Source organism: Geothermobacter hydrogeniphilus, from assembly GCF_002093115.1.
GTDB classification, from domain to species: domain Bacteria; phylum Desulfobacterota; class Desulfuromonadia; order Desulfuromonadales; family Geothermobacteraceae; genus Geothermobacter_A; species Geothermobacter_A hydrogeniphilus.
Genome location: NZ_NAAD01000015.1, coordinates 57,672 through 106,770, shown reverse-complemented (window position 1 = coordinate 106,770; position 49,099 = coordinate 57,672). Strand labels below are relative to the sequence as shown.

Genomic DNA, 49,099 nt, shown 5'->3' with positions numbered 1-49,099 from the left:
GAAGCGGTGAAGCGCAACGCAGCTGACGCGGAAAATAACCAGCAAGATGCGAAAGTTTATAGGTTACATGGTACTAGCACCTTTCCAAGGTTTTTACGTGACGCCCCCAACCCGATCTGGCATCCTGTCGGCCATGGAAAAACAGCAGTCTCCACCCTTCAACCGGCCCGAATGGCAACCGATCCGCCCCGACCTGGCCGCAACAGGAGAACCGCTGCCGCTCTCCCGCCGGCAATTCCGCAGCTGGTCGCTGGTGCTGGAGGCTCGCGGGTTTCTCTTCCAGGCCGAGCCCAGCGGTCCCGGCTGGCTGCTGTGGGTCCCGGACGAAAGCTTCGCCCGGGCCCGCGCCGAGCTGCGCCTCTACGAGCAGGAGAACCACAACTGGCCGCCGCCGCTGCCGCCCCTGCCGCCCCCAAGTGACCACCTGCTCGGTTCGCTGCTGACGCTGCTGGCGGTCGGTGTCTTCTTCGACCTGACCCTGCTCCCTGTCAATCTGGCTGGACACCACCCGGTCGACTGGATTGAGCTCGGCAACGCGCACGCGGGGAAGATTCTCACCGGGGAATGGTGGCGACTGATCACCTCCCTGACCCTGCACTCCGGCTGGCTGCACCTGCTCGGCAACCTGCTGATCGGCAGCGTCTTCATTATTCGTCTCTGCCGTGATCTCGGCGCCGGGCTGGGCTGGAGCCTGCTGCTGGCGGCCGGCGCCCTCGGCAACCTGGTCAACGCCCTGCTGCAAAACCCCGCGCACCGCGCCGTCGGCGCCTCGACCGCCGTCTTCGGTGCCGTCGGCCTGCTGGCCGCCATCAGCCTGGTCCGCTACCGCCACCACCTGCGCCGCCGCTGGCCGCTGCCGGTTGCCGCCGCCCTCGGCCTGCTGGCACTGCTCGGCTCTTCCGGAGAAAATACCGATCTCGGCGCTCACCTGTTCGGCTTTGTCTGCGGCTTCGGTCTCGGGCTGGGCGCGGAATTCGCCATTGACCGCCTTGGACGCCCCGGTCCGCATCTCAACCGCCTGCTCTGCCTCTCGTCAGCGGTACTGGTACTGCTGGCCTGGTGGGCCGCACTGGCTTGACCCGGAACTGCCCGAAGAAAGGTAAGGATGGAAAACAACAAGTGCCCGACCGAAGAGGGGATCGAGGTCCCCTGGGAACAGATCAATCCCGACACCCTCAGGCGGATGATTCAGGAGTTTGTCAGCCGCGACGGTGCCGACTGGGACCAGGACGGCTGCAGCCTCGAAGAAAAGGTCGAGCAGGTCCTGAGGCAGTTGCGCAACGGCCGGGTCCGGGTGGTCTTCGACCTGAAGAGTGAAACGGCCAATCTCGTGGCCGGCGATGAACGGAAAGCGTGATGAATATCTGCCTGATTGAACCCTTTCACAGCGGCTCTCATGCCGCCTGGGCCGAAGAATACGCCCGTCGCAGCCGCCACCGGGTCGAGCTGCTGACCCTGCCCGGTCGCCACTGGAAGTGGCGCATGCACGGTGGCGCGGTGACCCTGGCGCGCCGCTTTCACGAACGCGGGCTGCAGCCGGACCTGCTGCTGGCCGGCGACATGCTCGACCTGACAACCTTCCTCGCTCTCACCCGGGACCAGACCGCCGGGCTGCCGGTCGCCCTCTACTGCCACGAAAACCAGCTCAGTTATCCCTGGTCGCCGGCGGACGCCGACCCTGGAAAACAGCGCGACGCCCATTACGCCTTCATCAACTACAGCAGCGCCCTGGCCGCCGACGCGGTGCTGTTCAATTCCCGCTACCACCGGGATGACTTCTTTCGTGAACTGCCTGCTTTCCTGAAGAGTTTTCCCGATCAGAATGAACTGCAGAGTGTCGCTCAGCTCGAAGCGAAAAGCTCTGTCCTGCCGCTCGGACTTGACCTGCGGCGTTTCGATCGTCATCAGCCGCGGGGAACGAAAAAGGATGGCCCGCCGCTGATTCTCTGGAACCATCGCTGGGAGTATGACAAGAACCCGGAAGACTTTTTCCAGGCACTCTACCGGCTGCGGGATGAAGGACTGGCGTTCGAGGTCGCGGTCCTCGGCGAATCCTACCGCCAGGCACCACCGGTCTTTGCCGAGGCGAAGGAACGGCTCGGCAGCCGGATCGTCCAGTTCGGCTACGCCGAGAGCTTCGCCGACTACGCCCGCTGGCTGTGGCGCGCGGACCTGCTGCCGGTCACCTCAAGGCATGACTTCTTCGGCGCCAGCGTGGTCCAGGCGATCTACTGCGGCTGCACGCCGCTGCTGCCCGACCGCCTCGCCTATCCGGAACACCTGCCTGAAGAACTGCGGGGCCGCTTCCTCTACAAGGATGGCGAGGGGCTGCTGAAGAAACTGCGGACGATGCTGACCGACCCGACTCCGCCGCCCGAAAAACTGCACGATCATGTTGCCGGCTACGACTGGGCGGAATGGGCAGGTCGCTATGACGGGTTGATGGAAAAGCTGGTCACGGAACGGGCCGTTCAGGTTGACACGAACACCTGAACGGCCCGATTGATTCCCGCTGTCATTACGCTTTCTTCTGCTCTTCCCGCTGCCGCAGCTCGACGCGGCGGATCTTGCCGGAAATGGTCTTCGGCAATTCTTTCACGAACTCGATTTCGCGCGGGTACTTGTAGGGCGCGGTCTCGACCTTGACGTGCTCCTGGATCTCGGTCACCAGTTCATCGCTCGGCTCGAAACCGGGCGCCAGGATAATGAAAGCCTTGACGATGGTGCCGCGCAGCGGGTCGGGCGCGCCGACCACGGCGCTTTCGGCCACCGCCGGGTGGCTCTGCAGGGCGCTCTCCACCTCGAAGGGACCGATACGGTAGCCGGAGGCGTTGATCACATCGTCAGCGCGGCCGACGAACCAGAAGTAACCGTCCTCATCCTTGGTGGCCTTGTCGCCGGTGTAGTACCAGTCACCGATGAAGGACTCGCGGGTCGCCTCCTCGTTGCGCCAGTACTCCCCGAGCAGCCCGACCGGCGGCTCCGGCTTGACCTTGACGGCGATATTGCCCTCCTCCCCCTGCGGCACCGGGTTACCGTCATCGTCGATCAACTCGACCACAAAGCCGGGGGTCGGTTTCCCCATCGAGCCGGGACGGATCTCCATGCAGGGGTAGTTGGCGATCAGGTTGACCGATTCGGTCTGGCCGAAACCGTCGTAGATGGTGGTGCCGGTGTGCTCCTGCCAGACCTTGATGATCTCCGGATTGAGCGGCTCGCCGGCAGCCAGAGAATGGCGGATACCGGTAAGATCATAGCGGCTCAGGTCCTCCAGCACCAGCATCCGGTAGACGGTCGGCGGCGCGCAGAAAGTGGTGACGCCGCAGCTCTCCATCAGCTTGAGGTGGGTTTTGGCGTTGAACTTGGCGTCGGCGTCGTGGACCATCACTGCGCAGCCAATCTGCCACTGGCCGAACATTTTGCCCCAGGCGGCCTTGGCCCAGCCGGTGTCGGAGAGGGTCCAGTGCAGGTCGGTCGGCTTGAGATCCTGCCAGAACTTGGCAGTGATGATATGGCCGATGCCGTAGGAGGCCTGGGTGTGGGGTACCATTTTCGGGAATCTGGTGGTACCGGAGGTGAAGTAGATCAGCATCACGTCGTCCGCGCGGGTCGGCTCAACCTCGTCGCATGACAGGCGCGGTGAAGCCTGCGCCATCAGTTCTTCGAAGGAATGCCAACCGTCACGCTTCCCACCGAGACTGACCAGCTGTTTCAGGCTCGGGCAATCTCCTTTTGCCGCCTCCAGCTTTTCGGCGTTCTCGTGCCAGACCACGGCGCCGACCGCCTCGGCCTGGTTGATCCGGTAGGCGATATCCTTGGGAACGAGGATATTGGGACCCGGCAGGGGAATGACCCCGAGCTTGAAGCAGCCGAGCATGACCGCGTACCATTCAACCAGCCGCGGCACCATCACGAACAGCCGATCCCCTTTCCTGAAGCCGAGGTCACGCAGGACATTGGCGAAACGATTGGAGAGGCACTGCAGGTCATAGAAGCTGTACTTGCGGATCTCCTCCCCGGTCCGGTCAGCCCAGACCATCGCCAGCTTGGTGCGATCTTTGGCCCAGCGGTCAAGGACATCGAAACCGAAGTTGAAGTACTCGGGAATGGTGAACTGGTAGGTCGCGACCGTCTCCTCGTAATCGAGCATGTTCGGCCCGTGCAGGTTCACCGGCAGGTTGTCGTAGCTGTTCGCTGTCATTTTCATGATTCTCCCCTTTCGCATTGATCAGGCAACAAAAATCAATTCTTCAAAGAGGAAGGCAAGGAGAATGCCAAACAGCGTTCTAACGGTTATGAAGAGAATATCTTATTGTTATTACAGGACAAACCTGTTTCAACAGGTCCGAAAAGGACCCTCCAGGGGTGTCACCGGTATTTACACCGGCGATAATGAAAGGAGACGGTGGTGAGGGGGAGTGTCCCGATTCAAAGCTTTTCCACCCCGGCCGCGGCGACAATCGCGACAACCTGCTTCGCGTCGCCGGCCGACATGCTGGAAGCGGGGATGAAGAAGAAGGAACTGCGGTCGTGGTAGAGAAGCAGGCCGGGATCAAGGACGCGGTAGCCGATAAAATTATCCCAGGGCTGGCGGTAGCCCTCGTTGCCGCTGCGTACCGCGATCTCCTCCGGCGTGATCGCCACGACCAGCTCCCTGCCGAAGAAGGGATGACCACCGGCTCCGCGCAGGGACTTGATGACCAGCAACTGTTTCGACAGCACGCCGAAAAAACCGGTGAGAAGCAGCAGCGAGGCAATCACCGGCGAGTGGTAAAAGCCACCGAACCCCATGCTGCCGATGACAATGCAGCAGCCCCCCCAGAGGGTACGCCACTTCAGGGACGTATCGCAGCCGTAGTGGGCTTCGTAGAACCGGCGCCAGAGATCGCGGGTGAGATCAAAGCTGAGGATGATCGGTTTGGACATGGGGCCTATGGTGCCAGAGTTATCGGCGGGAAGAAAGTGATTTCAGCGCTGGGCCGGGTGAAGAGTGTGGGAAGGGGACAGTCCCTTTTGCAGAGAGGGACTGTCCCCGCGGGTCAAGATCACTGCCGCGGCAGGGCGCAGGGCACGCCGCGAAAATTACGGCACCTGAGCGTCAGGTATTCCAGCAGCTCCAGTTGCATCGCTTCCGGGAGCCCTAGCGCGGCGATATCGGCCGCCAGGGTTTCGGGATCACCATGACAGCCGAGAAAACCGTTGATGCGGGCCGCGGCGGTGGAGGCGATCAGGCTCTTCTCATCGGGGTAATTGCCGCGCAGCCCCTGCAGCAGGTTGTCAGCGCCGCGCAGGTAATATTTCTGGTGGTAATCCTCGGCCGCGGTGAAGACTCCGGCCGGCTCGACAGCGGTGTTGACCGGCCGCCCGCTCCGCTGCCGGACCCGCTCCACCGAGACTTCGATCTGCCGCTGCTGCTCCGCGTCGAGATAAAAAACCACGTTGCGATACTGGCGCAGATGGGGCTGGGACATCGGATCGTGCAGGCCCCAGAAGACCTCCAGCAGCGCGTCGTAGCCGATCCGCGCCGGGTCGTATTCGACCAGCAGGGTTTCGGTGTGATCCCCCATGGCACGGTATTCGGGGTGCGGGGTGGTGCCGCCGGCATAACCGACCGTGGTCCCGATCACGCCGGGCAGACTCCCGAACCGGGAGTCGACGCCCCAGAATCAGCCAGCGCCGAACAGCGCGTAGCGAGTCGGGCCGGCCGGGTGAGTGAGGGGATGTTCGCTGGTTGCCATGGCAGACTCCTTCGCGGCAGGGGAGGCGGATTCCAGACGGCCGGCGGCAAAAAACAGCAGCCCGCCGACGAGGGGAATCAGCATCCCGATCATAGTCTTTCTGTTTCTGTTCATGGGATTCAGTCTAGCAGGTTCCCCAGATCACGTGTACCCGACTGGAACCACGGAAGGGTGGGCGGCATCGGGAGCTCAGGACTGAACTCTGTGAAATACCGGTTCCAAACAACGACCGGCTCAGATATTTACCTCGACTACAGAATAAGTTAGGCTAACGGATCTTCATTCGAAACCAGGGGAGAAAAACAGGGCATGAAACCTCTCATGATCAGCGGTACCGGGCTCTACACGCCGCCCGAGGCGATTTCCAACCAGGAACTGGTCACAGCCTACAACCGCTACGTTGCCATCCACAACCGGCAGCACGCCGGACAGATCGCGCAGGGACAGATGGAGCCGCTGCCGGAATCGAGCTGCGAGTTCATCGAAAAGGCCTCGGGAATCAAGAACCGTTACGTGGTCAACAAGAGCGGGATTCTCGATCCGGAAATCATGTGTCCGCGACTGCCCGAGCGGAGCAACGAGGAACCGTCGCTGCAATGCGAGATGGGCGTCGCCGCGGCCCGCCAGGCACTGCAGGCCGCCGGAAAAAATGCGGCAGAGGTTGGCGCGGTGATGGTCGCCTGCTCCAACCTGCAGCGCCCCTACCCGGCCGTCGCCATCGAAATCCAGCACCAGCTGGGCATCGAAGGTTTCGCCGTCGACATGAACATGGCCTGCTCCTCGGCCACCTTCGCCATCCAGAGCGCCTGCGACGCCATCGCCCGGGGACAGGCGCGCGCCGTACTGGTCATCAATCCGGAGATCTGCACCGGCCATCTCAACTTCCGCGACCGCGACAGCCATTTCATCTTCGGCGACGCCTGCACCGCGATCCTGATTGAGGCGGCTGAAACCTGCACCGCGCAGAATGCCTTCGAAATCCTTTCAACCCGGCTGACAACCTCTTTCTCCAACAACATCCGCAACAACTTCGGTTTTCTCAACCGGGCTACGCCGGAAACCATCAACAGCCCCGACAAACTCTTCATCCAGCAGGGCCGCAAGGTCTTCAAGGAAGTGATTCCGATGGTGGCCGGGCTGATCCGTGACCACCTGGCGGCCAATGATATTGCCCCGGACCAGCTCAGGCGTCTCTGGCTGCACCAGGCCAATCTCAACATGAACCTGCTGATCAGCAAGAAAGTACTCGGCCGCGAGGCCAGTGCCGAAGAGGCCCCGGTCATCCTCGACCGCTACGCCAACACCAGCTCGGCCGGCTCGATCATCGCCTTCCACCTGCACCATGACGGTCTTGCCGCAGGCGATCTCGGGGTGATCTGCTCCTTCGGCGCCGGCTATTCGGCCGGCAGCGTAATTGTGCGCAAAACCTGAACCCAAAGGTTTGTAACGACCCGGGCATAACAGGGGATCCTGTTTTCAGTTCTGATTTTCGCTGTGACGATATCGTCGTACCAGCCATCCTGAAACCTGAATCAACCACCGCCTCCTCAAAAAGGCAGCGACCCCGTCAACGGAACCCCCATGTCAGAACTCTTCACTGTTTTTCTCAACGTCATTCTGCCGGTTTTCGGCATTATCGCCCTGGGCTACCTGCTGGGAAACCGCCTCGCCCTGCAGGCCCGGACTCTGACCCGGGTCGCCTACTACGTCTTCGTCCCGGCCTTCATCTTCCAGGCTCTCAGCCAGTCCGGCATCCCCCTCTCCGCCGCGGCGAAACTGATCGGCGTCGCCGCGACCACCCACCTGCTCGCCGCGCTCGTCGCCGGCGGACTGGCCCGACTGCTGGGACGTTCCCGGGAAATGATCGCTGCGTTCGTGATGATCGCGTCCTTCGGCAATGTCGGCAATTATGGACTGGCGGTGATCCGCTTCCGGCTGGGCGAAGCGGCGCTGGCCCCGGCGACCATCTACTTTGTCGCCATCACCATCGTCGCCTTCGTGGTCTGTGTCAGTGCCGCCGGCTGGGCGCGCGGCGGGGGATCGGGGGCCCTGAAAGGACTGCTGAGAACCCCGGCGCTCTGGGCGACGATACCGGGCCTGGCGGTCGCCAACAGCCACCTGACCGTCCCGCTGGTCTTGTCGCGCATGATCGGCCTGCTGGCCGATGCCATGATTCCGGTGATGCTGTTCGCCCTCGGCCTGCAGCTGCTGGAGCAAAAGCGGGTCAGATTGTCGCCGGACGTGTTTGCCGCCTCCGCCATCCGCCTGCTGCTGGCCCCGGCCCTCGCCGCCCTGATCGCCCTGTCCTTCGGCCTGGGGCAGATCGACTTTGCCGCCGGCGTCCTCCAGGCCGGCATGCCGACCGCCGTCCTGGTGGCGATCATCGCCAGGGAAAACGATATCGTTCCCGATTTCGTCACCTCCGTGGTCCTGGTCTCGACCCTGGCCAGCCTGGCGACACTGACCCTGACCATGGTGCTGCTCTAAAACAAAGCATGACACTGAAAAGATGATATTTCGAGTACGGGCGACCGGCCGGTCGCCCCTGCCCCCATGCAAGGATGCTGTTCTCTTCCGTACAAAGGAATAAAGGTAAAACGCCCCTGATTGCATCAAGGGCTGGCACCCCGTCGCCTTCAAAGGCTTGCCAAATCGCCGCCGCCCCCTATCCTTTTAAAGAGATTTTGACTTTTCAGGGAGAGGTTCCATGCTCGATCGTCATGAGATCACCAAAAACTGGTTACCGCGTTACACCGGAATGCCGCTCGACGGCTTCGGTGACTACATCCTGCTCACCAACTTCCGACACTATGTCGTCAAGTTTGCGGAGAAGTTCGGTTGTGATATCCAGGGAGAAAACAGGCCGATGCAGTCGGCGACCAACAGCAACGGTCTGACCATCATCAACTTCGGCATCGGTTCAGCGAACGCCGCCACCATTATGGACCTGCTCAGTGCCATCCAGCCCAAAGGGGCACTGTTTCTCGGCAAATGCGGCGGATTGAAAAAATCGACCGAGATCGGCCACTTCATTCTGCCGAATGCGGCAATTCGCGGCGAGGGAACCAGCAACGATTACTTTCCGGCCGAAGTCCCGGCGTTGCCATCCTTTAAACTGCACAAGTTCGTTTCGGAGAAGATCCTCGAACATGGCCACGATTACCGCACCGGGGTGGTCTATTCGACCAATCGCCGCATCTGGGAACATGACGAGGCCTTTCTGCAGAAACTCAAGAAGACCACCAGCATCGGCATCGACATGGAAACCGCGACCATCTTCATCGTCGGCCACTACAACGTCATCGCCCGCGGCGCGCTGTTGCTGGTCTCAGACGTCCCCCTGACTCCCGAGGGAGTCAAAACCGAGGAATCGGACCAGCAAGTGACGCAACGCTGGGCCGACAGCCACCTGCAGATCGGTATTGATGCGATGACGGAGATTGGCGAAAAGGGGGAAAAGATCAAACATTTTCTTTATTGAGAAACCCCTCCCCTCTACTCTACAAACAGTCAAATATCAATATGAGTAGAAAATCTATTTATTTCTAACTTACTTGCCATTTCATAAACTTTCTCTATTTCTGATTCTGGTAAATATTTACGAATTTCTTGGCTATCCAAAATATCCTTGGCAGTTCTCAATAATTCTTCATACACCGAAAAATTTTTATCAAAAATTACTTTGAATTTAATTTTCCAATTCTCTGATAAATACATTGAAACATTATATTTTCTACCATCATCAGACCTAATTCCGTATTTATAAATTTTATAAAATAAATCACCGTCTCCTATTAAAATCTTTGTATTTGCAGAAAACTTTGCCCTTCCATAAAGTAACGGATGTAAAAAAAAGTAATCCTTTTTTCTAAGCCTATGAATAGATCTATATCCACCCGTTAAAATCTCATCACGCTGGTGTGGCAATTGAAATTTTTGTGTCACCTTCTTAGATTGAGCTTTTTCTACCCCAAGCAGACCGGCGTTATACAAGTAACAGAAATAGTGAAATTTATCGCAATCAATACATTCATCACACTCTTCATCTTTACCTATTCTGTTTATCCACCTGCAAATTGTTTTCAAATCGTTTATAGTTAAAATATTTTTTATGTCGCTATTATAATTGGCAAGGACATTTATTTTTCCCTGCAGAGGAGATCCTATCTCTGTCAAATAATCACCTACAATTGACTTATAAAGTGATTTTTCATGGACAACCATTTTTATAAATTCTTCTCTATCCGCAATATGTTTCTTGCATGTATATCTTATTTTGTACCCAATATTAACAATATCACGCGGTTTATACAATGTATGTCGATATAGATAATCGAATAATTTTTCATTTTTCTTGATCAGTCCATTGAATATCACCGGTTTTCTTAATCCATAATATTTAACTATTGCCTCTCTTTGTTCATTTTTTGATATTGGAGAACATCCCATAGACAAGGCAATATTGTTAAAATATATTTTTTCAATGTCATTCTTATTGTAATCTAAACAAGTCATTAGTCTCTGGAGTTTTGTTAAATCTGCATATTCGAAATAACTTTCATCCAAAAGACTTAATGCTTCATGCCTCACCGCACCATATACATGTATGTGTTTTTTGGGCAACTCATTAATGGCCAAGCAAAAAGCAACCTGTATCGCCACCCAAAATTGAAAAATGCCAATATCTTCAATGTGCCTTTCATCATCACTCAAAAATATTTCATACCCAAAATCAACCATTCTATCAATATTATCAATAAATATATAACATTCTTGGTCGAAGCCTTGCAGCGTCCCGTCATTCAACTTTTTTTCTAATTCTTTTGCACTTAATGACAGATTATTTCTGAATGAAGCAATAGTTTTATTTACACTTTTCCCTCCAACATTGTTAACATAATCATATGCTGCTTGAATAATTGAAGCCATCCATGCATTTTTTATATTTGATATCTTACCGCTAACCCTTGATTTATTTTTTAAATCTTCTTCTGAGATATAATAGTTCTTTTTAAATGTGTTATCTTCCAATATTGGAATTGAATGATCCTTTCCATCTTCACACAAACCATCTCGAGGAAATGTCTCATTCGGGTGTTTTTTTATAAAATTACTTGCTTTTTTTCTTAAAAAAAGCGTCTTACCATAACCTTTTGGCGCCTGTATAATTTTCTTTTGGACAAGTTGAATAAAGTCTTTAACTTCATCTTTTACTATAAAATAATTATAAAACTCTTCATCTGTTATCTGCTTTACGTTTATGTCTGATGCCTCAACCTTCCACGCATCATCTTTTTTATCCCATGAGGAACTATTAGCGACCACCTTCTCCCTCCAATTCTGCGACAAAAGCACCCTGACTAGTCAAAAACCATTTATTGCCACCAGTCTTACCAACAAACCCTTTAGACAGCAGTTCTTCCAATAAAACCGAAGTCTCTTCCTCTGAAAGGCCAAGTTCTGACGACAAACCCGAAACAGACCTATATGTATATTTGCTATTTTTTATTTTCTTCAGCAAAGACACTCTGTCATCGCTAAGATCTAAGTCTTCCCTCACTTTTTCATTGATTTCGTTTTTTTGAGTCTCTGATGACTTTATTATTATTGGATCTATTTTATTTTTTGTATCTATAGCAACCTGCTCTGCCACATCGACCCTCTCATTTGTAGTCCTTATCATCTCATTGATTTTTTTAAACATACTGTCAATAAATTTGTCTGAGAAAGTTGACACCAAAGTTGCTAACCCCAAAAGGACAAACATATCCTCATAGTTAGACTTCGCCGTTTTCATCAAATCACTTGACAAGATTGACAAAAAAACAGGCAACATCAATGCTGACCCTAATCCATACACAATGCTTTCTAATAATTTATTTCTATCATTTCTAAAATACCTTATAAAGCCTCCATATAGACCACCAGAGAATAAAATAGCAACAATCTTAATTATAGGGATATCTACTTCAGCCATACACATACCTTCTTTCCGATTTTACCTTGGCCCACTGCTGGCTCATAGTTTCAGACAAGGGCAAACTTCCCGACTTCAATAGATTTTTTGTTGTCAGGGGCCGACCAACCAAGAAAACCCTATAGGGTCAGAGTTTCAAGTTGGCAAGATTGACATTCAAGATTCTCATCGAATTCCGGGGACATAATACTATTTACCCATCAACCAACTCCTACCCCATCCCCAAAAACCGCCCCGCAAAATCCGCATACATCGGCACATGCTCCCAGTAGGCGACATGCGCCACGCCCCAGGGTTTGCCGAGCTTGAGTTCGACGTTGTCTTCGGGGTCGATCCGGTAGAGATTCAGCCGCCCGCTGACCGGGTCCTGGCGGTCCCAGTAGTTGACCCAGGGAAGGTCGGCGAAGACATGCTTCACCGGGTCGTCGAGAGTCACTGGCGGATCATTGAAGCAGAGCGGCTTCGATTTGAAGGAGTGCAGCTGGCCGAGAATCTGACCGCGCAACCATTGCTCCTTGCCGGCGTGCTGGCGGAAGAAGAAGGCGATCTTGTCGAGCGGCGAGCCGAAGGTGATCAGGCCCTTGATCTTGTCCAGCGGCAGCTCTTCGGCGTCGGGCAGGGAAGCCTCGATCTGCAGCCGGTTGAGAGTGTCGTAGGCGATGACGCTGCCGAGGGAGTGGCCGCAGAGCACCACCCGATCGATTTCGGGATCGGCAAGCACCGTCTTGAGCATGGCGAGGCTGTCGCGCAGAATTCGCTGGCGGAGGTTGAAGAATTTCGACTTGCGGTCGGTGGTGGTGTAGATGGCGACATCGCCGAGGTAGCCGGTGAGGTAGGGGCTGGCCTTGTCCCCCAGCCATTTCAGCGCCGCTTCGCCCCAGCCGCCGGTCAGCCTGCTGAGCGGATCGAGCAGTTGCAGCGCGGCGCTGACGGGCGGATAGAGCCGGGCGCCCCAACGCAGCTTGTTGTTGAGCTTCTGCAACTGCTCGACCTGGTCGGCCTGCTCGTACTCGCGGATCAGCTGCTGGTTCTCGTTGAAGAAGGTCTTCACTCCAGCCAGGGTGTCCTCAAGCCAGCGACTGATCTCGGCGGTCGAAATCTGGTTCTCGGTCAGGTAGGCCCAGTAGACCTCGTGGATATCGATGGCGCTCTTGCCGCGGGTTTTGGGGGAGACGCGCAGAAAGCTTTCGGTCCAGCCCTCCCCGGGATGGCGCTTCAGCTTGTGGGCGAGCCGGTAGTTGATCCCCTGCCGGTCAAACAGCTCCAGCAGGCCACGCCCGAAGCCGTCGAGGGTGTCGAACGGGTTCTGCTCGCCGATGCCGTGGATCACCACGAACGCGGTACGACCGGTCGGAAAACGTGCCATCCCTTCCCTCCTCCATGTGGAAACAGCCGAAAACACAAGAAGCCGCCGGTCAACTCAGGCTGACACAGGCGGCTTCTTTTCCAGGAGAACCTCTCCTATAACCCCTCCAATAAACAACAACTTAAACAATTCAATTGGTTATAGCGCCACCATGAGTCCGCGTCAAGAAATTAATCAAATGGTGTTTTAAGTCAAAAGCATTTCAGCCGCCGATTGCGCCGATGAACGCCGATAAAATCTTTACCGACCAACCAAAAAGGGGACAGTCCCTTTTGCAGAGAGGGACTGTCCCCGTGGTGTTCGTCATGAAATGGCTGCTGAAAGGCTGGAGTGACTGTAAATGCGGTCACGGAAAATTCGGATTCAGGTCCGAAAAGGCAGGATTTTAAGCGGCAGCAGGGCTTATGGCTCTAACTGTCGGCGACACGACCAAGTCAGCTTTTCCTCAGCCCGCTAAACCCGCACCAGTGCCGCCGCCCAGGTCAGTCCGGCGCCGAAGGAAACCATGCCGACCAGGGTGCCCGGCTGCAGCCCATCGCCGCGGCGCAGTTCGTCGAGGGCGATGGGGATCGAGGCGGCGGAAGTGTTGCCGTAGCGATCGACGTTGACGCAGACCTTTTCCATCGGCAGCTTGAAACGTTTGGCAACCGCCTCGATGATGCGCAGGTTGGCCTGGTGGGGAATCAGCAGGTCGATATCCTCCCCGGACAGGCCCTGCTTCTCCAGCGCCTGCTGCAGGACGTCGGCCATGGCGACCACCGCGTGGCGGAAAACCTCGCGACCCTCCATGCGGATGGCATAGAGATTGGCCGCGACCGTCTCGGCGTTGGGCGGATTGACGCAGCCGCCGCCGGGGTTGTAGAGCAGACCGGCGTGTTCGCCGTTGCTGCCGAGGCAGGTCTGCAACAGACCGCGTTCGCCCTCAGCAGGACCGAGTACCACGGCACCGGCGCCGTCGCCAAACAGCACGCAGGTATCGCGATCCTGCCAGTCGACCATCGAGGTAAGGACCTCGCCGCCGATCACCAGCGCGTGCCTGTAGCCGGCGACGGCCATCATCCCCTCGGCCACCTGCAGGCCGTAGAGGAAACCGGCGCAGGCGGCGGAGAGATCAAAGGCGACGGCGTTTTTCGCCCCCAGTTTCTCCTGCACCAGGCAGGCGGTCGACGGGAACTTCATATCACCGGTCACCGTGGCGAGGACGATCAGATCGATCTGGTCGGCGCTCAACCCGGCGTCATCCAGGGCTTTGCGCGCCGCCTCGGTCACCAGGTCGGAGAGCGCGCTGCCCGGTTCGGCGACGTGGCGCTGCCGAATCCCGGTACGGGCGACAATCCACTCGTCCGAGGTGTCGACCATCTTTTCAAGATCGGCATTGGTAAGAATTTTTTCCGGCACGGCGCGGCCGGTTCCAAGGATCATGACCTGTGGTTTCTGTGCCATCGGAGTTCTCGTTGCCAGGGGTTAGGGCCCGGTTTTCACCTGGGTCTTCCGGGGCGACATAAATACTCCGAATAAATAGCACATCTCTCCCCTCCCCCTCAAGAACGAGTATAGCCCCAAATCCACCGGCAATTTCTGGATTCGGCTGTCGTTACGAGTGAATCTGCTTTGTTGCCGTCACCCTCGCTCCACAAAACAACCGGTGGATCCGGGTAGCCGAAACACCCTCCAGAAACGCGGCCGGCAGGCCGCTCATCCCAGCCGTGTCGTCCTCAGCCCCGTATGAAGGCGATCAGCATCAGGAAAGCCAGCGCCAGGCCGGTGAACAGCGCCAGGAAACCGAATCCCTTGAGGATGAAATCATAGACCACCCCGCTGGGTTTCTTGATCTCAAACTGCTCGATCACCCCGGCCTCCCGGTAGCGCCGCCACTGCGCCGAGCGCTCCTCGATGAACTCCTGGCGGGAAATCTGACCGTTGAAGATGACGAAATCCATCGGGAACTTCTCCGGGCGCCCGTGGGTGTTGAAGAAGTGCACGGTGAAGATGAACCCGGTCGCCAGCAGAGCCTCGTCGGAGTGGATGATAATCGCCACGTTGAACACCCAGCCGGGCAGAAACTGCCCGAAAAATTCCGGGAACCAGAGCAGCAGACCGGAGCTGCCGATCGCCACCATCCCCCAGAAAACCGCCAGGAAGTCGAACTTCTCCCAGTAGGTCCAGCGCTCGAACTCCGGCTTCGGTCCCCGGAACAGAAACCAGCGAACCATCCCCAGCAGGTCCCGGACATCCTTCCCGTTCGGCATCAGCGAGTCGGGCCCGAACAGCCGCTGCCAGCAGTTGCCCGACGGCTTTTTGGAGATAAACAGAAAATTGATACTCAACAACAGGGCGGCGACGAAATAGTAGAAGGTCAGCACGGCGCAGGCGCGGTGCAGCAGCCCCGCGTACTCGACCCCGCCATAAAAGGACATCAGGGTCTGGGCCCAGGGCTGATCACTGAACTTGAGCGGCAGACCGGTCAATGAAAGACCGAGAAAACTGGTGATCACAATCAGGTGAAAGAGAATGTGATGCTTCGAAAAGCGGCGGTACTGCTTGTGCGCGGCGTGAACCAGGACACCTTCGCCGCGGGCCGCCGCTGCCAGTTTTTTCCGGTTCTCCACAAATCCGCGAAACATCCACAGGATGCTGTGAATCCAGAAAAAGGCGAAGACCCCGATCAGCAGGCAATTCATGGCCAGAAAGGTCCAGTACAACAGCGGATAGTTGTTCCGATCGTGATGATCGCCATGGGGATAATAACGGGTAAACGATGCGGTCGCCCCGGGATGGCAGCGTCGGCAGATTTTCACCAGGTTGTCACCATGCAGGCTGGAGGCCGGATCAGACTTCGGCAGCACCCGGTGCGCGGTGTGGCAGTCGGCGCAACCGGCCGCCCGGCGGGTGCTGCCGAGCCGGTAGCTCTTGCCGTGATGGCTCGACAGGTAGCTGGCAACCACGCCGAGGCGGACCCCGTTCCTGGTCATTTTTTCTTTATCCGCATGGCAGGGGATACAGGTGTCGACGTTGAAAGCCTGAACCTGTCCGGGAGAGAGGGAGGAAACCGCTCTTACGTCATGCAGACCATGGCAGTCATGACAGGCAGCCGCATCGTCGTTGCCATCGGCGACAGCCCGGCCGTGAACCGACTGCCGGTAATCCTCCTGATCATGACAGCCGAGACACAGCTCAACCGCTTTTTCCTTGTTCTCCCGCCAGGCATGGAGACCATGAACCGGGGCATGACACTCGCTGCAGCCGACTCCGGCAGCCCGATGCACACTGGATGCGTACGCCTGCGCGATGTCCTTGTGACAACGGTTGCAATCGACCGTCGGACGATGATCAGCAGCAAGGGGATGACTTTCCCCACCGGCAGGAAAGCGATGACAGCTGGTGCAGCCATTGGGACCATGCACCGAAGCCGGAAAGTCCAGCCGGAAACTGTTTTCAGGATGACAATCGAGGCAGGATGCAGACGCGGATGCCGGGACAACCGACAACAGGAAGACGATGAAGAGCCCAGCCCATGGGAGCCATGGACAATGGATTGAGTTCATATCCTCTCCCCTTTCTTCGTGAACTGGCCACGGAAAATTGTTGATAACGCAACATTTATTAATCTTTTATCATTTCTCCTGCTATTATCCAGAAATCGAACAACCGGGTGAGGGGGGGATGCAGCTTGAAAAAAAACAACCACCGGCGGGTGGTCATTGCATTGAAATGAAAAGATGCTGATATTACTGGAAGAATTTCGCCGCGATATACGCGGTAACCGGGTAAGCGATAATGACGGCGGTAATCAGGGCAACGACACCGAGAACCAGGAGCAGCAGCCCGAGCCAGACATTTTTGATTACACCGACAAAACCTGTCCAATGCTGATGGAGCGAAGCGGAATCCCAATGATGGTCGTACATCCAATGTGTTACGGATCTCATAAGCCCACCCCCTTTCATGTATTTACCTTCGTTAATATTCTATAATTTTTAATCGGAAAGTCAACCCTTTCCCGCGTAAAAAATGTTGCAATTACAACACTCGAACAGGACATTCTACTGTTTTATGTAGTTAATTAGAACATCACCACGTCATGGAGGACACAATGAGAGAAATGCGGATGGAATCGCTGCGGATCTGCCTGTTGTTGACCTGCGTACTGTTATTTGCAACAGGCGTCCTGGCAGCGGAGCCGATGCTGCCCCTGGTTGACGACGGCACGGCCGATGTGAACGGCTGGCTGATGAGTGAGAAGCTCGACGGAGTCCGCGGCCACTGGGATGGACACCGCCTGCTGTCGAAACACGGGACCGTCCTGCATCCCCCCCGGGAGTTCGTTCAGGGGCTGCCGCCCTTCCCGGTCGAAGGTGAGCTCTGGGCCGGGCGCGGCAGCTTCGAGCAGACGGCGGCCGTGGTCCGGCGGCAGCGACCCGACAACGACTGGCTCAAGCTCAAGTTCGCCATCTTTGACGTTCCGGAAGCTCCCGGCGGGTTCACCGAACGTATCGCCGCGGCCGTCGCGTGGTTCGCGGCTCACCCGACCCCCTACGCCTTCGTCATCCCGCAACAGACACTGCGCGGCCGGGCGCAACTACGACAGGAACTGCAGCGAATCGAAAAGCTCGGCGGCGAAGGGCTGATTGTCCGCAGGCCGGACGCGCCTTATGTCCCCGGCCGCAGCCCGGACATCCTCAAAGTCAAGAGTTACCGGGACGCCGAGGCGACGGTGATCGCCCGGCTGCCGGGAAAGGGCCGCAATGAAGGACGGCTCGGGGCACTGCTGGTCCGCCTGGAGAACGGGACAGAGTTCAGAATCGGCAGCGGCTTCAGCGACGCCGAGCGGGACAACCCACCGCCGGTCGGCGCGGTGATCACCTTCAAGCACTACGGGTTCTTCAAGTCCGGCGTTCCCCGCTTTCCGTCCTACCTGCGGATAAGGGCTGACCAGGGATTGTAAAACAGGGACAGTTCCCTATTTCGCGACAGGATTCAGGAAGAAAAATCGGGCCAGAAAAAAAACATGACTCACCTCGGAAGAAGCTGGATATAATCCTGAATCGGTGAGTTCCTGTTGGATGGAGAGTGCAAGTGCTTGGCCGGAATGCGATTTTCAAAAATCTGAAGCGCCCCCATAGGTTCGCTGGTGATTTTCAGGGAAGCTCGGGCAGGTCAGTGACTTGCGTTATCCGCCAACAAGGGACTCACGGATTCAGGATAACGACAAAGCCTACACCGGAGTTTAAATCTGCGCCCACCCGCGTTATCCGCGGTAAAAAGTTCTCGCCTTTCTCAGCGGTTCTGCGTCTCCGCGCGAGGCTACCCCAGCTTCGCCCCGTTCGGCACGTCTCGCTCCGGAACCGCCAGCACCACACCGTCGTCACGGTAGAAACCGCAGAGCAGAAACTCGGAGCGGAACGGGCCAATCTGCTTGGGCGGAAAATTGACCACGGCGACAATCTGCCGGCCGATCAGGTCCTCCTTGCTGTACAGGTGAGCGACCTGGGCGCTCGACTTCTTCTCTCCAATCTCATCGCCGAAGTCGGCCCACACTTTGTAAGCCAGGTTGCGCGCCTCGGGGAAATCCTGAACGTCGACGATGGTCCCGACGCGTAACTCGACCTGTTCAAACTCGTTCCAGCTGATCTCCTTCATACCTTGTCCCTCCAGCCCTTCTCAATGCCGCGACCATAGCAGCCGGCGAGTTGTTCGGCATCGACCCGGCTGATGCCAAGGTCCTTGAGCGTTCGAGAATCCATTGCCAGCAGTTGCCGCTGCTGTTCTTTCGTGAGGCGATAACGCCGCCACCATTGCCATAACCGTATCATGCCGCTCCCCCGATTGCTTATGGTTGCTTCGAGAGTAGCGGGAATTGCCGGAGAATTCTTGAAGGAAATTGATCTCTATCCCTGACGGAGCTGCCGCAGGTAGGCCCCCGGAGGGATGCCGAACTTATGCTTGAAGTGGCGGGTCAGATGACTCTGGTCAGCGAAACCGGTGGCGAAAGCAACTTCGGCAATCGGCATCCCTGCGGCCATCAGCATATGGGCCTTCTCAAGACGCAGCTGGACCAGATAGGCATGGGGAGAGAGCCCGACCGCCTTCTTGAAGAAACGAATCAGGTGATAGGGGGTGCAGCCAAGTTGGCTTGCCAGGTTGGCAAGAGAGATATCCTCAGCGAGGTGGGCATGAAACAGCTCGATGACACGGGCGACGCGGGCAGATTCTGAGCCGGCGTCAGCGCCCCCTCCTCCGGAAGTTCCGTACCTGCCGACCAGGGCGGCGAAGACCTCAAGAAAGGCCGATTCCCGCTCCAGCGTCGAGGGGCTTCCACGCAGAATGCGGGCGAGGGCGACCAGTCCGCGCAGGACCTCGACATCCCTGTAGGCGTCGGTGCGAAACTCGGTGTCACCAACCTCCCTGCCACGCAACTGGGCACCGATGGACCGTACCAGATCCGGGTCGAGATAGAAGGTAACCAGGCTGCGGGCGAGGGTGTCGCAGGCTTGATTTTCGTGGACCTCGCCGGGTGCGATGATACCGAAGCTGTCGGGTTGGAGGATGTAGGAATTGCCGCGATGCCGGTAGTACTCGCCGCCGGAGGTGTTGAGCCAGATGCAGTAAGCCTGGTGAAAGTGCGGCGGGAAGAGATAGCCGGCGTCCGGGCAGGTCAACAGCTCGAGACCGGAGATGTCTGCGGGTTTGAAATAACGGACTTGGGCACCAGCCATGAGACAGTTCCAGGAAAGGAAGACGTTTACACCCCAGTTACGTACACAACCGTACCTCACTCTAGCCGCTTGGACAGGTGAAAATCAACCTTGAGGATCCCTCCGCGTCTCCGCCCGATGTGAATTTCACCCCCGTCCAAAGCGCGCCCTGATACCGTACTTCTCCAGTTTGCGGGCCACGCTCGACTGGCTGAGACCGAGCGCCGCGCCAATACTCTGCTGGTTCGGAAGGCGTTTCGCCGTCTCCAGCAGCACCTGCCGCTCGACACTGGCGAGAATCTGCGCCATGCTCATCTCGGCCGGCCAGCTGCCGAAACGGGCCGCGTCCTCCTCGCCCGCTTCGGCGATCACCGTCTGCGGCAGGTCGTTGACATCGATCAGCTCGGTGTCGGACATCACCACCAACCGCTCGCAGATGTTCATCAGTTCCCGCACGTTGCCGGGATAGGAATAGGCGCACAGCAGGTCGAGAGCGGCGGCGGTCAGGCGACGGGGAACCGCGCTGCGATCAGCGAAGTGGTCGATACAGGTGCGGATAAGGGGGACCAGGCATTCCTGCCGCTCGCGCAGCGGGGGAACGGTCAGGGGAATGACGCTCAGCCGGTAGTAGAGATCGAGACGGAACGTACCGGCCGCGACCATCTGCTGCAGATCACGATGGGTGGCGGCAAGGATACGGACATCGAGCCGGCGGCTGCGGGTGCTGCCGAGGCGGGTCACCTGGCCGTCCTCCAGAAAGCGCAGCAGCTTGACCTGTGAGGCGGGCGGCAGCTCGGCGACCTCGTCGAGAAAAAGGATGCCGCCGTCGGCCTGCTCAAGATAACCCGGCCGGCTGCCGGCGGCGCCGGTGAAAGCGCCCTTCTCGCAACCGAACAACTCCGCTTCGATCAGGGTTTCGGGAATGGCGCCGCAGTTGAGTTTGATGATCGGCCTGTCGGCGCGGGCCGAATGCTGGTGGATCAGGTCGGCGATCAGCCCCTTGCCGACCCCCGATTCACCGAGGATGAGGACGATCGAATCAACCTCGCTGACTTTCAGCGCCTGACGCAGAGCGCGCTGCATGCCGGGGCTGCGGGCGATGATCGGCCGGGATTCGAGCTGTTGCTGCTGCAGTTCAACCACCTGCCGGCGAAAGCGGTCACCGAGCGCCTGCTGCTCTTCCAGTTGCCGCTGCAGACGATCAATCTCGGTGATATCACGTTCGCTGACCACCACCCGGATCAACTCCCCGGCGTCATCAAAAACCGGGGTGGCGGTCGAGATCAGCTTGCGGCCGAAACGGTTCTCCTGCAGCAGGCTGACCTGCTGACGTTTTTCAATCGCCTCCAGCGCCGCCGACGGCAGGATCACCAGCCCCTCGGCGGCGGCATCCATATAATCACGGCCGACCAGCTGCTCGGCCGTGGCCTGGTTGATCCGCTCAGAGGCCGGGTTGACACGCAGGATCACCCCCTGCCCGTCGCAGACGAACAGCCCGTCGGACGAGGAGTCGATAATCGCGTCATGCTCCCAGGTCAGTTCCTGAATCGAGCGGTCCATGGGCTCCTTCGGAGCAGGCCAGGGGTGAGGGGCCAGTGGCTAAAGGTGACATTCAGACGCTTTGCGTCTGCACAGGCCCCCTCGCCTCGCACCTCTGGCCTCTCGCCTCGTTGAACCCGGCCGAAGCCGGGTTCAGTGCTTCTTCCCCAGATACGCCTCCTGCACCTTGGGCGAGGCGAGCAGTTCTTCCGAAGTGCCGGCCAGGGCGATCCTGCCGACGTCGAGCACGTAGCCGCGGTCGGCGAGCTTGAGGGCCGCCTTGGCATTCTGTTCGACCAGCAGCACCGTCACCCCCTTGCGGGAGATCTCCTTGATCTGCTGGAAGATCGCCTTGACCAGGATCGGCGCGATACCGAGGGAGGGCTCATCAAGCAGCAGCATCTCCGGATTACACATCAGCGCCCGGCCGATGGCCAGCATCTGCTGCTCACCACCGGAGAGGGTGCCGGCGAGCTGCTTCTTGCGCTCCTTCAGGCGGGGGAAGAGTTCATAAACCCAGTCCAGGGTGTTGCGATCAACTTTCGAGCGGGTAAAGGCGCCGAGCAGCAGGTTCTCCTCAACGGTAAGGATACCGAACACCCGTCGGCCCTCGGGGGAGTGACTGATGCCGAGCTTGACGATCTTGTGGGCGGGCAGGCTGGTCAGCTCATGCCCCTTGAACCGGATCGACCCGCTCTTCGCCTTGAGCAGCTGGCTGATGGTGCGCATGGTGGTGGTCTTGCCGGCGCCGTTGGCGCCGAGGATGGTGACGATCTCACCCTTGCGGACCTGCAGCGAGATCCCCTTGATCGCCGCGATGCTGCCGTAGGAAACCTCGAGGTCCTTGATTTCAAACAGGATATCGTCACTCATCGTCGTCCTCGCTTCCCAGGTATGCCTCGATGACGGCGGGATTCTGCTGGATTTCCGCCGGGGTTCCCTCGGCGATCTTCCTGCCGAAGTTGATCACCGTCAGGTAATCGGTAACCTCCATCACCATGTCCATGTCATGCTCGATCAGCAGTACGGTAACCCCCTTGTCACGGATCTTGAAAATGGTTTCCAGCAGCTCAAGGGTTTCCTTGTCATTCAGGCCCGCGGCCGGCTCGTCAAGAATCAGCAGCGTCGGATCGACCGCCATCGCCCGCGCCATCTCGATACGGCGTTGAATTCCGTAGGGCAGGCTGCCGGTCGGCGTGGCGGCGTACTGGCCGAGGTTGAAGAAATCGAGCTGTTCTTCAACCTTGCGCCAGTTCTCCAGTTCATCCCGCTTCGACCAGGGGGTATGGACGATACCGTGCCACCACTTCTGGCTGCTCTTGATGTGGCGGCCGCTCATGATGTTCTCGGCAACCGACATCTGGCTGAACAGGCGGATGGTCTGGAAGGTGCGGACAATGCCGCGATCGACGATCTGGTAGGGGGTCAGGCCGCGGATTTCTTCACCGCGCCACTGCACCGAGCCCTCTTCCGACTTGTAAATACCGGTGATGCAGTTGAAGACCGTGGTCTTGCCGGCGCCGTTGGGGCCGATGATGCCGTAAATCTGCCCCGATTCAACCTTGAAGCTCAGATCATCGACGGCGACCAGGCCCCCGAAGCGCTTGGTGACATTGCTCAGGATCAGCTCATTACGCGCCATGGGAACCATCCTTGATCAGAAACTTGGGAATTTTACCGAAGGTCGCCGGAACGATGCCGCGCGGCCGCAGGATCATCGACAAGATCATCGCGAAACCGAAGATGAAGAAGCGCCAGGTGGCGAACTCGCGAAAAATCTCCGGCAGCACGAACATGACGAAGACCCCGAGCAGCACGCCGGGCACCGAGGAGCCGCCGACGATGACGATACTGAAAAAGAGTACCGACTGGATGAAGTCAAAGGCCTCCGGGCTGACCGCGGAGTACTGGGTGGCGTAGACAGTCCCGGCCAGACCGGCGATACCGGCGCCGAGGCCGAAAGCGAAAATCTTGTAGACCCGGGTATTGATGCCGATGCTCTCTGCCGCCAGCTGGTCCTCGCGCAGGTAGTGCAGGGCCCGGCCGGCCTTGCTCTTCTCCAGGTTGTGCATCACCCACAGGGTCGCCAGCAGCACGGCGAAGGCGAAGTAGTAGACCGCGACCTGACTGGTCAGCTGCCAGCCGAACAGGCTCATGGAGTCAAGACCGAAGATGCCGTTCGGTCCGCCGGTGATGCCGCCGAGGTTGTTCTGCAGCACCTGGACGAAGACGATGTTGAAGCCGATGGTGGTCACCAGCAGGTAGTCGCCGCGCAGGTGGACAATGGGGCCGGCGAGGATGATGCCGAACAGCGCCGGCAGCAGGATCGCCAGCGGAATGGTCGCCAGCAGCGACCAGCCGAACTGGTGATTGAGAATCGCCGTGGTGTAGGCTCCCATGCCGAAGAAGAGTGCCTGGCCCATGTTGAACATGCCGCTCTTGCCGAGCACGATATCCTGGGAGAGGGCGACCACGGAGAAGATCAGAAAGGTGATCGCCACCGCCTGCCAGCGTGAATTGAGCAGGTGCGGCAGCACCGCCATCACCCCGAGGAACAGGGGGTATCCAAGTCGTTGCAGCTGTTTCATCAGACTTTCTCCGCAACCCGCTCGCCGAGAATCCCGGTCGGGCGGACAATCAGGATCACGATCAGCAGGATAAAGGTAAAGGCGTCGGCCCAGGTACTGGACACATAGCCGGCGATGAAGGCGTTGAACAGGCCGAGCAGCATACCGCCGAGCATCGCTCCGGGAATGTTGCCGATACCGCCGATAATCGCCGCGACGAAGGCGTAGAGGCCGTACTGCCAGCCCATGTTGAAGGTGATGCCGCGGTAATAGAGACCGATGAACAGGCCGCCGACGGCGCCCAGCGAGGAGCCGATGATAAAGATCAGGGCGATGATGCGGTTGACGTTGATCCCCATCAGCCGGGCGGCATCCTGATCGATGGAAGACGCGCGGATCGCCGCCCCGATACGGGTTTTTTCAACAAACAGGTAAAGGGCGACCATCAGCACCAGCGACAGCACCAGAATGATGACCTGAATCAGGCTGATCACCACGCCACCGAAATCCCAGTAGACCTGCGGCACCAGCTCGGGAAAGATGCGCATCCGCGGCCCCCAGATCAGCATGATGCCGTTCTGGATCACCAGCGAGGCGCCAAGCGCCGAAACCACCGCCGAAAGGCGCGGCGCTTCACGCAGCGGGCGATAGGCGACCCGCTCAAGAATAATGCCGATACAGGCCATGCAGACCGCCGACAACAGGAAAATGGCGATCACCGCCGGCAGCGAGGTCGCCTGCCCCATCACCTGGGTGTAGATGGTCAGGCCGACGAAGGCCGAGGCCGCGACCATGTCGCCGTGGGCGAAATTGATCAGCCGCATGACCCCGTAGACCATGGTGTAGCCGAGCGCCACCAGGGCGAACATGCTGCCGATGGTCAGGCCGTTGGCCAGCTGTTGCAGGAAAATATCCATGAAACCTCTCTCCTACTGGATAAAGCGAAATTCTTGTTCTGCCTTGCAGACGCCAGGGAAGGACGCAACAGTCCCGCTCTCGCGTCTGAGGGGCAGATGCGGGAAGGGAACAGGAGGGGGGAGTTCTCCCCCCCTCCTGCCTCGTTCAGACCATGTTACTTGACGTATTCGTAGGAGTAGCTGCCGTCGGCCTTGACCCTCTTGACGACATAGGAACCGCCCTTGCGGTTGCCGTCCTTGGCGAAGGCAATCGGGCCGGTGATCCCCGGCAGGGGCTCTTTCAGGTTGTGCAGGTAGTCCGCGGCCTTCCGGGTATCGAAGCTCTTGTTCGCTTCCATGGCATGAATGATGGCGCGCATGCCGTCGATGTTCATCAGGCCCCAGATCGAGGCCGGCATCATGCCATACTTGGCCTTGTAGTCGGCGATGAAAGTTTTGGCGATCTCGTAGGGGAGGACGTCCGGCGAGGGCACGTTGATGATATAGGCACCCTCGGCGGCGGAACCGGCCAGCTTGACGAAATCGGGATTGTCGTTGGCGTCACCGCCGATGAAATCGGCCTTGATACCGAGCGCCACCTGCTGGGAGCGGATCTGTCCACCGTCCGAGTAGTAACCGGCGAAGAAGATCACATCCGGATTCTTGGCCTTGATGCTGGTCAGGACCGGAGTGAAATTCTGCGAGTCGGCCTTGATCTTGTCACGGGAGACGACGTTGCCGCCGAGCTTCTTGATTGCCGCTTCGGTAGCATTGGCCAGGCCGTCGGCGTAGGTCGAGAAATCGGACAGCACGACGATGCGCTTGTACTTCTTGACGTTGACCATGTAGTTGGCGGCGAATTCGGCCTCGGCGCTGTTCGGGAAGGAGTTGCGCAGGAAGGTCCAGTAGCCCTTCGCGGTCAGGCTGTCGGCGGTGCCGTCCGAGGTCTGCAGCACGCCGGCATTGAAGTAGGTCTTCTGCGCGGCTTCGGCGCAGGTCGAAGTGTAGGAACCGATAACCATCTTGACGCCCTGGTTGACCAGGTCCTTGGCACAGATGGCGGCGGCCATGGCGGTGCCCTGATCGTCGCAGACAATCACTTCGATCTTCTTGCCCAGCACGCCGCCCTTGGCGTTGATCTGTTCAGCCAGCAGCCTTACGCCGTTCTCGATTCCCTGGCCCTCATTGGCATAGCTGCCGGTGATCGGGGCCTGAACGCCGACCTTGAGGGTGTCGGCGAGGGCGGGGGCAGCCACGAGACAGAAAGCCGCGGCGGCCAGCATCAGTTTGCTCAGTTTGTGCATTGTCTACCTCCACATAAAAAAAGGGTTGGATGGTGACGGATCTCGATCCGCCACCCTTCGAGGGTTGAACCGCGCGCCGGTTCGAGCCGGCAATTTCATTAAATCAAACAACGGTTTGACAGATACTACACATTCCTGCTGCCGTTTCCAAGTCAGATTCGCCGTGCTCCGGCCACCAACCTTCTTCCTGCCGGGGTGTTGAAAAAGTCACGTTCTCCGGGCTGAGCAAAAATATCCAGATACAAGGCGTCCGCAGCCCCGCGGCATAAGGCGTACCGGAAGGTACGTCGTTGACACGGGGGAAGGACAACGCCGCAGATGGGCGTTTTCATCAGCCTGCTAAACCTTGCGCATTCCCAGCATCTGCCGCAGGGCATGCTCGGCAATACTCGGGTTCTCCTTCAGCCGCCGGCGTGAATAGGGCAGCCAGGATTCGCCGTAGGGGACGTAGACCCGCATCCGGTGCCCGGCATCGACGATGATCCGCCGTAATTCCTCATCCACCCCGAGCAGCATCTGGAACTCGTAGCGATCCGGTTCCAGGCCGAGTTTTTCGATCAGCCGCAGGGCCTCGAACACCAGCTTTTCATCATGGGTGGCGATGCCGACGTAGCCCCCCGCCGCGAAGATCCGTTCCAGGCAGCGGGTGTAGTTGCGGTTGATGACATAGGGATCCTTCCAGGCCGCGGTGCGCGGCTCGTTGTAGATCCCCTTGCAGAGCCGGAAGTTCATCGGCGCGTCACTCAGCGCGATGATATCCGCCGGGGTGCGCCGCAGGTAGGACTGCAGCACCACGCCGACATGGCCGGGGAATTCCTCCCGCAGGGTGCGATAGAAGTCGAGGGTCGCGTCGGTGCAGGAGATATCCTCCATGTCGATGCGCACGAAACTGTTGAGGTCCGCGGCACGGGCGACGATCTCGCGGATATTGGCCAGCGCCTGGTCACGGTCGAGCAGCAGGCCCATCTGGGTCGGCTTGAGCGACAGGTTGGCGTCCAGACCTTCGGCGTCGATGGTCTGCAGAATCCGCAGACATTCTTCCTTGAAACCGCGGGCCTGGTCAAGGTTGGTGATGAACTCACCGAGGACGTCGATGGTCGCCATGATGCCCTGGCCGTTCAGCTCTCGGGCCACCCGGACGGCATCGTCAAGTTGCTCGCCGGCGATATAGCCGCGGGCGAAAAACCCGACCAGCGGCCCCGGAATATGCATGATGGTCTTGCTGACCAGCAGGTTGAAGAGAGACATGTTTTTTTGCTCCGCAAAAAACAGGTTAGGGGCGCCTGGCGTCAGGCGCTGGGCCAAAGTTCGAGGTTGCGAGAGCCCCCCGGACTCCAGCCTCCGACAAGGCCGATCAAAAGTCCCCAGATGCTAGGCGCCCGCGGGCCGGGGAGTGAGGCGTAGCGGCAGCTACGTCGCAGCGACCCGGCCGAGGGCAACAACGCAGATGGGGGCTTTTCATCGGCCGCCCTACTCCGCCTCCATAAACGGATAGTCCGGCCGGCTCGGCGGCACGAAGGTTTCCTTGATGGTGCGCGGCGAGACCCAGCGGATCAGGTTGAGGATGCTGCCGGCCTTGTCGTTGGTACCCGAAGCCCGGCCGCCGCCGAACGGCTGCTGACCGACCACCGCTCCGGTCGGCTTGTCGTTGATGTAGAAATTGCCGGCTGCGTTCTCCAGCTTCGCAAGCGCCAGGCTGGTCGCGGTCCGCTGCTGCGAGAAGATCGCCCCGGTCAACGCGTAGGGCGAGGTGCGGTCGCAGAGTTCGAGGGTCTGCTCGTACTCGGCGTCGGGATAGACATAGATGGTCAGCACCGGGCCGAAAATCTCTTCGACCATGGTGGTGAAGTCGGGTTTGGCCGCCAGGATCACCGTCGGCTCGATGAAATAGCCCTTGCTGTCGTCGTAGCCGCCGCCGGCGATGATGGCTGCATCGGCGGAGTCTTTGGCCAGATCGATGTAACGGGTAATGGTATCGAAGGCCGAACGATCGATAACGGCGTTGACCAGGTTGCGGAAGTCCCTGACATCCCCCATTTTGATGCGGTCGATCTCCTCCTTGAGGCGGCGCTCCACCTCGGGCCAGAGTGAAGCCGGAATATAGGCGCGTGAAGCGGCGGAACATTTCTGTCCCTGGTACTCGAAGGCGCCGCGCACCAGCGCGGTGACCAGCCCGTCGACATCGGCCGAAGCGTGGGCGAAGACGAAATCCTTGCCGCCGGTCTCGCCGACAATGCGCGGATAGGACTTGTAGTTGGCGATATTCTCGCCCACCTTGCGCCACATCGACTGGAAGACCGCGGTCGAACCGGTAAAATGGATGCCGGCCAGGTTCTCGTCGGCCAGGCAGACATCGCCGACGTCGGCGCCGCGACCGGGAACGAAGTTGATCACCCCGTCCGGCAGTCCCGCCTCCTGCAGGATCTTCATGAACAGCCAGGGGGTGTAGACGCAGCTTGAAGCCGGTTTCCAGACCGCCACGTTGCCCATGATCACCGGGGCGGTCGGCAGGTTGCCGGCGATAGCGGTGAAATTGAAGGGGGTCACGGCGAAGACGAAACCCTCCAGCGGCCGGTGCTGAACCATGTTCCACAGCCCGCGGGCGTTGATCATCGGCTGCTCTTCGTAGATCTGCTGGGCGTAGTAGACGTTGAAACGGAGAAAGTCAATCAACTCGCAGGCAGCATCGATCTCCGCCTGGAAGGCGTTCTTGCTGGTCGAGAGCATCGACCCGGCGTTGATCTGGTAACGGTATTTGGTCGCCAGCAGGTCGGCGGCCTTGAGAAAGATCGCCGCCCGCTCTTCCCAGCGCATCCGCTGCCAGCCTTCGCGGGCCTGAAGGGCGGCGGCGATCGCCTGCTTCACCTCTTCAGGACCGGCCTGGTGGTACTCGGCCAGCTGGTGACCGTGATCATGGGGCATGACCACCTTGCCCATACGTCCGGTGCGCACTTCACGTCCGCCGATAAGCAGCGGTATCTCGATCTTCTGTGCCGCCATCTCCTCAAGGGCCTGTTTCAGACCTGCCCGCTCGGGGCTGCCGGGAGCGTAGTTGTAGACCGGTTCATTTTCGGGAACCGGAACCCTGATCACCGCGTTGTTGTACAGATGCATGTTGTCACCTCGATGGATATGACCTGAAGCCGTGAGTGCATCACCGCTTCAGGTGTGAGTTCTTTCGGGACCGACAGGGTTCTCTGCCGTGCCGACCCGACCGGTTACAGCAAAGCTGATGCCAAATAGCGTTTTGCTCACCCAAACAAGAACCGACCGAAACCCTCTTCACCGCCCTCGCAAGGCTCAGTTTAGCACTGTTTTTCAACAACTTAAGCGCGCCGAACAATAAAATGTCCCTGAACACGGCAAAAGCGGCAAGCATCCAGGAAATAATCTGTAGAAATAGGGAGTTAGAAAGAAAACGCGGTTTTATCGAGAAGCAGCAGAAACCGGTCCGACGCCGCCGCCCGGAGGCAGGAAGAAAGCGGTGAAATTATTCAATTCTGAATAAGGCCGGATGAGGGCAATCCGCATCTTTTCAACTTGCGGGCCACGGTCGGCTGACTGACGTTCAGCGCCGCGGCAATCTTCACCTGGCTGCGATAACGGCGGGCGGCCAGGGCCAGCACCTCACGCTCGGTACTCTGCACAATCTGGTCGAGACTCATCTGCGCCGGCCAGACGAAGTCACCCTGGTCGGGAAGCGGTCCGCGTTCCTGCAGCACCGCCGGCAGGTCCGGAAGATCGATCAGATCGGACTCAGTCATCACCACCAGCCGCTCGCAGATGTTCATCAGTTCCCGCACATTGCCGGGGTAGTCATAGGTCTGCAGCCGATCCAGAGCGGCGGCGGTCAGTCGCTTGTGAATGCCGAACCGGGTGCCGAAATGGTCGAGGTAGTGACGCACCAGCGGCAGGATGCAGTCGCCGCGCTCGCGCAGGGAAGGGACGCGCAGGGGAATGACGTTGAGCCGATAGAAAAGATCGAAACGAAAACGCCCCTCGTCAACCATCTGCTCGAGATTGCGGTGCGTGGCGGCAAGGATGCGCACATCGGCGTGCAGCGGGCGGGTGCCGCCGAGGCGGGTGATGCGGCCGTCTTCAAGAAAACGCAGCAGCTTCACCTGGGAGGCAAGGGGCAACTCGGCGATCTCGTCGAGAAACAGAATGCCGCCATGCGCCAGTTCGAAATGACCCGCCTTGCCGCTGCTGCTGGCGCCGGTGAAGGCTCCCTTCTCGTAGCCGAACAGCTCCGATTCGATCAGGGTTTCGGGAATGGCCCCGCAATTGAGCTTGATCAGGGGCTTCTCGGCACGACTCGAATGCTGGTGGATGAGGTCGGCGATCAACCCCTTGCCGACTCCCGATTCACCGGAGATCAGCACCGAGGAATCGGCCCGGGCGACCTTCAGCGCCTGGCGCAGGGTCTTGACAAAACAGGGAGACTTGGCGATCAACGGCTGGTTGCGCAGCTCGAACTGCTGCATCTGCAGCATCTGCTCGCGGTAACCGTCTCCCATTGCCTGCTGGTCCTCAAGCTGGCGCTGCAGCTGTTCAGTCTCGGTGATGTCGCGTTCACTGACCACCACCCGAATCAGCTCCCCCCGGTCATCGAAAACCGGAGTGCCGGTCGATATCAGCTTGCGGCCGTTGTGGTTGGTCTGCAGCAGGCTGACCACCCGGCGCTCCTGCAGGGCTTCAAGAGCCGCCGAACGGTCGACGAAGCCCTGTTCCAGCAGCTCCTGCATCCGGCGCCCGACCACTTCATCCGCGGTGATATTGTTGATCCGCTCCGAAGCCGGGTTGATGCGGATCACCCGCGCCTCGGCATCGCAGATCCACAGGCCGTCGGACGAGGAGTCAATGATCGCGTCGAGTTCACTGACAATCTCCTGCAACCGCCGCTTTGAACGCGTGCGTTCCATATTGCTGTCAACCATAGACGACCTCTCCAAACCGGGCAGCAACCAGATAAACACGAACTATACAATAATGAATAGCTTTATTCAATTTTGTATTGAATTTTTCTTCCACGGATGTCGAAACAGGGAAGAAGCGGTTGCAACCGTTGAACAGACATGCAAATTGAAACGACACGTTTCTGAGCGGATCTGGACTGAAACCGGAACCGGCAGAACGAAAGGGGCGACAAGCAATGGGACCAGATCCGATCCAGGCATTGGTCGAAGAAAATGAAAAGCTGCAAGTCGGCAAAACCGTAGCGGTCAACTGGATCGACGCGCAGGGAGTACATCACGGGCGCGGGCGTATCACCGCCGTGAAACCGAAACGGGTCCGCATTTCCCTGCAACAGCAACAGGATCACAACCACCGAATGGTTCCGGGCCGCATTATCGAGGTGCCGCGCATCACCGATACCGAATACTGGAGTTCGGAAAACTGCGTCACACTGGAGTACCCCGGGAACAAGAAGGGCTTTCCGAGGCGCTGAACAACGGCATCAGGCCTGCCCCAACTCCTTCGACCGGCGGGTCGCCACCCCGACCGCGTCCATCAGACTGGCCCGCAGACTGCGTTCCTCAAGCACCCGCACCGCGGCGATGGTGGTTCCGCCGGGAGAACAGACTTTTTCCCGCAGCAGCGCCGGATGTTCGCCGCTCTCCTTGACCAGCTTGGCGGCACCGTACACCGTCTGCACGGCCAGTTCCTGAGCGACATCGAGCCGCAGGCCTTCCTGCACCCCACCGGCCGCCAGGGCCTCGATAAAGGTATAGACAAAGGCCGGTCCCGAACCGGAGAGGCCGGTGACGGCATCGAGCTGGCTCTCGCTGACCTGCACCACCGTGCCGACGGCGCGAAACAGTTCACAGGCCAGATCGAGATCTCCCGCTTCGGAATATTCACCGGCACAGACCGCGGCGGCTCCGGCCCCGACCAGGGCCGGGGTATTCGGCATCGCCCGCACCACCCGCGGCGCGCCGCCGAGCAGGTTCTCCAGGGTGTGGGTATGAACCCCGGCGAGGATTGAGATCAACAGGGTGTCCCGGCCGAAAGCACCTTCCAGGTCCGCAAGAACTTCACGCACGATCTGCGGCTTGATCGCCAGCACCACGATGTCGTTGTCCCGAACCAGGTCGAGATTCCCGGCGGCGCTGCTGACCCCGTAACTCTCTTCAAGATGTTCACGCCGACTGGCAAACGGCTCATAAAAAGTGATATTTTTCTTCTTGGCGCCGGCATCAAGCAGGCCCTTGATGAACGCCTCGGCCATGTTGCCGCCGCCGATGAAGCCGATCTTTTTGTCCTTGGTCATGAAGTTCTCTCCCGCTGCAAGTAAATGTCGTCAGTAAATCGGCAACCGCCGGAATTGTCAAGGAAAGTTGCGCAAGGAGCGAATCCCGTTGACACCCGGGGGAGCGAACGCTATAAGGCAAGGCAAAATCGTTTCGCCGCCAGGACGCCAGGAGAGTCAACATCCTAACGTGGAGAAGCAGAGAGGGAGAGGCACGAAGAAAAGGTTTTTCTCTCCATCTCTGCTTCTCAGCGGCTCTCCGCTGGAATGATTTTTGGCATCTTGGCGGCATTCTTTCCAGGAGCAACTCCATGGACATGTGGTACACCGAGAAACACAGCAAGAACGTCGGCATCACCCTGCGGGTGACCAGAACCCTCTTTTCCGGCAAAAGCGAATTTCAGCAGCTCGACATCGTCGACACCCCCGAATACGGCCGCATGATGCTGCTCGACGGACTGGTGATGTGTACCGAGCGGGACGAGTTCGTCTACCACGACATGATCGCCCACCCGGCGCTGTTCGTTCATCCCGCCCCGAAGCAGGTGCTGGTGATCGGCGGCGGCGACGGCGGCAGCATCCGCGAAATCGTCCGCCATCCCGAGGTCGAACTGGCCACACTCTGTGAAATCGACGGGCTGGTGGTGCGCAAGTCGGTGGAGCATCTGCCGACCCTGGCCGGCGCCATCGACGGCAGTCATCCGAAGGTCAAGCTGCATATCGACGACGGTCTCGCCTACATCCGCGAACACCAGAATGCCTTTGATGTCATCCTGGTCGATTCCACCGACCCGATCGGTCCGGCGGTCGGCCTGTTCGAAGAGGATTTCTACCGGCTGGTGTTCGGAGCGCTCAAAGAGGACGGTATCATGGTGGCGCAGAGCGAATCACCCTTCTATCATGCGCAGATTCAACGGGACATGTTCCGCAACCTGCGCGCCGTCTTCCCGATCGTCGAAATGTACCAGGCCTTCATCCCCACCTATCCGTCGGGACTGTGGAGCTTCGCCTTCGCCAGCAAGAAATACCATCCGGTGCGGGATTTCGACCGTGAACGGGCGGCGAAACGGGATTTCCACACCAAATACTACAACGAAGACCTGCACCTCGGCGCCTTCATGCTGCCGACTTTCGCGCGGGAGAATATCGCAGACTGAAATTTGCGCCGCCAAGACGCCAAGAGCGCCAAGAAAACCAAAGGAAGACACCAGGAAGCCACGAATGACAACACGCAAAGCTCCTCACTTCCCGGTCTCGAGAAGCAAAAATACGTTTGCACCTATTCTCCTGCCCAGCTTCTGTCTGTAAAACGGTCTTCTTGGTGTCCTTGGTGTCTTGGTGGCATCCATTCAATGACCCTTCCCCGGAGCAACCCATGACCGACTGGACCACTGACGATTCCGCCGAACTCTACGGTATCCGCCGCTGGGGCAACGGCTATTTCGATGTCTCCGCCCGGGGCGAGTTGACGGTCCGGGTTCCGACTGCCGACGGCAGCATCCAGGTGGCGCTGGCCGAGATCCTCGACGGCGTCCGACAGCGTGACCTGCGGCTGCCATTGCTGCTGCGGATTGAAAACCTGCTCGACGCCCAGATCACGCGGCTCAACGAGGCTTTCCGCAACGCCATCGCCGAACACGATTACCCCGGCAGCTACCGGGGGGTCTTCCCGATCAAGGTCAACCAGCAGCGCCAGGTCATCGAGGAGATCACCCGCTTCGGCGCCCCCTACCGGCACGGCCTGGAAGCCGGCAGCAAGGCGGAGCTGATGATCGCCCTCGCCAGTCTTCCGGCCGACGGCAGCCTGATCATCTGCAACGGCTACAAAGACCGGGAATTCATCGACCTCGGCCTGCGCGCCCGTCAGCTCGGTTTCCAGTGTATCTTCGTCATCGAGACCCCGGCGGAGCTGCCGGTCATCCTCGCGCGTAGCCGCGCGCTCGGCGTCGAACCGCGACTCGGCGTACGGGTCAAGCTCTCCACCACCGTCGGCGGTCACTGGAACCTGACCAGCGGCGAGCGCAGCATCTTCGGCCTCTCCATCAGCCAACTGGTCGAGGTTGTCGACCGGCTGCGGGAAGCGGAGATGCTCAACACCCTGCGCCTGCTGCACTGCCACCTCGGCTCGCAGATCCCGCAACTCGACGACATCCGCTCGGCGGCGGCAGAGGCCTGCCGCTTTTACCAGGAGCTGATGAACGAGGGGGCGGCGATGGAGATGATCGATTTCGGCGGCGGACTGGCGGTCGACTACCTCGGCACCGGCTCCAGCGACAGCCAGTCCCGCGACTACAGCCTGGCAGGCTATGCCGCGGCGCTGGTGGAAACGGTGATGACAAACCTGACCGACCCGGATCGGCCGCCGACCATCATCACCGAATCGGGCCGGGAAACGGTCGCCTACTACTCCCTGCTGCTGTTCAACATCTTCGACGTCACCCGTTTCGACCCCGCCGCGGAAGGTCTCATCCCCGGGCCCGAGGCCCATCCCCTGCTGCGGAAAATGGCGTCCCGGCTGGAACGAATCGGAGCCGAGACGCCTCAGCAGAATTACCGGGAGATCGTCGCCTGCCGCGACCGGCTGCATGAGCTTTTCACCGCCGGACAGCTCTCCCTGCGCGATCGCGCCCTGGCCCAGGAACTGCTGCTGGCCGCCGGTCGGCGCCTGCTGCGCCAATCTCCCGGGCAGCAGCTCCCCGCCGACCTGCAGACCCTGCGCGAGGATCTGGCCGCCATCTACTACGGCAATCTGAGTGTTTTCCAGTCCCTGCCGGATCACTGGGCGATCGGCCAGCTCTTCCCGGTGGCGCCGATTCGGCGTCTCGCCGAAAAACCGCAATGCCATGCGGTCATCGCCGACATCACCTGCGACAGCGACGGCCGCATCAGCCGCTTCATCGCCGACCGGGGCACCCGCGCCACCCTGGCGCTGCATGAACTCGCTCCGGGCGAGGACTACGTGCTCGCCACCTTCCTGGTCGGCGCCTACCAGGAAACCCTCGGCGACCTGCACAACCTGTTCGGCGACACTGACATCGCCAGCGTCCGGATCGAAGCGGACGGCGGCTTCGTCATCACCCGCGAAGACCGGGGCGACAGCGTTGCCGACCTGCTCGGCTATGTCCAGTACGACGCCCGCGAACTCAAAGCCCGGTTCCGGGCCACTGCCGAGCAGGCGGTCCGCGAGAACCGCATCAACCTGCCGCAACGACAGGAGATCCTCGCCTGTTTCAACGCCGGACTCGACGGTTACAGCTATTTCGAGACCTGAAACAAACCGCGCAACGCGAAAAAAAAGGGCCGCTGCGATCACCGCAGCGGCCCTTTTCATTTGACCCTTCACCCGAAGATCAAACTACGGGCGAACATAACCACGGGCGACGATATCCGTGCCCAGATCTTCCATCGAGTCGATCAGCAACTGGGCGATGTAGTCCGGATGGTGGATATAGCCGTGCGGTTCCTTGACGCTGAAGGTGTAGTTGTAAGCCGCACGGATCATCGTGGTGTCGAAGGCCGTGTAGGCGTTGGGGTAAATATTTTCCCCCGGATCAACCACGCCATTGCCGTTGGTATCGTTGAACCAGTAGGGATAGGTGGCATCATCGTAGACCACCGGCGCGTTCAGACCGGCCGGGTTGGCGGCGTAGGTCATGATGTCGGTCAGCAGGTCGGCTTCGAGGGCGCGAATCTCATCCTTGAGAGACTCGGTCGTATTGCCGTTGCCGTTGTAGTCGGTGGTGTTGGCCGGGTTGCGGATGCCGCTGAACTTGAAATTGGTGGCGTCGACATTCGGATAGGCCGGCTGTGACGGATCATCAGCATGGCAGGGGAGACAATCGTTGATCGCCGGCTTGACCAGTTGATGGGTCGACTTGCCGTTGCCGCTCATGTGACATTCGGTACAAGTGTCGAAGGCGGTCATATCGTCACCCGGAACCGCCGAGAAGTCATTCTGCCCGGCATAGGTCTTGGCGGCATATTCATAACCACCCTGGGCATCGGTGCCGAACATCACCGCGGCGGCGGCCAGGTAATGCGGGTTGACGCTGCCGAAATTGCTTCCGGGAACATAAGCGTCCACGTCAGCCTTCGACTTGCGGCCCGTGTGGCAGGCCATGCACATATTGCTGTCATTGTTCAGCGTCAGGGCCGCCCCGCTCGGGAAAACGACATTGGCCAGAGCGGTGTAGGTTGCCAGGTCGTCATAGAGCATATCGGTACTGCCCAGGTTGCCGTTGCCCATTTCGGGGTCCTGGCCGTTAACGTGGCAGGTGCCGCAGGAAAGAACCTGGCCGATCGGCGCGGCGGCGTCAACGGTGCCGTCCAGGGCCCAGTCCCGGAAGCCGACCTTGCTGTGACACTTGGCGCAGCTGGTCGGAATGGACCCGTCGGCGTTCCAGTGGTTGAACGGGTCATCGGCGTAGTTGGCGTGGCCGGTCGCCGCCCAGCCGATGTACTCGAGGTTGGGGTCGCGCAGGGTTTCATCGAGATGGCCGTCGGTCCCTTTCGGGAATTTCTCGTCAAACTCGGCCTGCAGGGCATCGAGGGCCGCATCGTCGGCCGCGGTGTGACAGCTGGTGCAGCCGTTGGGGACACCCGCCGAAGGCGAGGTCGATTTGGAAGCCGCCGGCTCGATCACCTCGAAGGTGTGCGCGTGGATATCATACTTGAGCGCCGACTTGGCGGTTTTCGGCATATGGCACTTGGAGCAGCGACTGACACCGCCACTGGTACCGTCGACCTTGGTCGGATCATAGTAATGCTGGGTATGGTCGGTCACCGCCTTCTTGACCGCATCCATCTGATCGTTGAAGGCACCGTTGGGGGTCATGTTGGCGACATCTTCCTTGGTCAGATTGACAAAGGGCCCCGGCATCCCGGCATGACAGGAGAGACAGAGGGTGTCATTGTCATTGGCGGTCGTCATCTTGACGCCGTCATCCACGCGATTGGTCACGACCTGGTGAGCGCCGGGATCGGAATTGTTGTGCATATCATGACAGGTGTAACAACGGGGCACATCGGGATCGGAACCGGTCGGAGAATGGGGCCCCTGCAGAATATCGATATATTGCTGATGATGCTTGACCGACGCCTGGAAATCACCGCTGGAGGGCTCTCCACCCCAGTACTGGCTGGTAAAGCTTCCGGCACCTGAGCCGTCACCGCTGTCAAAGCTGTAGAAGGTCGACAGATCATCCAGCCCGGGACGGAATTTCATCAGGTTTCCGTCAGCGTCAAGCTTGGCCGGGAACGGGGCCTGCACCGGAGCGGTGGCGGTGGCCTCGGCGAACTCGGTGAATTTGTCGATTGACTTGCCGCGGATGTGGCACTGGCCGCAGACCATGTTGGCCTCAACGGGAGTCAGGTCGGCCGGATTGATGATGTAGGCGGGATTCTGGGTTTCCGCGTGAACGCTGCCGGCGCCGTGACAGGCCTCGCAACCGACGTTGATCTCATCCATGCTGCCGTCGCCGTCGAAATCGAGGGCGCCGTTGATATCGTCCACCGCGTCGGCGATCTCTTCACCGGCACCGTTCTTGGCCAGTTGATAGCCGGTGAAATGGCATCCGGCACAGTTGCCGTCGAAGGACTCCTCGGCCGGCGGTTCGGCCAGGCTGTTGGTGGTGGTATTGAACCAGCGTTCAGCGTGATAGGCAACCCACTGATCGGCCCCGGTCCCCTTGTCATTGTACTGGATCGGCGAAATATGCTTGCTGGCACCGATGCCGGTCACAACATAACGCTGCTTGTAGTTGGCCTCACCGCCGTAGGTCAGGAGGACTTTATAGTTTCTGGTGGTTGTCCCGTCCGTGATCTGGAACGTGTATTGTCCCGGAACCGGGTTGGTGCTATCCGCGGGCTCGAAAATACGGGTCTGGTACTTGGTATTGGGACCGGATGCGGTATTCGCTGTCCAACTCGCCCCGTCATAATCAAAATAGATAACCTGGCCGCCGATCAGGGCGGTCAGACCGGCATTGATGGTTCCGGCATAAAAACTTTCCGTCTTGGCCTGAGCCGGGGAGAAGGAACCCGGTGCCCGCAGCACCGCCTTGTGCAGGGTGTGCCCCCAGTTGGACTTGTCGTTGTGACAGGAAAGACACCGGGTCGAGCCGACGAAGGATGCTGTCGCGATGACCTGGTTGGGAGTCTGCACGGTGCTTCCACCGCCGCCGGAGTCACGGTTGCTGCCGCAGCCCCAGAGGGGCGCGATCACCAATGTTGCCGCTAAGAATGCGATCAGTTTTCTTGACATAAATCCTCCTGAGTCCTTTAGGTTGGAGAAATTCGATTAATGGCACCGGCGGCAGGTCTTGCCGCTGCTGGCGCGATCCAGACGTCCCTTGATATCACCCCAGTCCGCGGGATGGGGATTGACTCTCAGTCCGGCACGAGCGCTGTGACACTTCAGACAGATATCACCCTCCGGGTGACAGGCCTGGCAGGTCGCCAGGTTCTTGCGTGCCTCGCGGGCATGACTGCCGCTCCAGTCATGCGACGGCAGCACCGAGTTCGGATGGCAGGACTGGCACTGGCTCTGGTCGTAAAAACGATGCTCCGGACCCGAGGGACTGACTTTCAGGTCGCTCCAGGCGCGGCGATGGGACTTGAAGGCCAGGTCCGCGCGATTGAAGGTATTGTGGCAATCAGCACAGAAACTGGTTTCATGGCAGCTGCTGCAGAGCTGCGGATCGGTACGGGCGGCGATCGGGTGACTGACCTGGAAGTCACTGCGATGCACATTGGCCAGATTGTTGCCGAACGACCCCTGCTCGTCGGCGCGGCCGGCGTTGGTATGGCATTCGAAACAGAAATCCTGTTCGTGGCACTGCGAGCAGTTGATGGCAGACCCCTTGGCCTGCGCGCGATGCTGGAAAGCCCAGAGCGGTCCGTGACTGGCCAGACTCGGGTAATCAACTCCCTTGGCGAAATCGGCATCGTGGCACTGTTCACAGACCTTCTTGGCGGGAACAATACTCTGGGCGCCTTCGACATGGCAGGTCGTACAGGAGACATCTTCAGTGTAACCGTCATGCTCGCTGTGGTTGAAAGTGACGGCCCAGGCCGGGGCGCCTGCAGCCAGAACAATAAAAAGTGTCAACAGGATGCGAACCATATGCTTGCTCCTTTACTCAAAAGAGGTAATTCAGGCGCAAACGGCCCCGAAAATACTTATCCCACAGGTCGCTCTTGACCGCTTCGAGTTTTCCCTGAAGATTGATCTTCTCGGTCAGGTAAGCGGTCGCGTCAACCCAGTAACGCTGACTGGTGGTATCGTCCTCATCGTTGTACTGATCACCAAGGAAACCGATCTGTCGTTCCAGCACGTCGACATGAGCGCCGATACCGGCCTCGAACCGGGGATGGAACAGGTAGGCGACCCGGATCTTGATCCCCATGAGATCCTGGCCGTCCTCATCCAGCCGGTAGGTACCGACCAGGTAACCGGAAAGCTTCGCGATCCGCTGCATCTCCAGCCCGGCCTCGAAGACATCGGCATCGCTGGTGCTCTGGTAGAATTCGTGGGTATAGCGACCGTAGGCATTCAACCCGGTCTGGATCAGGTAGTTGAATTCGAGCAGGGCCTCTTCGTATTCGTCGACGGCAAAGACCGAGTAAATCGAGGTCGAAGAGAAGACCGGCAGCGAGTAGAGATATTCGGCCCGCAACGACCACCTGGAATCCCGGTAATACTTGGCGCCGAGCAGAAAATAGGTGACTTCGTCGGTCAGCCAGCTGTACTGGGTCTCGCTGTAGAAGCGCATCAGGTTGGGCAGGTTGTAGTCAAGATCAAGACCGAACAACTCATAGCCGAGTTCTTCATCCTCCCATTTCTGCAGGTAGGAAAATCCCGCTGCGAGGTTCTTGATCAGGCGGTCGGAAGAGACCTCTCCGCCGACGATCCAGTCTCCGGTGCTGTAGTTGTCGTCGAACTTGACGTCCCCGCCACCGAAGAAAGCGAGATCGACCGGCCCCAGGTTGTTGTAGTTGAGGTAGAGCCCGTCCATCACCGATGCCCCGGCGCTGGTGGAAATGAACTGCCGTCCCAGCTTGAGGTCGAGATCGGTGACCAGGTTCCGTTTTTCGAGGTACCCGTAATAGAACTCGGAATCGACGTCCGCCTCATCGGAGGGATCGTCCGCCAGGCGGCCGTAGCCCCGGAAAGTCCAGCCCGTATCGGCGATATCGGTGGCATTGAACAACAGGTACTGGTAGATCGGGGTGGCCGTATCCTCATCGGCATTGTCATACCACTCGAATTCGGTACTCGCGCGCCCACTGATCCGGGTCGCGGCCGAAGCCTGGCAGACCATGCCGACCAGCAGCACAGCTGCCAGCAAGGCCAAGATCCTTGAGCAATTCTTCATAGCGCCTCCTTACCAGAAAGTTTGGTGCGAACGGCCATACGGACAACATTGCCCATAAAACCGGTAAACCCTGTCAGATGAGATCCGGCCGGCGACAAGATCCGCTTTCTTTCAATTGTTTTACTGGGAATCCCGGGAAATCCGGCATCCTCCCGATTACCTGAATCAGTGGCTTCATGGCGGAAGAAGAGTGCAAGGGCTTGATCTGAATACGATTCCCAAAAATCTGAGGTGCACCCAAAGGTTCGCCGATGATTTTTGGAAAGTGCAGACGGATCAATGACTTGTGCTATTCGCCGGCAATGAATTCACTGATTCAGGGATTAATAAAAAAACTTCGACGGTGGCAGTCGTCAAAAAGCAACCAAAATGGTTCTATTTAATAATTATTTCCTAACAATCCCCGGTACTTCTCATACCGCAAATTTCAAAGTTTGCAAGCCGATTGAAAAAATTTTTCCAACTTATCTTCTCCCCGAACCATGCGTCATTATTGCCCTCTTTCAATACAATCGGTAGCGCATTGAAAAAGTTAAGTTTTTTTCTTAACTATCCGGAGGTGTTTTTACGGTAACTCACTAGGGGAAACGGTGCGGGGAGCGCCCGGGTCACAGATTGTTCTTCAACAGCACAACAATCAGGACCAGTTCCACCAGGGTGACCAGAGCGATACCCCAGAAGAGGCCGGGGGAAAGTTTCCACTGGAAGGGGTTCTGTACTTCGGAGGTGTCCCGAACGGCCGCAATGACATGTCGGCGGTCAACGGTACGGTCATTCTGACGGAAACAATCCAGCAGGGCCTTGTGGCAGAGAATGTTGACCAGCCGCGGAACTCCCTTGCTGGCCCGGACCACGGCATCCATGGCCGGAGTGGTAAACAGGGCGCCGTCACGTCGTCCGGCGATCAGCACCCGGTGGTTGATATAGTCATGAACCCCGTCCCGGTTTAACGGGACCAGGTGATGCGCGAAGCTGATGCGCTGCCGCAACTGGCGCAACATCGTCTGCTCCAGGCGCACGTCAAGTTCGGGCTGGGCGAACAGAATGATCTGCAGCAGCTTCCGTTTTTCGGTCTCAAGGTTGCTGAGCAGCCGCAGCGCCTCAAGGCTGACATCCGACATCGCCTGGGCCTCGTCGATGCAGACCACGACTTTCCGGCCCTCCCGATAGAGTTCCAGGGCCCGCTGCTGAATCAGCTTCTGCAGGTCATGCATGGTGGCACCCGCGTGGACCGCCCCGGCGACGATCTCCTCGGCGATCGCCCGATGCAGTTCAACCGGACCGAGCAGCGGGTTCGGCAGATAGGCGGTCTGGTGAGTCGGGCGCAGATTCTCCAGCAGCTTGCGGCAGAGCAGGGTCTTGCCGGTACCGACTTCACCGGTTATCTTGATAATGCCTTCGCCGGACTCAAGGGCCGTGGCGAGAACATCCAGGGCACGTTGATGTCCGGGACAGCCGTAGTAGAAATCAGGATCGGGGGTCAGGGAAAAGGGGGCTTCGTCCAGGCCGAAATAATTCAGATACATGGTCGTTTTCAGATCAGGGTCAGGGAGATCGCTTCCCGGGACGGCCTCCACAAAGGTTAATAAGTTCCATATTTTTTACCCCAACTACGACGCAATTGCCAGTAAGTTGTTGAAAAAACAGTTCAGCATAAATGAGAGAATCTATGACCAGAGATGAATTACGACAATGCGACGGACGGGACGGGCGCAGGGCCTGTTTTGCCGTCAACGGTAAGGTTTACGATGTCAGCGACAGCCCACTGTGGGTGAACGGCGATCACCGGGGCACCCATCAGGCGGGCAGCGACCTGACCGAAGAACTCAGGAGCGCCCCCCATGTCCGCAGTGTGATCGAACGCTTTCCGGTGATCGGCGAACTGGAAACGACAAACGCCCCGCGAGGATCCGCGGGACGCTGGATTGTCCTGGCCGGCGGGATTCTGGCGGCGGGCGTCGTCATCCTGTTGCTGCTGAAACAGTCCTGAGGGACCCTCAACCGGTCACGGACCTGTTCCCGGCCTCCCGGTGCAGGTAGGCGGCAAAATCCTCGGCCGCCATCGGCTTGCCGAAGTAATAACCCTGGATCTCCTCACAACCCCGTTCACGCAGAAATTCGAGCTGTCCCTCAGTCTCGACTCCCTCGGCAAGGGTCGCCAGGTTGAGACTCTGCGCCATGGCGATGATGGCACCGGCGATGGCGGCATCGTCTCCCCCCCCCTCAAGATCCATCACGAAGGAACGATCAATTTTCACCCGATCGATAGGAAAATGCTTCAGGTAGCTGAGAGATGAATAACCGGTACCGAAATCGTCGATCGCCAGATGGACGCCGAGGCCACGCAGCTTATGCAACATCTCGGCCGTCCCGCGAGCGTCATCCATCAACATACTTTCTGTCAGTTCCAGCTCAACCAGGTCCGGATCGACACCGGTCCGGTCCAGGATTTCGGCAATCTTGTCGACCAGATGCCTGTCTTTGAACTGGCGACCGGAAAGATTGATGCCGATGCGGACCGGCGGCAAACCCTGCTCCTGCCAGGCGACACTCTGGCGGCAGGCCTCTTCCAGCACCCAGGCGCCGATCGGCAGAATCAGGCCGGTTTCCTCGGCCAATGGAATGAACTTAATCGGCGGCACCAGCCCGAGGTAGGGATGCTGCCAGCGGCACAGAGCCTCGGCACCGACCGGGTGCCCGTCGGACGTTCTCACCTGCGGCTGGTAATGCAGAAATAATTCACCCCGCTCCAGGGCATGACGCAGGCCGGTTTCCAGCACCAGTTTCTCCACCGCACCGGCGTTGGTCTCCAGCGAGAAACGCTGCCAGGTGTTGCGCCCATGTTCCTTGGCCTGATACATGGCGAACTCGGCGTTCTTCAACAGGGCATCCTCGTCCTGGCCGTCATTCGGATAAAATGCCAGGCCGATACTGACAGTGCAGAAGACCTCCTGCCCGTCAATATCGAACGCCTCCGACAACGATTCCAGGGTCCGCTTCACCACCACGTGCGCCTCATCCTCGACATTCAATCGCGGCAACACTACGACAAACTCATCACCACCGACCCGAGCCACCAGGTCATGACGACGCAGACAATCCGCCAGCCGCAACCCGACCGCCTTGAGCAGCTTGTCGCCGACATTGTGGCCGAGCGTATCGTTGATGCCTTTGAAGCGATCCAGGTCAAGGAACATCACCGCAATCGAAAAGCTGTCGCGCCCCGCCCGTTCAATATCCTGGCGCAGGCGCTCCTGAAAAAGCACCCGGTTGGGCAGCCCGGTCAGCTTGTCGTAATTGGAAAGCTGCCGGATTTCATCCGCCGAACGGCACTTGTCGCTGACATCGCGCAGAATATAAACCACCCGACTGATGGCCCCGGTGGTGTCGCGCAACGGTGTGGCGATAGCCTCGAAAACCTGTTCATCCCCGTCAGAAGAGGTATGCAGATGATCGGTACGTACCGTCTTCCCGGTGCGCAGCACCTCTCGCAGCGCGCAATGATGCTCGCTGAGACTGCAGGGCGTCGGCGAATGGTGGGTCACCTCATGACAGGTGCTGCCGACCAGGTCGCTACCGGTGGAACCGGCAAATTTTTCCTGGAAAGCCCGGTTGGCGCCCAGGATACAAAACGTTTTGACATCGAGCACACAGACCGGATCGGGCAGGCTGTCAAAGATCGCCGGGCAAAGATCCGCCTCCCTGTCGCCGGCTCCGTTCCGGTCGGGGAAGAGTACCAGCCACAGCGACCTGCCTTCCATATCCAGACGGCTGAGCAGAACCCGCTGCCGTCGTCCGCAGGGGCCGATGACCGAGTCCTCCCGGACCGGCTCGGAGGCAACCGTCTGCAGCACCGGCTGCAACCAGGGGAGGTTGTCTCCCGGGTGGATATCAAAGGAATGACGGCTGGACAACGTGGACGCGTAACGCTGTCGGAACAAGGGGTTGACAGCGATGACTTCGGCCGCGGCATCGGCCAGCAGGGCTGGCAGCGGCAGGTTCTGAAAAAACAGGCTGTCCTCAGGTTTCGGCAACATGGCCGCCTCGTGGAAAAAGTTGGGGTGTTCATCCACCCGGTAACTCTTTCAACTCTTCGACCCGATGCGCTCAGTTCTTAACCTGAATCAGGGAACACAACGATTACAGACTCACTCTCCCAGCAGGGACTGAATCCCACTGAAAAAATGACCGGCCTGTTGCTGCTGCTCGGCTTCACTGGTCTGACGCGGCACCGAAGAACTGCGCGCCTGCAGCAGTTCCTCGGGAATCTCGGCAAGGAAACGGCTCGGCTCGCGCTTGAGGGCCTTGCCGTATTTTTTTCGTTCCTCGGCGCGGGTCAGTACCAGCTGCCGCCGCGCCCGGGTGATACCGACATAAAAGAGCCGCCGCTCTTCCTCGATCGGAGCGGTGGCTTCACCACCGTCGGCCGCGGCCTCGAGAGAATTCTTGTGCGGCAGGTATTCCTCTTCCATCCCGACCAGGAAAACCATCGGGAACTCGAGTCCCTTGCTGCTGTGCAGGCTCATCAGGGTGACAACATCCTCTTCGTCAGCGTCCTTGTCATCCTGCTGCTCATCATCGAGCAGGGAGACTTTTTCCAGGAACCCGGCGAGGGTCGGTTCCGCTTCGCGCTGCTGATAGGAAGCCAGGGCGTTGATCACGTCCTGCAGAAACTCGCGCCGTCGTTCCGCCTTGATCCGGTCATCGGTCGAACGGTTGATCTCCCCGTCCAGGTCGAGTTCCCGGAAGAGCTCGGCAACCGAGGCGGTCAGATCAAGGCTGTCGCGCAACCGGTACCGCCAGGTTTCGATCAGGCGCACGAAGAGCGCCAGAGACGCCCGCACCTGGTCACTCAGGTCGACACCCGACGGATCGCGCAGCACCTCCCACAGGGAACAGTCGCGGTCGCTTGAGCGTTGAATCAGGCGGTCGGCACTGGTGGTACCGATGCCGCGTTTCGGATAGTTGAGGATACGCAGCAGGTTGACTTCGTCGGAAGGGTTGAGCAGCACCTTCAGGTAGGCGACGGCATCCTTGACCTCCTTGCGGTCGTAGAACTGCTGGCCGCCGACCAGCCGGTAGGGGACATCCAGGTAGCGCAACTGCTCCTCGAAAGCCCGCGACTGGATGTTGGTGCGATAAAGAATGGCAAAATGCTTCCATGGCCGGCCCCGGTAGTGTTCGACCTGAAGACGCTCGACCACCTGCAGGGCCTCATCCTCCTCATCGCGGCAGACGATCATCTCCAGCGGCTCACCGGCCCCGTCAGCGGTCCAGAGTTTTTTCACCTTGCGCCGGGTATTGCACCGGATCACCGCGTTGGCGGCCGCCAGAATATTGCCGGTCGAGCGATAGTTCTGTTCCAGGCGGATGGTCCGGGTCCCGGGAAAGTCCTTTTCAAAATCGAGGATATTGCCGAGATCGGCGCCGCGCCAACCATAGATCGACTGATCATCATCACCGACCACGCAGAGATTGCCATGCGCCGCCAGTTGCCGCAGCAGCTGGTACTGAGCGGCGTTGGTATCCTGGTATTCGTCCACCAGCAGGTAGCGGTAACACTGCCGGCAGGCTTCCAACGCCTCGGGATGATCCCTGAACAACCTGGTGGTCAACATGATCAGATCGTCGAAATCAACCGCGTTGAAAGCCTTGAGGGCCTTCTGGTAGGCGGGATAGACCGTCGCTGCCGCCAGCTGGTATTCATCACCATGGAACGGGACGAAGTCCTCCGGAGCAATCAGCCGGTTTTTGGCATCGGAGATAATCCAGAGGATGCGGTCGGCGTCGATCCGCCGGTCACCGCTGTTGACATGCCGGTCGATGAGATCCTTGATCAGCCGGACCTGGTCGGCGGCGGCATAGATGGAAAAATTTCTTTTGTAGCCGAGCCGATCGATATGTTGCTTGAGAATCTGCACGCAGAGGGAGTGAAAGGTGGCAATGGTCATGGCCGCGGTACGCTTGCGGCCGATCAGACCGGCAACCCGTTCGCGCATCTCAAGCGCCGCCTTGTTGGTGAAGGTCATGGCGAGGATATGCCCCGGATGGATGTCGCGCTCAAGCACCAGGTAGGCAATCCGGTAGGTGATGACGCGGGTCTTGCCGGACCCGGCACCAGCCAGCAGCAGCAGGGGACCATCGCCGTGTTCAACGGCGGCATACTGTTCAGGATTGAGTGTATGGAAATCGACCAAGGGGACCTCTTGAAAAAACAAACCTGAACCGGCGAAATGATTCACGGATTCAGGACAAAAACAGCCCTCTTCCAGAAATGGACGGGCCTTCGGTTGATGCGCTGCGCGGCGTTGAAAAATAACATGAAACCGATTGTCGAAACAAGCTCCCGGTCGTCCTTCTTTTGACTTGATTTCCGACGCCGGTTTCGCTAGATTACCTGCCCATGTTGATACGTCTGCTGGTTGTTGTCATCGGCCTGGTCTGGGCCTCGTTGCTGCTGGTCTCCTGGGGGGGCAATCCCTCTGTCCCCGAGTCGTCCATCCAGACCACAACTCTGGAGAACCGCGGCTGACGCGACCTCTGTTTCCATCCCCCTCCCCGCCCTGAACACGACCTTCGCACCGGTTGCAGTTTCTGTTTGACAGCACCGCTGTCCCTGCCTTATTTTACAAAACACTGTTTGTCGAGATTGAATCCCGGTTTGGTATTGCCAATATTCCACCGCAAACGGCCAGAAAATGCAGCCGTTTCGGGTACTTCGACTTTTTATTTGCCGAAAAGCAGTTAACATCGGTTTATTGATGGCCGGGTCAACCCGGCTGTTTTCTCAACCACCCAACGACAACAGAGGAGGAAACGGATGAAACTGGTAAAAATCGTGGCACTGATGATGTGTCTTTCGTTACTGCCCGCGGGGCTTGCCTTTGCCGGCAAGGACCTTGACGCGGTCAAGAAAAAGGGTTTTATCCAGGCCGGCGTCAACGGCGGCGTCTTCGGCTTCGGCATGCCGGATGAAAAAGGGGTCTGGAAGGGCCTGGACGTCGACACCGCCCGAGCCATCGCCGCGGCAATCTTCGGCGATGCCAGCAAGGTCAAGTTCACCCCCCTGACCGCCCAGCAGCGCTTCACCGCCCTGCAGTCGGGCGAGATCGACGTCCTGACCCGCAACGCCACCCGCACCCTGACCCGAGAAACCCAGCTCGGACTGAACTTCGTCCATGTCAACTACTATGACGGTCAGGGCTTCCTGGTTCCCAAGAAGCTCGGCGTCAAGAGCGCCAAGGAGCTTGACGGCGCCACCGTCTGCGTCCTGCCCGGCACCACCACCGAGCAGAATGCCGCCGACTTCTTCCGCTCCAACAATATGAAATGGAAGCCGGTCGTCATCGAAAACACCACGGAGCTGGCCAAGACCTTCTTCGCCGGTCGTTGCGACGTACTGACCTCGGATGCCTCCCAGCTGGCCGGCACCCGCGCCGTGGCCCCGAACCCGAAAGATTACGTCATTCTGCCGGAAATCATCTCCAAGGAGCCCCTCGCTCCTGCCGTTCGTCATGGCGACGACCAGTTCCGCGATATCGTCGACTTCTCCGTACTGGCGATGATCAATGCGGAAGAACTGGGGATCAACTCGAAAAACGTCGACCAGATGCTCAAGAGCAAGAATCCCGCGATCAAACGCTTCCTCGGCGTCATTCCCGGCAACGGCAAGGCTCTGGGACTGGATGAGAAGTGGGCCTACAATATCATCAAGCAGGTCGGCAATTACGGCGAGGTTTTCGATCGCAACGTCGGCCCCAAAACCACCCTCGGCCTCGAGCGCGGCCTCAATGCCCTCTGGACCAACGGTGGACTGATGTATTCACCGCCGTTCAAATAAACCATTGCAGAACCGGGGGAGCCGTCCGCAAGGTCGGCTCCCCCCCTTTTTTTATTTACATCGGTGCAATGAGCGCCGGTTCAGCCTCAACCCATAACCCGAAAAATTGAAACGTGAGCAACGAACCCAAGGCAACACCTGACATCACGTCAAGTACCGTTCCCTTCTGGCGCAACCCGGAAAAACGCGGTGTTATTTTCCAGATCGCCGTCCTGTTGCTGGTGCTCGGCATCGGCTACGTGCTGTTCAGCAACACCCAGGCCAACCTGAAACGCCAGTCGATCGCCACCGGCTTCAGCTTTCTGCACAACGAGGCCGGTTTTGAAATCGGTGAATCGGTGATTGACTACTCGGCCGCCGACACCTATGCCAGGGCCCTGCTGGCGGGTGCCCTGAATACCCTCAAGGTCTCCTTCATCGGCATCATTCTGACCACCCTTCTGGGGGTGGTCGTCGGCATCGCCCGTCTCTCGCACAACTGGATTGTTTCGCGCCTGGCGGGGGGATTTATCGAGGTGATGCAGAACATCCCGGTGCTGCTGCAACTGTTTT

General features: G+C 58.8%; 42 protein-coding genes and 1 pseudogene (1 of these 43 running past the window's edge). 14 read left to right on the top strand and 29 right to left on the bottom strand.

Features of this window, described 5'->3' with window-relative positions:
- The first annotated feature begins 133 nt into the window (after positions 1–133).
- From B5V00_RS12305 to B5V00_RS12295, 3 genes are read left to right on the top strand one after another with little or no spacing between them, the layout of a single operon-like run.
- Positions 134–1,078 carry a rhomboid family intramembrane serine protease gene (locus B5V00_RS12305; RefSeq protein WP_085011104.1) on the top strand — a complete coding sequence of 315 codons (945 nt, stop codon included), beginning with the start codon at positions 134–136 and terminating at the stop codon, positions 1,076–1,078.
- A gap of 27 nt (positions 1,079–1,105) precedes the next feature.
- On the top strand, positions 1,106–1,357 hold the full coding sequence (locus B5V00_RS12300) for a YheU family protein (protein WP_085011103.1): 252 nt from the start codon (positions 1,106–1,108) through the stop codon (positions 1,355–1,357).
- The gene (locus B5V00_RS12295; protein ID WP_085011102.1) at positions 1,357–2,493 is read left to right on the top strand and encodes a tRNA-queuosine alpha-mannosyltransferase domain-containing protein; all 1,137 of its coding nucleotides are present in this window, start codon (positions 1,357–1,359) and stop codon (positions 2,491–2,493) included. Before B5V00_RS12300 ends, B5V00_RS12295 begins: the two co-directional genes overlap by 1 nt.
- A 25-nt stretch (positions 2,494–2,518) precedes the next feature.
- Here the strand turns inward: B5V00_RS12295 and B5V00_RS12290 are convergent, their stop codons facing one another.
- From B5V00_RS12290 to B5V00_RS16985, 4 genes and pseudogenes are all read right to left on the bottom strand, one after another.
- A complete protein-coding gene (locus tag B5V00_RS12290) occupies positions 2,519–4,207 on the bottom strand; it encodes an acetate--CoA ligase (protein WP_085011101.1) in 1,689 nt (562 codons plus the stop codon).
- 221 nt (positions 4,208–4,428) lie between these two features.
- A complete protein-coding gene (locus tag B5V00_RS12285) occupies positions 4,429–4,926 on the bottom strand; it encodes a YcxB family protein (RefSeq protein WP_085011100.1) in 498 nt (165 codons plus the stop codon).
- A 119-nt stretch (positions 4,927–5,045) separates the two neighbouring features.
- Positions 5,046–5,654: pseudogene (locus B5V00_RS12280) on the bottom strand (peptide-methionine (S)-S-oxide reductase MsrA); the annotation flags it as partial.
- A 12-nt stretch (positions 5,655–5,666) separates the two neighbouring features.
- Complete coding sequence (locus B5V00_RS16985; protein ID WP_139800762.1) at positions 5,667–5,852, bottom strand: hypothetical protein; 186 nt, start codon at positions 5,850–5,852, stop codon at positions 5,667–5,669.
- A 195-nt stretch (positions 5,853–6,047) separates the two neighbouring features.
- Between B5V00_RS16985 and B5V00_RS12275 the strand changes: the two genes are divergently transcribed.
- The 3 genes from B5V00_RS12275 to B5V00_RS12265 all read left to right on the top strand — a co-directional run bounded on the left by B5V00_RS12275 (position 6,048) and on the right by B5V00_RS12265 (position 9,219).
- Positions 6,048–7,169, top strand: coding sequence for a beta-ketoacyl-ACP synthase III (locus B5V00_RS12275; RefSeq protein WP_085011098.1), 1,122 nt, complete (start codon positions 6,048–6,050; stop codon positions 7,167–7,169).
- Positions 7,170–7,319: 150 nt separating this feature from the next.
- Positions 7,320–8,225 (top strand): AEC family transporter, encoded by a 906-nt coding sequence (locus B5V00_RS12270; RefSeq protein WP_085011097.1) that lies wholly within the window; start codon positions 7,320–7,322, stop codon positions 8,223–8,225.
- Positions 8,226–8,445: 220 nt separating this feature from the next.
- On the top strand, positions 8,446–9,219 hold the full coding sequence (locus B5V00_RS12265; RefSeq protein ID WP_085011096.1) for an AMP nucleosidase: 774 nt from the start codon (positions 8,446–8,448) through the stop codon (positions 9,217–9,219).
- 29 nt (positions 9,220–9,248) lie between these two features.
- On the opposite strand, the gene B5V00_RS12260 is transcribed toward B5V00_RS12265, so the two are convergent.
- The 6 genes from B5V00_RS12260 to B5V00_RS12235 form a co-directional block, all read right to left on the bottom strand.
- Positions 9,249–11,063 carry a hypothetical protein gene (locus tag B5V00_RS12260; protein WP_085011095.1) on the bottom strand — a complete coding sequence of 605 codons (1,815 nt, stop codon included), beginning with the start codon at positions 11,061–11,063 and terminating at the stop codon, positions 9,249–9,251.
- The gene (locus B5V00_RS12255; RefSeq protein WP_085011094.1) at positions 11,053–11,715 is read right to left on the bottom strand and encodes a YEATS-associated helix-containing protein; all 663 of its coding nucleotides are present in this window, start codon (positions 11,713–11,715) and stop codon (positions 11,053–11,055) included. The genes B5V00_RS12260 and B5V00_RS12255 overlap by 11 nt, the downstream gene beginning before the upstream one ends.
- Before the next feature lie 211 nt (positions 11,716–11,926).
- Positions 11,927–13,081, bottom strand: a complete 1,155-nt coding sequence (locus B5V00_RS12250; RefSeq protein ID WP_085011093.1) for an alpha/beta hydrolase family protein — start codon at positions 13,079–13,081, stop codon at positions 11,927–11,929.
- A gap of 453 nt (positions 13,082–13,534) precedes the next feature.
- The gene (locus B5V00_RS12245) at positions 13,535–14,524 is read right to left on the bottom strand and encodes a beta-ketoacyl-ACP synthase III (RefSeq protein WP_085011092.1); all 990 of its coding nucleotides are present in this window, start codon (positions 14,522–14,524) and stop codon (positions 13,535–13,537) included.
- A gap of 272 nt (positions 14,525–14,796) precedes the next feature.
- Positions 14,797–16,626 carry a cytochrome c3 family protein gene (locus B5V00_RS12240; protein WP_085011091.1) on the bottom strand — a complete coding sequence of 610 codons (1,830 nt, stop codon included), beginning with the start codon at positions 16,624–16,626 and terminating at the stop codon, positions 14,797–14,799.
- A 183-nt stretch (positions 16,627–16,809) separates the two neighbouring features.
- Positions 16,810–17,010: a hypothetical protein gene (locus B5V00_RS12235; RefSeq protein WP_085011107.1), complete on the bottom strand. Its 201-nt coding sequence runs from the start codon at positions 17,008–17,010 to the stop codon at positions 16,810–16,812.
- Between the two features lie 164 nt (positions 17,011–17,174).
- Between B5V00_RS12235 and B5V00_RS12230 the strand changes: the two genes are divergently transcribed.
- On the top strand, positions 17,175–18,026 hold the full coding sequence (locus B5V00_RS12230) for a DNA ligase (RefSeq protein ID WP_245803962.1): 852 nt from the start codon (positions 17,175–17,177) through the stop codon (positions 18,024–18,026).
- Positions 18,027–18,385: 359 nt separating this feature from the next.
- On the opposite strand, the gene B5V00_RS12225 is transcribed toward B5V00_RS12230, so the two are convergent.
- From B5V00_RS12225 to B5V00_RS12170, 12 genes are all read right to left on the bottom strand, one after another.
- Positions 18,386–18,721, bottom strand: a complete 336-nt coding sequence (locus tag B5V00_RS12225) for a tRNA-binding protein (protein ID WP_085011089.1) — start codon at positions 18,719–18,721, stop codon at positions 18,386–18,388.
- Entirely contained in the window at positions 18,718–18,894 is a 177-nt protein-coding gene (locus B5V00_RS12220) for a DUF1127 domain-containing protein (RefSeq protein WP_085011088.1), read from the bottom strand. The genes B5V00_RS12225 and B5V00_RS12220 overlap by 4 nt, the downstream gene beginning before the upstream one ends.
- 75 nt (positions 18,895–18,969) lie before the next feature.
- Positions 18,970–19,797, bottom strand: coding sequence for an AraC family transcriptional regulator (locus B5V00_RS12215; protein WP_085011087.1), 828 nt, complete (start codon positions 19,795–19,797; stop codon positions 18,970–18,972).
- Between the two features lie 126 nt (positions 19,798–19,923).
- Positions 19,924–21,336, bottom strand: coding sequence for a sigma-54 interaction domain-containing protein (locus tag B5V00_RS12210; RefSeq protein ID WP_085011086.1), 1,413 nt, complete (start codon positions 21,334–21,336; stop codon positions 19,924–19,926).
- A gap of 132 nt (positions 21,337–21,468) precedes the next feature.
- Entirely contained in the window at positions 21,469–22,188 is a 720-nt protein-coding gene (locus B5V00_RS12205) for an ABC transporter ATP-binding protein (RefSeq protein ID WP_085011085.1), read from the bottom strand.
- On the bottom strand, positions 22,181–22,957 hold the full coding sequence (locus B5V00_RS12200; RefSeq protein WP_085011084.1) for an ABC transporter ATP-binding protein: 777 nt from the start codon (positions 22,955–22,957) through the stop codon (positions 22,181–22,183). The genes B5V00_RS12205 and B5V00_RS12200 overlap by 8 nt, the downstream gene beginning before the upstream one ends.
- A complete protein-coding gene (locus tag B5V00_RS12195; protein ID WP_085011083.1) occupies positions 22,947–23,903 on the bottom strand; it encodes a branched-chain amino acid ABC transporter permease in 957 nt (318 codons plus the stop codon). Before B5V00_RS12195 ends, B5V00_RS12200 begins: the two co-directional genes overlap by 11 nt.
- The gene (locus B5V00_RS12190; protein ID WP_085011082.1) at positions 23,903–24,799 is read right to left on the bottom strand and encodes a branched-chain amino acid ABC transporter permease; all 897 of its coding nucleotides are present in this window, start codon (positions 24,797–24,799) and stop codon (positions 23,903–23,905) included. The genes B5V00_RS12195 and B5V00_RS12190 overlap by 1 nt, the downstream gene beginning before the upstream one ends.
- A gap of 155 nt (positions 24,800–24,954) precedes the next feature.
- The gene (locus B5V00_RS12185; RefSeq protein ID WP_085011081.1) at positions 24,955–26,082 is read right to left on the bottom strand and encodes a branched-chain amino acid ABC transporter substrate-binding protein; all 1,128 of its coding nucleotides are present in this window, start codon (positions 26,080–26,082) and stop codon (positions 24,955–24,957) included.
- A 339-nt stretch (positions 26,083–26,421) separates the two neighbouring features.
- Entirely contained in the window at positions 26,422–27,330 is a 909-nt protein-coding gene (locus tag B5V00_RS12180; protein ID WP_085011080.1) for a proline dehydrogenase family protein, read from the bottom strand.
- Between the two features lie 222 nt (positions 27,331–27,552).
- Positions 27,553–29,196 (bottom strand): L-glutamate gamma-semialdehyde dehydrogenase, encoded by a 1,644-nt coding sequence (pruA, locus tag B5V00_RS12175; RefSeq protein ID WP_085011079.1) that lies wholly within the window; start codon positions 29,194–29,196, stop codon positions 27,553–27,555.
- A gap of 380 nt (positions 29,197–29,576) precedes the next feature.
- Entirely contained in the window at positions 29,577–31,019 is a 1,443-nt protein-coding gene (locus B5V00_RS12170) for a sigma-54 interaction domain-containing protein (RefSeq protein WP_085011078.1), read from the bottom strand.
- Between the two features lie 215 nt (positions 31,020–31,234).
- On the opposite strand from B5V00_RS12170, the gene B5V00_RS12165 reads away from it, so the two are divergent.
- Positions 31,235–31,531 (top strand): hypothetical protein, encoded by a 297-nt coding sequence (locus tag B5V00_RS12165; protein WP_085011077.1) that lies wholly within the window; start codon positions 31,235–31,237, stop codon positions 31,529–31,531.
- A gap of 9 nt (positions 31,532–31,540) precedes the next feature.
- Here the strand turns inward: B5V00_RS12165 and proC are convergent, their stop codons facing one another.
- The gene (gene proC / locus B5V00_RS12160; RefSeq protein WP_085011076.1) at positions 31,541–32,353 is read right to left on the bottom strand and encodes a pyrroline-5-carboxylate reductase; all 813 of its coding nucleotides are present in this window, start codon (positions 32,351–32,353) and stop codon (positions 31,541–31,543) included.
- 290 nt (positions 32,354–32,643) lie between these two features.
- Between proC and speE the strand changes: the two genes are divergently transcribed.
- The gene (gene speE / locus B5V00_RS12155; RefSeq protein ID WP_085011075.1) at positions 32,644–33,489 is read left to right on the top strand and encodes a polyamine aminopropyltransferase; all 846 of its coding nucleotides are present in this window, start codon (positions 32,644–32,646) and stop codon (positions 33,487–33,489) included.
- A gap of 218 nt (positions 33,490–33,707) precedes the next feature.
- The gene (gene speA, locus B5V00_RS12150) at positions 33,708–35,603 is read left to right on the top strand and encodes a biosynthetic arginine decarboxylase (RefSeq protein ID WP_085011074.1); all 1,896 of its coding nucleotides are present in this window, start codon (positions 33,708–33,710) and stop codon (positions 35,601–35,603) included.
- Between the two features lie 84 nt (positions 35,604–35,687).
- Here speA and B5V00_RS12145 read toward each other — a convergent pair whose 3' ends face one another.
- From B5V00_RS12145 to B5V00_RS12130, 4 genes are all read right to left on the bottom strand, one after another.
- Entirely contained in the window at positions 35,688–38,594 is a 2,907-nt protein-coding gene (locus B5V00_RS12145; RefSeq protein WP_085011073.1) for a hypothetical protein, read from the bottom strand.
- Positions 38,595–38,630: 36 nt separating this feature from the next.
- On the bottom strand, positions 38,631–39,455 hold the full coding sequence (locus B5V00_RS12140) for a cytochrome C (protein WP_085011072.1): 825 nt from the start codon (positions 39,453–39,455) through the stop codon (positions 38,631–38,633).
- 16 nt (positions 39,456–39,471) lie between these two features.
- Positions 39,472–40,680 carry a hypothetical protein gene (locus B5V00_RS12135; RefSeq protein ID WP_139800761.1) on the bottom strand — a complete coding sequence of 403 codons (1,209 nt, stop codon included), beginning with the start codon at positions 40,678–40,680 and terminating at the stop codon, positions 39,472–39,474.
- A gap of 635 nt (positions 40,681–41,315) precedes the next feature.
- Positions 41,316–42,233 carry an ExeA family protein gene (locus B5V00_RS12130; protein WP_085011070.1) on the bottom strand — a complete coding sequence of 306 codons (918 nt, stop codon included), beginning with the start codon at positions 42,231–42,233 and terminating at the stop codon, positions 41,316–41,318.
- Positions 42,234–42,376: 143 nt separating this feature from the next.
- Between B5V00_RS12130 and B5V00_RS12125 the strand changes: the two genes are divergently transcribed.
- Complete coding sequence (locus B5V00_RS12125) at positions 42,377–42,697, top strand: cytochrome b5 domain-containing protein (RefSeq protein WP_216355485.1); 321 nt, start codon at positions 42,377–42,379, stop codon at positions 42,695–42,697.
- Positions 42,698–42,704: 7 nt separating this feature from the next.
- Here B5V00_RS12125 and B5V00_RS12120 read toward each other — a convergent pair whose 3' ends face one another.
- Both B5V00_RS12120 and B5V00_RS12115 read right to left on the bottom strand, forming a co-directional pair.
- Complete coding sequence (locus tag B5V00_RS12120) at positions 42,705–44,744, bottom strand: sensor domain-containing protein (RefSeq protein ID WP_139800760.1); 2,040 nt, start codon at positions 44,742–44,744, stop codon at positions 42,705–42,707.
- A gap of 111 nt (positions 44,745–44,855) precedes the next feature.
- Entirely contained in the window at positions 44,856–46,904 is a 2,049-nt protein-coding gene (locus B5V00_RS12115) for an ATP-dependent helicase (RefSeq protein WP_085011067.1), read from the bottom strand.
- Between the two features lie 206 nt (positions 46,905–47,110).
- Between B5V00_RS12115 and B5V00_RS17545 the strand changes: the two genes are divergently transcribed.
- From B5V00_RS17545 to B5V00_RS12105, 3 genes are all read left to right on the top strand, one after another.
- On the top strand, positions 47,111–47,239 hold the full coding sequence (locus B5V00_RS17545; protein ID WP_269845107.1) for a hypothetical protein: 129 nt from the start codon (positions 47,111–47,113) through the stop codon (positions 47,237–47,239).
- A gap of 288 nt (positions 47,240–47,527) precedes the next feature.
- Positions 47,528–48,547: an amino acid ABC transporter substrate-binding protein gene (locus tag B5V00_RS12110; protein ID WP_085011066.1), complete on the top strand. Its 1,020-nt coding sequence runs from the start codon at positions 47,528–47,530 to the stop codon at positions 48,545–48,547.
- A 113-nt stretch (positions 48,548–48,660) separates the two neighbouring features.
- Positions 48,661–49,099 carry the 5' end (the start) of an amino acid ABC transporter permease gene (locus tag B5V00_RS12105; RefSeq protein ID WP_085011065.1) on the top strand. It continues 755 nt past the right edge of the window, so only the first 439 of its 1,194 coding nucleotides appear in the window; it begins with the start codon at positions 48,661–48,663; its stop codon lies off the right edge, out of view.

What these genes read in the sequence shown, in the direction of transcription:
- B5V00_RS12200 (WP_085011084.1), bottom strand. Translation starts at nt 22,957, where the DNA reads ATGGCGCGTAATGAGCTGATCCTGAGCAATGTCACCAAGCGCTTCGGG.
- B5V00_RS12295 (WP_085011102.1), top strand. Translation starts at nt 1,357, where the DNA reads ATGAATATCTGCCTGATTGAACCCTTTCACAGCGGCTCTCATGCCGCC.
- B5V00_RS16985 (WP_139800762.1), bottom strand. Translation starts at nt 5,852, where the DNA reads ATGAACAGAAACAGAAAGACTATGATCGGGATGCTGATTCCCCTCGTC.
- B5V00_RS12290 (WP_085011101.1), bottom strand. Translation starts at nt 4,207, where the DNA reads ATGAAAATGACAGCGAACAGCTACGACAACCTGCCGGTGAACCTGCAC.
- B5V00_RS12225 (WP_085011089.1), bottom strand. Translation starts at nt 18,721, where the DNA reads ATGAAGGAGATCAGCTGGAACGAGTTTGAACAGGTCGAGTTACGCGTC.
- B5V00_RS12285 (WP_085011100.1), bottom strand. Translation starts at nt 4,926, where the DNA reads ATGTCCAAACCGATCATCCTCAGCTTTGATCTCACCCGCGATCTCTGG.
- B5V00_RS12195 (WP_085011083.1), bottom strand. Translation starts at nt 23,903, where the DNA reads ATGAAACAGCTGCAACGACTTGGATACCCCCTGTTCCTCGGGGTGATG.
- B5V00_RS12190 (WP_085011082.1), bottom strand. Translation starts at nt 24,799, where the DNA reads ATGGATATTTTCCTGCAACAGCTGGCCAACGGCCTGACCATCGGCAGC.
- B5V00_RS12265 (WP_085011096.1), top strand. Translation starts at nt 8,446, where the DNA reads ATGCTCGATCGTCATGAGATCACCAAAAACTGGTTACCGCGTTACACC.
- B5V00_RS12205 (WP_085011085.1), bottom strand. Translation starts at nt 22,188, where the DNA reads ATGAGTGACGATATCCTGTTTGAAATCAAGGACCTCGAGGTTTCCTAC.
- B5V00_RS12130 (WP_085011070.1), bottom strand. Translation starts at nt 42,233, where the DNA reads ATGTATCTGAATTATTTCGGCCTGGACGAAGCCCCCTTTTCCCTGACC.
- B5V00_RS17545 (WP_269845107.1), top strand. Translation starts at nt 47,111, where the DNA reads ATGTTGATACGTCTGCTGGTTGTTGTCATCGGCCTGGTCTGGGCCTCG.
- B5V00_RS12240 (WP_085011091.1), bottom strand. Translation starts at nt 16,626, where the DNA reads ATGAACTCAATCCATTGTCCATGGCTCCCATGGGCTGGGCTCTTCATC.
- B5V00_RS12210 (WP_085011086.1), bottom strand. Translation starts at nt 21,336, where the DNA reads ATGGACCGCTCGATTCAGGAACTGACCTGGGAGCATGACGCGATTATC.
- proC (WP_085011076.1), bottom strand. Translation starts at nt 32,353, where the DNA reads ATGACCAAGGACAAAAAGATCGGCTTCATCGGCGGCGGCAACATGGCC.
- B5V00_RS12300 (WP_085011103.1), top strand. Translation starts at nt 1,106, where the DNA reads ATGGAAAACAACAAGTGCCCGACCGAAGAGGGGATCGAGGTCCCCTGG.
- B5V00_RS12170 (WP_085011078.1), bottom strand. Translation starts at nt 31,019, where the DNA reads ATGGTTGACAGCAATATGGAACGCACGCGTTCAAAGCGGCGGTTGCAG.
- pruA (WP_085011079.1), bottom strand. Translation starts at nt 29,196, where the DNA reads ATGCATCTGTACAACAACGCGGTGATCAGGGTTCCGGTTCCCGAAAAT.
- B5V00_RS12140 (WP_085011072.1), bottom strand. Translation starts at nt 39,455, where the DNA reads ATGGTTCGCATCCTGTTGACACTTTTTATTGTTCTGGCTGCAGGCGCC.
- B5V00_RS12230 (WP_245803962.1), top strand. Translation starts at nt 17,175, where the DNA reads ATGAGAGAAATGCGGATGGAATCGCTGCGGATCTGCCTGTTGTTGACC.
- B5V00_RS12305 (WP_085011104.1), top strand. Translation starts at nt 134, where the DNA reads ATGGAAAAACAGCAGTCTCCACCCTTCAACCGGCCCGAATGGCAACCG.
- speA (WP_085011074.1), top strand. Translation starts at nt 33,708, where the DNA reads ATGACCGACTGGACCACTGACGATTCCGCCGAACTCTACGGTATCCGC.
- B5V00_RS12250 (WP_085011093.1), bottom strand. Translation starts at nt 13,081, where the DNA reads ATGGCACGTTTTCCGACCGGTCGTACCGCGTTCGTGGTGATCCACGGC.
- B5V00_RS12235 (WP_085011107.1), bottom strand. Translation starts at nt 17,010, where the DNA reads ATGAGATCCGTAACACATTGGATGTACGACCATCATTGGGATTCCGCT.
- B5V00_RS12270 (WP_085011097.1), top strand. Translation starts at nt 7,320, where the DNA reads ATGTCAGAACTCTTCACTGTTTTTCTCAACGTCATTCTGCCGGTTTTC.
- B5V00_RS12125 (WP_216355485.1), top strand. Translation starts at nt 42,377, where the DNA reads ATGACCAGAGATGAATTACGACAATGCGACGGACGGGACGGGCGCAGG.
- B5V00_RS12255 (WP_085011094.1), bottom strand. Translation starts at nt 11,715, where the DNA reads ATGGCTGAAGTAGATATCCCTATAATTAAGATTGTTGCTATTTTATTC.
- B5V00_RS12145 (WP_085011073.1), bottom strand. Translation starts at nt 38,594, where the DNA reads ATGTCAAGAAAACTGATCGCATTCTTAGCGGCAACATTGGTGATCGCG.
- B5V00_RS12165 (WP_085011077.1), top strand. Translation starts at nt 31,235, where the DNA reads ATGGGACCAGATCCGATCCAGGCATTGGTCGAAGAAAATGAAAAGCTG.
- speE (WP_085011075.1), top strand. Translation starts at nt 32,644, where the DNA reads ATGGACATGTGGTACACCGAGAAACACAGCAAGAACGTCGGCATCACC.
- B5V00_RS12110 (WP_085011066.1), top strand. Translation starts at nt 47,528, where the DNA reads ATGAAACTGGTAAAAATCGTGGCACTGATGATGTGTCTTTCGTTACTG.
- B5V00_RS12215 (WP_085011087.1), bottom strand. Translation starts at nt 19,797, where the DNA reads ATGGCTGGTGCCCAAGTCCGTTATTTCAAACCCGCAGACATCTCCGGT.
- B5V00_RS12275 (WP_085011098.1), top strand. Translation starts at nt 6,048, where the DNA reads ATGAAACCTCTCATGATCAGCGGTACCGGGCTCTACACGCCGCCCGAG.
- B5V00_RS12120 (WP_139800760.1), bottom strand. Translation starts at nt 44,744, where the DNA reads ATGTTGCCGAAACCTGAGGACAGCCTGTTTTTTCAGAACCTGCCGCTG.
- B5V00_RS12180 (WP_085011080.1), bottom strand. Translation starts at nt 27,330, where the DNA reads ATGTCTCTCTTCAACCTGCTGGTCAGCAAGACCATCATGCATATTCCG.
- B5V00_RS12245 (WP_085011092.1), bottom strand. Translation starts at nt 14,524, where the DNA reads ATGGCACAGAAACCACAGGTCATGATCCTTGGAACCGGCCGCGCCGTG.
- B5V00_RS12185 (WP_085011081.1), bottom strand. Translation starts at nt 26,082, where the DNA reads ATGCACAAACTGAGCAAACTGATGCTGGCCGCCGCGGCTTTCTGTCTC.
- B5V00_RS12220 (WP_085011088.1), bottom strand. Translation starts at nt 18,894, where the DNA reads ATGATACGGTTATGGCAATGGTGGCGGCGTTATCGCCTCACGAAAGAA.